Annotated in this window: 59 protein-coding genes and 1 pseudogene (2 of these 60 cut by a window edge); 25 read left to right on the forward strand and 35 right to left on the reverse strand. The window is 65.2% G+C overall.

What is annotated here, in order from left to right; translation table 11 throughout:
- From rsmH to M3G14_RS01290, 4 genes are all read right to left on the reverse strand, one after another.
- A protein-coding gene (gene rsmH / locus M3G14_RS01275; RefSeq protein WP_259924306.1) for a 16S rRNA (cytosine(1402)-N(4))-methyltransferase RsmH crosses the window boundary here: on the reverse strand, positions 1–474 show its 5' portion. Its footprint begins 510 nt before the window's first position; only the first 474 of its 984 coding nucleotides appear in the window; the start codon lies at positions 472–474; its stop codon lies off the left edge, out of view.
- A gap of 213 nt (positions 475–687) precedes the next feature.
- Positions 688–1,122, reverse strand: coding sequence for a division/cell wall cluster transcriptional repressor MraZ (gene mraZ / locus M3G14_RS01280; RefSeq protein WP_259924120.1), 435 nt, complete (start codon positions 1,120–1,122; stop codon positions 688–690).
- 394 nt (positions 1,123–1,516) lie between these two features.
- Positions 1,517–1,906 carry a DUF3040 domain-containing protein gene (locus M3G14_RS01285; RefSeq protein ID WP_259924122.1) on the reverse strand — a complete coding sequence of 130 codons (390 nt, stop codon included), beginning with the start codon at positions 1,904–1,906 and terminating at the stop codon, positions 1,517–1,519.
- Between the two features lie 116 nt (positions 1,907–2,022).
- A complete protein-coding gene (locus M3G14_RS01290) occupies positions 2,023–2,475 on the reverse strand; it encodes an SAV_6107 family HEPN domain-containing protein (RefSeq protein ID WP_259924124.1) in 453 nt (150 codons plus the stop codon).
- Between the two features lie 127 nt (positions 2,476–2,602).
- Here M3G14_RS01290 and M3G14_RS01295 point away from each other — a divergent pair, with 127 nt between their 5' ends.
- The 4 genes from M3G14_RS01295 to M3G14_RS01310 are packed head-to-tail and all read left to right on the forward strand — an operon-like array spanning position 2,603 to position 6,879.
- Entirely contained in the window at positions 2,603–3,169 is a 567-nt protein-coding gene (locus tag M3G14_RS01295) for a GNAT family N-acetyltransferase (protein ID WP_311201336.1), read from the forward strand.
- 40 nt (positions 3,170–3,209) lie between these two features.
- Entirely contained in the window at positions 3,210–4,301 is a 1,092-nt protein-coding gene (locus M3G14_RS01300; RefSeq protein ID WP_311201338.1) for a polyprenyl synthetase family protein, read from the forward strand.
- Complete coding sequence (locus M3G14_RS01305) at positions 4,301–5,758, forward strand: alpha-(1->6)-mannopyranosyltransferase A (protein WP_259924126.1); 1,458 nt, start codon at positions 4,301–4,303, stop codon at positions 5,756–5,758. Before M3G14_RS01300 ends, M3G14_RS01305 begins: the two co-directional genes overlap by 1 nt.
- A gap of 11 nt (positions 5,759–5,769) precedes the next feature.
- Positions 5,770–6,879 (forward strand): HNH endonuclease signature motif containing protein, encoded by a 1,110-nt coding sequence (locus tag M3G14_RS01310; protein WP_259924127.1) that lies wholly within the window; start codon positions 5,770–5,772, stop codon positions 6,877–6,879.
- On the opposite strand, the gene M3G14_RS01315 is transcribed toward M3G14_RS01310, so the two are convergent.
- Entirely contained in the window at positions 6,876–7,268 is a 393-nt protein-coding gene (locus M3G14_RS01315; RefSeq protein ID WP_259924309.1) for an Rv2175c family DNA-binding protein, read from the reverse strand. The genes M3G14_RS01310 and M3G14_RS01315 overlap by 4 nt on opposite strands.
- Positions 7,269–7,278: 10 nt before the next feature.
- On the opposite strand from M3G14_RS01315, the pseudogene M3G14_RS01320 reads away from it, so the two are divergent.
- Positions 7,279–8,487 (forward strand): annotated as a pseudogene (locus tag M3G14_RS01320) (protein kinase); the annotation flags it as partial.
- Between the two features lie 14 nt (positions 8,488–8,501).
- On the opposite strand, the gene M3G14_RS01325 reads toward M3G14_RS01320, so the two are convergent.
- The 14 genes from M3G14_RS01325 to M3G14_RS01390 all read right to left on the reverse strand — a co-directional run bounded on the left by M3G14_RS01325 (position 8,502) and on the right by M3G14_RS01390 (position 22,374).
- Positions 8,502–9,890, reverse strand: a complete 1,389-nt coding sequence (locus M3G14_RS01325) for a class II 3-deoxy-7-phosphoheptulonate synthase (RefSeq protein WP_259924130.1) — start codon at positions 9,888–9,890, stop codon at positions 8,502–8,504.
- Between the two features lie 62 nt (positions 9,891–9,952).
- Complete coding sequence (locus M3G14_RS01330; protein WP_259924132.1) at positions 9,953–10,471, reverse strand: polyadenylate-specific 3'-exoribonuclease AS; 519 nt, start codon at positions 10,469–10,471, stop codon at positions 9,953–9,955.
- A gap of 18 nt (positions 10,472–10,489) precedes the next feature.
- Positions 10,490–10,684 (reverse strand): hypothetical protein, encoded by a 195-nt coding sequence (locus M3G14_RS01335; protein ID WP_259924134.1) that lies wholly within the window; start codon positions 10,682–10,684, stop codon positions 10,490–10,492.
- Positions 10,685–11,425: a 1-acyl-sn-glycerol-3-phosphate acyltransferase gene (locus tag M3G14_RS01340; RefSeq protein ID WP_259924135.1), complete on the reverse strand. Its 741-nt coding sequence runs from the start codon at positions 11,423–11,425 to the stop codon at positions 10,685–10,687.
- A 13-nt stretch (positions 11,426–11,438) separates the two neighbouring features.
- Positions 11,439–12,407: an ROK family protein gene (locus M3G14_RS01345; RefSeq protein ID WP_259924137.1), complete on the reverse strand. Its 969-nt coding sequence runs from the start codon at positions 12,405–12,407 to the stop codon at positions 11,439–11,441.
- An 11-nt stretch (positions 12,408–12,418) separates the two neighbouring features.
- The gene (locus tag M3G14_RS01350; RefSeq protein WP_259924310.1) at positions 12,419–13,519 is read right to left on the reverse strand and encodes a glycosyltransferase family 4 protein; all 1,101 of its coding nucleotides are present in this window, start codon (positions 13,517–13,519) and stop codon (positions 12,419–12,421) included.
- A gap of 11 nt (positions 13,520–13,530) precedes the next feature.
- Positions 13,531–14,562, reverse strand: coding sequence for a C40 family peptidase (locus M3G14_RS01355; protein WP_259924139.1), 1,032 nt, complete (start codon positions 14,560–14,562; stop codon positions 13,531–13,533).
- A 168-nt stretch (positions 14,563–14,730) separates the two neighbouring features.
- Complete coding sequence (locus M3G14_RS01360; protein WP_259924140.1) at positions 14,731–15,492, reverse strand: C40 family peptidase; 762 nt, start codon at positions 15,490–15,492, stop codon at positions 14,731–14,733.
- A gap of 544 nt (positions 15,493–16,036) precedes the next feature.
- Complete coding sequence (locus tag M3G14_RS01365; RefSeq protein ID WP_259924142.1) at positions 16,037–17,668, reverse strand: cytochrome bc complex cytochrome b subunit; 1,632 nt, start codon at positions 17,666–17,668, stop codon at positions 16,037–16,039.
- On the reverse strand, positions 17,668–18,888 hold the full coding sequence (locus M3G14_RS01370; protein WP_259924143.1) for a ubiquinol-cytochrome c reductase iron-sulfur subunit: 1,221 nt from the start codon (positions 18,886–18,888) through the stop codon (positions 17,668–17,670). Before M3G14_RS01370 ends, M3G14_RS01365 begins: the two co-directional genes overlap by 1 nt.
- Positions 18,885–19,733, reverse strand: coding sequence for a cytochrome c (locus tag M3G14_RS01375; RefSeq protein ID WP_259924150.1), 849 nt, complete (start codon positions 19,731–19,733; stop codon positions 18,885–18,887). The genes M3G14_RS01370 and M3G14_RS01375 overlap by 4 nt, the downstream gene beginning before the upstream one ends.
- Before the next feature lie 45 nt (positions 19,734–19,778).
- The gene (locus tag M3G14_RS01380) at positions 19,779–20,399 is read right to left on the reverse strand and encodes a heme-copper oxidase subunit III (protein WP_259924153.1); all 621 of its coding nucleotides are present in this window, start codon (positions 20,397–20,399) and stop codon (positions 19,779–19,781) included.
- A gap of 430 nt (positions 20,400–20,829) precedes the next feature.
- Positions 20,830–21,261 (reverse strand): cytochrome c oxidase subunit 4, encoded by a 432-nt coding sequence (locus tag M3G14_RS01385; RefSeq protein ID WP_259924154.1) that lies wholly within the window; start codon positions 21,259–21,261, stop codon positions 20,830–20,832.
- 21 nt (positions 21,262–21,282) lie between these two features.
- Entirely contained in the window at positions 21,283–22,374 is a 1,092-nt protein-coding gene (locus M3G14_RS01390; RefSeq protein ID WP_259924156.1) for a cytochrome c oxidase subunit II, read from the reverse strand.
- 408 nt (positions 22,375–22,782) lie between these two features.
- On the opposite strand from M3G14_RS01390, the gene asnB reads away from it, so the two are divergent.
- Together asnB and M3G14_RS01400 are read left to right on the forward strand one after the other, a co-directional pair.
- Entirely contained in the window at positions 22,783–24,720 is a 1,938-nt protein-coding gene (gene asnB, locus M3G14_RS01395; RefSeq protein WP_259924157.1) for an asparagine synthase (glutamine-hydrolyzing), read from the forward strand.
- A gap of 288 nt (positions 24,721–25,008) precedes the next feature.
- On the forward strand, positions 25,009–26,010 hold the full coding sequence (locus M3G14_RS01400) for a S41 family peptidase (protein ID WP_259924159.1): 1,002 nt from the start codon (positions 25,009–25,011) through the stop codon (positions 26,008–26,010).
- A 15-nt stretch (positions 26,011–26,025) separates the two neighbouring features.
- Here M3G14_RS01400 and M3G14_RS01405 read toward each other — a convergent pair whose 3' ends face one another.
- From M3G14_RS01405 to M3G14_RS01415, 3 genes are all read right to left on the reverse strand, one after another.
- Positions 26,026–27,180 (reverse strand): type II toxin-antitoxin system HipA family toxin, encoded by a 1,155-nt coding sequence (locus M3G14_RS01405; RefSeq protein ID WP_259924160.1) that lies wholly within the window; start codon positions 27,178–27,180, stop codon positions 26,026–26,028.
- Positions 27,181–27,191: 11 nt separating this feature from the next.
- Positions 27,192–27,455 carry a helix-turn-helix transcriptional regulator gene (locus tag M3G14_RS01410; protein ID WP_396122166.1) on the reverse strand — a complete coding sequence of 88 codons (264 nt, stop codon included), beginning with the start codon at positions 27,453–27,455 and terminating at the stop codon, positions 27,192–27,194.
- Between the two features lie 159 nt (positions 27,456–27,614).
- Positions 27,615–27,959, reverse strand: coding sequence for an iron-sulfur cluster assembly accessory protein (locus tag M3G14_RS01415; RefSeq protein ID WP_259924164.1), 345 nt, complete (start codon positions 27,957–27,959; stop codon positions 27,615–27,617).
- A 163-nt stretch (positions 27,960–28,122) separates the two neighbouring features.
- Between M3G14_RS01415 and M3G14_RS01420 the strand changes: the two genes are divergently transcribed.
- Both M3G14_RS01420 and M3G14_RS01425 read left to right on the forward strand, forming a co-directional pair.
- Entirely contained in the window at positions 28,123–28,824 is a 702-nt protein-coding gene (locus M3G14_RS01420; RefSeq protein WP_259924166.1) for a DUF3043 domain-containing protein, read from the forward strand.
- Between the two features lie 3 nt (positions 28,825–28,827).
- Positions 28,828–29,820, forward strand: coding sequence for a nicotinate-nucleotide--dimethylbenzimidazole phosphoribosyltransferase (locus M3G14_RS01425; RefSeq protein ID WP_259924167.1), 993 nt, complete (start codon positions 28,828–28,830; stop codon positions 29,818–29,820).
- A gap of 7 nt (positions 29,821–29,827) precedes the next feature.
- On the opposite strand, the gene M3G14_RS01430 is transcribed toward M3G14_RS01425, so the two are convergent.
- The gene (locus M3G14_RS01430) at positions 29,828–30,934 is read right to left on the reverse strand and encodes a branched-chain amino acid aminotransferase (RefSeq protein ID WP_259924169.1); all 1,107 of its coding nucleotides are present in this window, start codon (positions 30,932–30,934) and stop codon (positions 29,828–29,830) included.
- A gap of 95 nt (positions 30,935–31,029) precedes the next feature.
- Here M3G14_RS01430 and M3G14_RS01435 point away from each other — a divergent pair, with 95 nt between their 5' ends.
- The gene (locus M3G14_RS01435; protein ID WP_259924171.1) at positions 31,030–32,505 is read left to right on the forward strand and encodes a leucyl aminopeptidase; all 1,476 of its coding nucleotides are present in this window, start codon (positions 31,030–31,032) and stop codon (positions 32,503–32,505) included.
- Here M3G14_RS01435 and M3G14_RS01440 read toward each other — a convergent pair whose 3' ends face one another.
- Positions 32,506–32,901: an oxidoreductase gene (locus M3G14_RS01440; protein WP_259924172.1), complete on the reverse strand. Its 396-nt coding sequence runs from the start codon at positions 32,899–32,901 to the stop codon at positions 32,506–32,508.
- A 148-nt stretch (positions 32,902–33,049) separates the two neighbouring features.
- On the opposite strand from M3G14_RS01440, the gene sucB reads away from it, so the two are divergent.
- From sucB to M3G14_RS01480, 8 genes are all read left to right on the forward strand, one after another.
- Positions 33,050–35,173, forward strand: a complete 2,124-nt coding sequence (sucB, locus tag M3G14_RS01445; protein WP_259924173.1) for a 2-oxoglutarate dehydrogenase, E2 component, dihydrolipoamide succinyltransferase — start codon at positions 33,050–33,052, stop codon at positions 35,171–35,173.
- A gap of 163 nt (positions 35,174–35,336) precedes the next feature.
- Positions 35,337–38,171: an aminomethyl-transferring glycine dehydrogenase gene (gcvP, locus tag M3G14_RS01450; RefSeq protein WP_259924174.1), complete on the forward strand. Its 2,835-nt coding sequence runs from the start codon at positions 35,337–35,339 to the stop codon at positions 38,169–38,171.
- Between the two features lie 12 nt (positions 38,172–38,183).
- Positions 38,184–39,260 (forward strand): glycine cleavage system aminomethyltransferase GcvT, encoded by a 1,077-nt coding sequence (gene gcvT / locus M3G14_RS01455; protein ID WP_259924175.1) that lies wholly within the window; start codon positions 38,184–38,186, stop codon positions 39,258–39,260.
- A 1-nt stretch (position 39,261) separates the two neighbouring features.
- Positions 39,262–39,654 carry a glycine cleavage system protein GcvH gene (gene gcvH / locus M3G14_RS01460; protein ID WP_259924179.1) on the forward strand — a complete coding sequence of 131 codons (393 nt, stop codon included), beginning with the start codon at positions 39,262–39,264 and terminating at the stop codon, positions 39,652–39,654.
- A gap of 37 nt (positions 39,655–39,691) precedes the next feature.
- Positions 39,692–40,480 (forward strand): lipoyl(octanoyl) transferase LipB, encoded by a 789-nt coding sequence (gene lipB, locus M3G14_RS01465; protein WP_259924181.1) that lies wholly within the window; start codon positions 39,692–39,694, stop codon positions 40,478–40,480.
- Between the two features lie 33 nt (positions 40,481–40,513).
- A complete protein-coding gene (gene lipA, locus M3G14_RS01470; RefSeq protein WP_259924186.1) occupies positions 40,514–41,557 on the forward strand; it encodes a lipoyl synthase in 1,044 nt (347 codons plus the stop codon).
- Between the two features lie 44 nt (positions 41,558–41,601).
- A complete protein-coding gene (locus tag M3G14_RS01475; protein WP_259924188.1) occupies positions 41,602–42,390 on the forward strand; it encodes a DUF4191 domain-containing protein in 789 nt (262 codons plus the stop codon).
- The gene (locus M3G14_RS01480) at positions 42,391–43,638 is read left to right on the forward strand and encodes a threonine/serine exporter ThrE family protein (RefSeq protein ID WP_259924189.1); all 1,248 of its coding nucleotides are present in this window, start codon (positions 42,391–42,393) and stop codon (positions 43,636–43,638) included.
- Here the strand turns inward: M3G14_RS01480 and M3G14_RS01485 are convergent.
- Positions 43,635–44,111 (reverse strand): RDD family protein, encoded by a 477-nt coding sequence (locus M3G14_RS01485; RefSeq protein ID WP_259924191.1) that lies wholly within the window; start codon positions 44,109–44,111, stop codon positions 43,635–43,637. The two genes, M3G14_RS01480 and M3G14_RS01485, sit on opposite strands and share 4 nt — an antisense overlap.
- 118 nt (positions 44,112–44,229) lie before the next feature.
- Here M3G14_RS01485 and glnA point away from each other — a divergent pair, with 118 nt between their 5' ends.
- Positions 44,230–45,666, forward strand: a complete 1,437-nt coding sequence (glnA, locus tag M3G14_RS01490; protein ID WP_259924192.1) for a type I glutamate--ammonia ligase — start codon at positions 44,230–44,232, stop codon at positions 45,664–45,666.
- Between the two features lie 48 nt (positions 45,667–45,714).
- Here the strand turns inward: glnA and M3G14_RS01495 are convergent, their stop codons facing one another.
- Both M3G14_RS01495 and M3G14_RS01500 read right to left on the reverse strand, forming a co-directional pair.
- Positions 45,715–46,191, reverse strand: coding sequence for a carboxymuconolactone decarboxylase family protein (locus M3G14_RS01495; protein ID WP_259924193.1), 477 nt, complete (start codon positions 46,189–46,191; stop codon positions 45,715–45,717).
- Positions 46,192–46,261: 70 nt separating this feature from the next.
- Entirely contained in the window at positions 46,262–46,876 is a 615-nt protein-coding gene (locus M3G14_RS01500) for an META domain-containing protein (RefSeq protein ID WP_259924200.1), read from the reverse strand.
- 160 nt (positions 46,877–47,036) lie between these two features.
- Here M3G14_RS01500 and M3G14_RS01505 point away from each other — a divergent pair, with 160 nt between their 5' ends.
- Complete coding sequence (locus M3G14_RS01505) at positions 47,037–47,297, forward strand: helix-turn-helix transcriptional regulator (RefSeq protein ID WP_259924201.1); 261 nt, start codon at positions 47,037–47,039, stop codon at positions 47,295–47,297.
- Between the two features lie 11 nt (positions 47,298–47,308).
- Complete coding sequence (locus M3G14_RS01510) at positions 47,309–47,776, forward strand: hypothetical protein (RefSeq protein ID WP_259924202.1); 468 nt, start codon at positions 47,309–47,311, stop codon at positions 47,774–47,776.
- Here the strand turns inward: M3G14_RS01510 and M3G14_RS01515 are convergent, their stop codons facing one another.
- Positions 47,777–48,325, reverse strand: coding sequence for an META domain-containing protein (locus M3G14_RS01515; protein WP_259924203.1), 549 nt, complete (start codon positions 48,323–48,325; stop codon positions 47,777–47,779). It lies immediately after the preceding gene.
- Positions 48,326–48,477: 152 nt separating this feature from the next.
- Between M3G14_RS01515 and M3G14_RS01520 the strand changes: the two genes are divergently transcribed.
- The 3 genes from M3G14_RS01520 (at position 48,478) to M3G14_RS01530 (ending at position 50,406) form a co-directional block, all read left to right on the forward strand.
- Positions 48,478–48,795 carry a DUF4236 domain-containing protein gene (locus M3G14_RS01520; protein ID WP_259924204.1) on the forward strand — a complete coding sequence of 106 codons (318 nt, stop codon included), beginning with the start codon at positions 48,478–48,480 and terminating at the stop codon, positions 48,793–48,795.
- Between the two features lie 81 nt (positions 48,796–48,876).
- On the forward strand, positions 48,877–49,443 hold the full coding sequence (locus tag M3G14_RS01525; RefSeq protein ID WP_259924209.1) for a VIT1/CCC1 transporter family protein: 567 nt from the start codon (positions 48,877–48,879) through the stop codon (positions 49,441–49,443).
- Between the two features lie 45 nt (positions 49,444–49,488).
- Positions 49,489–50,406, forward strand: a complete 918-nt coding sequence (locus M3G14_RS01530; RefSeq protein WP_259924211.1) for a TDT family transporter — start codon at positions 49,489–49,491, stop codon at positions 50,404–50,406.
- Here M3G14_RS01530 and M3G14_RS01535 read toward each other — a convergent pair.
- From M3G14_RS01535 to M3G14_RS01550, 4 genes are read right to left on the reverse strand one after another with little or no spacing between them, the layout of a single operon-like run.
- The gene (locus M3G14_RS01535; protein ID WP_259924213.1) at positions 50,387–51,316 is read right to left on the reverse strand and encodes a 2-dehydropantoate 2-reductase; all 930 of its coding nucleotides are present in this window, start codon (positions 51,314–51,316) and stop codon (positions 50,387–50,389) included. The two genes, M3G14_RS01530 and M3G14_RS01535, sit on opposite strands and share 20 nt — an antisense overlap.
- A 46-nt stretch (positions 51,317–51,362) precedes the next feature.
- Positions 51,363–52,463 carry an HNH endonuclease signature motif containing protein gene (locus M3G14_RS01540; protein WP_259924215.1) on the reverse strand — a complete coding sequence of 367 codons (1,101 nt, stop codon included), beginning with the start codon at positions 52,461–52,463 and terminating at the stop codon, positions 51,363–51,365.
- Between the two features lie 11 nt (positions 52,464–52,474).
- Positions 52,475–53,059: a glycoside hydrolase family 25 protein gene (locus M3G14_RS01545; RefSeq protein ID WP_259924217.1), complete on the reverse strand. Its 585-nt coding sequence runs from the start codon at positions 53,057–53,059 to the stop codon at positions 52,475–52,477.
- Complete coding sequence (locus tag M3G14_RS01550) at positions 53,056–53,580, reverse strand: NUDIX domain-containing protein (RefSeq protein WP_259924219.1); 525 nt, start codon at positions 53,578–53,580, stop codon at positions 53,056–53,058. Before M3G14_RS01550 ends, M3G14_RS01545 begins: the two co-directional genes overlap by 4 nt.
- Positions 53,581–53,638: 58 nt before the next feature.
- Between M3G14_RS01550 and M3G14_RS01555 the strand changes: the two genes are divergently transcribed.
- Positions 53,639–54,337 (forward strand): hypothetical protein, encoded by a 699-nt coding sequence (locus tag M3G14_RS01555; RefSeq protein ID WP_259924221.1) that lies wholly within the window; start codon positions 53,639–53,641, stop codon positions 54,335–54,337.
- Positions 54,338–54,341: 4 nt separating this feature from the next.
- Here the strand turns inward: M3G14_RS01555 and M3G14_RS01560 are convergent, their stop codons facing one another.
- The 3 genes in view from M3G14_RS01560 to thrC are tightly spaced (at most 14 nt apart) and all read right to left on the reverse strand, a layout consistent with a single transcriptional unit that may run on beyond the window.
- Entirely contained in the window at positions 54,342–55,391 is a 1,050-nt protein-coding gene (locus tag M3G14_RS01560; protein ID WP_259924222.1) for a S1 family peptidase, read from the reverse strand.
- Positions 55,384–55,518 (reverse strand): hypothetical protein, encoded by a 135-nt coding sequence (locus tag M3G14_RS01565; protein WP_259924224.1) that lies wholly within the window; start codon positions 55,516–55,518, stop codon positions 55,384–55,386. The genes M3G14_RS01560 and M3G14_RS01565 overlap by 8 nt, the downstream gene beginning before the upstream one ends.
- 14 nt (positions 55,519–55,532) lie before the next feature.
- Positions 55,533–55,819, reverse strand: partial view of a threonine synthase gene (gene thrC / locus M3G14_RS01570; protein WP_259924226.1) — the 3' end only. The gene runs 1,156 nt beyond the window's last position; 287 of the gene's 1,443 nt are visible here — the last part of the coding sequence; the start codon falls outside the window, past its right edge; the stop codon is at positions 55,533–55,535.

A 55,819-nucleotide genomic window follows, 5' to 3' on the forward strand; every position in this document is an offset into this window, starting at 1 on the left:
GTAGGTGTTGAGCACCTCCGCTGCGGTGATCCCGCGGGTGGGGTCCATCCGCATATCCAGAGGCGCATCTACGCGGTAGGCAAAACCGCGCTCCTCCTGGTCGAGCTGCATCGACGACACACCCAGATCGAACAGCGCGCCGGCGATGCCATGCTCGCGAGCAAGGTCGAAGATGTCGCCCTCAGCATCGCCGATCGCTTCGCCCATTGCATCAAAGCGCGCCTGCACCGCGGCGAAACGTTCGCCGAAAGGAGCCAGGCGTTCGCTCGCCTGCGCGAGCGCATTGGGGTCACGGTCCACACCAATGACCCGTGCCTCTGGGAACGTGCGGAGGAAGTGTTCGGTGTGTCCGCCGGCGCCGAGCGTGGCGTCGATAAGCACTGCATTGGGGCCCACTGCCGGGGCGAGCAACTCGGCCATGCGATCGCGCATCACCGGCACATGGCCGTGATTCGCCGCAACGGAGAAATCCATCGCCGAGATCTCATGGTTTGCCATCCGAGGATCCTCCCTCCGTCACACTTGCCGTTTCCTTCACGCCCAAACCCACACGTGGGGAGCGCATAGAGCCCTGCCCGGGGCGGCTGTTCTGATGTCGGGGAAGTACACCAGAACGCTTCACGCCCCGGACAGAGTCCGTACACGCTCTCCGTCAGTAGTCACACGTCTACTGCCGGGTAGTCAGCCCTACAGCAGACCGGAGAGAATGTCGTCATCGTCCGCCGCCGAGAAGGCGGCTTCAGTCTCTTCTTGGTACTGAGCCCACGACTCAGCGTCCCAAATCTCGAGAAAATCCACCGAGCCGATCACCACGCACTCCTTCGTCAGAGAGGCGTACTGCCGGTGCGCCGGCGACAACGTAATACGGCCGGACCCATCCAGCGTTTGCTCATCCGCACTGGCAGCCAGGTTACGAATGAACGCGCGCGCCTTTGGGTTCGTCCGGGACGCCGCCGCGGCCTTCCTGGCCCTGGCGGTGAACTCCTCCCGCGGATACACCGCGAGCGAATGATCTTGCCCCTTCGTCACCATCAGCCCGTCCGCGAGCCCCTCACGGAACTTCGCGGGCAGCGTCAAGCGACCCTTGTCGTCCAGCTTGGGAGTGTAGGTTCCCAGAAACATCCGGCGACCCACCTTCCCTTCACCTTCGGTATCGGCTCTGAAGTTTTCTCTACAGCGATTCGCGCCGCGCACGTAGTCAAGATGCGCGCCACTGCTCGCCGCTACGCCCCACCTTAACCCACTTTGCCCCACAAACGCCACACCACAGACAAACTTTCGCCGTCTATCCCCCATTTCCGCTGGTAACGGCCGAGAAATTTGGTGGGGAGAAATCCCCTGAACAAGCCCGAAATGGCCGCGTTCCCTCGCATGTACCGCCGATTCCGCGCGCCCCCACGCACGAGGTGGCACGCAGAGGGGGACCGGTGGGGGAAAGTGGGGAATCTTCCGCGGGCACGAAAAAAGCGCACCCCACGCGGGGATGCGCTAAGAAAACTCTACTTTCGCGGCGGAGCTACTGGCGGTCTTCGAAACGGCGACGGAAGCTCTCCTCCAGCGAGGCGCCGCGCTGCGAACGCTGCTTCGCCCCCTGGCGCGGCCGCACGTGCGCAGTCGGCCCCGACGGAGTACGCAGCGCCATCACTCCGCCCACCATCATGACGCCGAAGCCGACAATGCTCAGCAGCACCATCCACACGCTCACCGTAGCGAGCGCCACGCCACCCAGTAGCAACACGAGACCGAGCACCATCAGCGCCACGCTGCGGAGCGTAAGTTTGCCCGCCGGGCGCTCGCCGCCAAAGCTCACCTCTTGCACCACGGAGCTCCCGAACTTCGGGTCCTCCGCAAGGAGGGACTGCTCAATCTCGCGGAGCGCGCGCTGTTCCTGTTCAGAAAGAGACAATGGTTCACTCTCCAGCTACACGACGGACATTCTTATCACTACAACGGTCATCCTACCCAGATTGTTCCCGCCGCTGAATTCCTTTTTGCAACCACCGGCCCCGGCTGCACGCCGACCTAGGCGACGAGCGGTGCGCCTGCGCCAAAATCGGGCTGCGCAAACTCGTAGAAGCGTTCCGCCTGCCCCAAAAGCTCCATCACGCGCCCTGCCGGAATCTCACGTTGGATCCCGGAGGCGACGCGCCCGCGAAGCGCGGAGTACCTCCGGAAGCGTTCCGCCCACTGCTTACCTTCGGCCCCAGTCAAAGCCAATTTGTCCCACGCGCTGCTCGGCAGCCGCTTCCTCTTGCGCACCACCGGCGAGGTCGCGCACACCGCGCCCGCGATCCGCAGCGCCGCAAGATACGACTGCTCCAGGGCTACATCTTCACGTCCCGCCTCCAGCTCGATGTGCGCCTGGGCAATAAAACCGTCCGCGGCGGCCAGAAATCGGTCCCGCTTGCCGGCGGCCGGCGCGCGTGAGGTGGTGGCAGAGACGACGCTCGTAGTGGCAATAGCTGTGGTCTGCATAATGTGTGCTCCTTCTGTCGTGTATTGCTTTGCACTGTACGAAGGGACCCAAACATCCACGCACGCCTTTTCGCTCATGTGTTCGAACTTCGGGGTTTTCCGGCGGCCCGCCGCCCACCGTGGTTCCATGGGAGGCGTGACCGTCGACATCCGCCGCCTCAGCGCCGCCGAGTTCAGCATGCTCGCCCCGCAGCTTGTAGACATCTACCTCGATGCCATGGACTACTCGCGCACCATCCGCACCGAGCGCATCCGCGTGTGGCGCCGCGACGTGACCACCCCCGGCTTCTGCGCCTTCGCGGCAGTGTCAGGAGAGCGCCTCGTCGGCATCGCCTACGGCTTTCTCGGCCAGCGGGAGCGCTGGTGGGATCGCCAGCTCATCCGCGCCCTCCGCGAGAACAACCACCTCGACGACGCCGCCAAAGCGATGCTGCGCAGCTACTTCGAGGTCGCAGAAGTCCACGTCGCCCCGTCTGCGCAGTCCCGCGGCTTTGGCACGGCGCTCCTTCGCTCGCTTCTCGACGCCGCGCCCGCCCACTGGGCCCTCCTGTCCACCCCCGAGGCACCCGGGGAAGCCAACGGCGCCTTCCACCTCTACCGTGCCTTCGGTTTTACAGACATCGCCCGCAACTTCTACTACTCCGGCGACCCGCGCCCGTTTGCTATCTTGGGGCGCCGCCTGCCCTGTGGGTAACCTGGGGCAGAACATCTACCTCAGCAAAGGAGCCGACCTCGTGGCTAACAGGAGCACCCCACTCGAGCACATCCCGGCAGCGGTCGAGGCACAGCTGCGCGAGTTCTTCGCCTCCCAGCGCGACGCCGTCGGCCGCATCGGCGAGCCTGTGTCCAATGCCGTCGCGCACTTGGAACGCTTCGTCCTCGGCGGCGGCAAGCGCATCCGCCCGCTCTACGGCTGGGCTGGATTCGTCGGCGGGGGTGGTGTCGAGCGCAGCGGCGAGGATCCGGACGCCGTGCTACGCGCAGTCAGCTCGCTGGAGTTTATCCAGGCGTGCGCGCTGATCCACGACGACATCATCGACGCCTCCGACACCCGCCGCGGCAACCCCACCGTCCACCGCGCCGTTGAGGCGGCACACCGCGCCGCCGGCAGGCGTGGCGACGCCGCCGAGTTCGGCGAAAACGCCGCCATCCTGATCGGGGATCTCGCACTCGTCTGGGCCGAGGACATGTGGCGCTACTCGGGCCTCAGCGCTGCCGCCTTAGCCCGCGCCGCGCAGCCCTGGCGAGGGATGCGCACCGAGGTCATCGGCGGCCAGCTGCTCGACATCATGCTGGAAGGCCAAGGCAGCGAATCCATCGAACTCGCCGACCGCGTCAACCGCTTCAAGACCGCCGCCTACACCATCGAGCGCCCCCTCCATCTGGGCGCGGCGTTGGCTGGGGCTCCGCAGGAAATAATCGACGCGTTCCGCGGCTACGGACGCGACATCGGCATCGCTTACCAGCTGCGCGACGACATCCTCGGCGTCTTCGGCGACTCCGCCGTCACCGGCAAACCCGCCGGCGACGATATCCGCGAGGGCAAGCGCACCGTCTTATACGCCACCGCGCTCGAACTGCTCGACGACTCCGACCCTGCGGCCGCCGCAGAACTGCGCGCCGGCATTGGCACCGCAACGGCCCCCGCGGATCTCGCGCGGCTGGCTGAGGTGATTGCGGAAAGTGGGGCGCGAGAAAGCGTCGAGAAGCGAATCGAGGCACTGACCGCTTCCGGGCTCGCGCACCTCGAACGAGCCGACATCGACGCCGAGGTCGCGGACACGCTGCGCCAGCTGGCGATTCGCTCCACCGAACGGCGGGCCTAATGCGGCGCGAGATCGCCATCGGCGTCGCCGCAGCGACCTGCATCGCGCTCGGCTCTTATGGTGCGGGTGCCACGCGCAACCGCAGCGGGATTATGCGCGACCTCGGCCTTGACCCGCTCATGTACGGCCACGGCCGCGGGCTCATGGAGGCGTGTTTAACCATCGGCATCATCGGGCTGGTCGTCGCCTGGCTCATGCTCGGCCGCGCCCGCCCGGGCCTGTCGGCCGCGCGCCGTGCCACCTGGGCGTGGACCGCACCGCTGGTCTTCAGCGCACCCATCCTCTCGCGCGACGTCTATTCCTACCTCATGCAGGGTGCGATGCTTCGCGACGGCTACGACCCCTACACCGAGGGCGCAGCCGTCAACCCCGGACCATACCTGTGGGAAGTCAGCCACGACTGGCGCAACACCACCACGCCCTACGGGCCGGCGCACTTAGGGCTCGGTAAGGCGATCACCACGGTAGTCGGCGACGACGTCACCGCGGGGCTCATCGCGTACAAACTCGTCTCGCTTTTGGGCTTTGCCATGCTCGTCTGGGCCGTCCCGCGCATCGCCGCGGCCCTTGGTGCCGATCCGGCGTACGCGCTGTGGATCGGGGCGGCGAACCCGCTGATGCTGCTGCACCTCGTTGGCGGCATGCACAACGAGGCCGTCATGGTCGGCCTCGTCTCCGTCGGATTGCTCGCCTGCATCGCGCCACAACGACGCCGCTTTCTGTGGGCCAGTGCGGGTATCGCGCTGATTGCGCTTGCAGTCTCGCTCAAGGCGACCGCAGCGATCGCGCTGCCGTTCGTCGTGTGGATCATGTACGCACGCTACGCAAAGGGCAGCTGGCCGCGCCGCCTCGGTGTGTTTACGGGCTGCGGTGCCTGGGCGCTTGCCCTCACGATCGCGGTCGTGGACCTCGTCACTGTGGTCTCCGGCGCGTCTTGGGGGTGGATCGCGGAAATCTCCGGCAACTCTAAGGTGGTCAACCCGCTTGCCGGGCCGACATTTTTGGCAGAAGTGCTCACCCCGATCGCTCAGCTGGTCAACGAAAACTTCCACTACAACACCGCGCTCGCCGCGACGCGCGCAGCCAGCAGTGCCGTCATGCTCGCCGGCCTCGTTGTCGCGTGGTGGTATTTCCGGCCGCGCGGCGAAAACTCCCCCGCGCGGGCCGTTGCCGGCACGACGGCCGCCTACGCCGTCGCTTTCGTGGCCAACGCCGTGACGCTGCCGTGGTACTACGCTTCCCTACTCTCGCTGGTTGGTACCTTCCGCACCCCGGCGTGGGTCCAGCAAGTCGCGGTGGCAGCTTCGGTGGTGGTTGCGCTCGCGTTTACCGGCAGCGGCAACCACCGCTTTTACGACCCGTGGTTCCTCATCCTCGCCCCCTTCATCGGGCTGTTCGCCGTGGCTTTCGTGTGGCCGCGCAAGGTTCCTGTTGCGGGGGTTTGTGGCCTGCGCTAGGTTGTGGGCCTATGGGGGAACAACATGAACTTCGGGCCTTTCTGGCCTTCAAAGCAGGGGGAATCGCCGCACTCCGCCTCGTGCACGAAACAGGCCTGGATGCGGATACGCTCATCGGCATGGGCGCAGCCGACGACTACGCCGAGACACTCGTACACCTCGCACGCCGATTCTTCCGGCCCACCAGCCACTCACGCTACCAAGCCGAAGCACGCAGTGCGGCAGAAGCCAACCACCACTGCATCGAAACCCTAGAACTCATCGAGCGCACCGCACGCAGGATCACCAACCCCACCAAACGCTGGGAATACACCGCGCAGCTATGCGCCACCGCAGGCGACACCACCACCATCAGCAAACGCGCCACCCGACTGCGCAAAACCTACCTCCCACCGCGCGTGCCACAAGACGGGGTACGCATCCAACGCAGCGAAACACACGACAAATTCATCATCCGCCTCACCGGCCCCACCAACGACCTCCAAGATCTGGTCACCACATTCGAGACCCCCGACGACAACGGACAACCCATCGACCCGATCGACTGGCTGGTCAACAACCGCCACATCGTCCAAGCACCCGTGGCAATCCACGCCATTATCACCGACAAGGACATCGACCATGTCCTTTCCGGCACCGACGATTCACCCGACCACGAACCAGTAGTGGTGACCAACACCGGGGTAAAAATGACCACCAGCCAAATCCTGCGCCGGCATATCCTGCCCGACGGGTATATCACCCTGGCCGCACCGCACCTCGGCCCGATTAACACCCACCGGGCACGCCTTGCCTCACCCGTGCAACGCCTGGCTTTGGAGGCGGACTCGCCGACGTGCTGCTGGCCGGACTGCACCACACCGATCTCGAAGTGCCAGGCGCACCACCTGACCGACTACGCCCACGGTGGCGCAACCCACCCGGCGAATATGTGCTGGCTGTGCCCACACCACAACGCCGTCAACGGCCAACCCAAACGCGGCCGGATGACACGCATCAACGGACGCATCGCCTGGATCGGCCCCAAATACACCACACCGATATTCACCGGCCGCGACTACACCGACACCAACACACCCATCGGCGGACCCGCCCAAGGCGCACCGGCGTCACCTGTTTAGAAGGCCATCGCCTGCGCGCGCCGGATTACCTCGCGCGCCCCGTGACCGTGCAGCGCATCGATCGGCCGACCCGGCAGCGAATCGTCTGCGGTGAACAGGTAGGTGAGGATTTCTTCTTCGGAATAGCCGCCGTCGAAAAGCACGGTGATTGCGCCTGTAATGAACTTGCTCATTTCGCCATCGTCGAAAAGCAAGGCCGGCACCGACTTCGTGCCACCTTTCCGGTAGAGCACCAGCTTGCGCGCGTTGACGTAATCGTGGACCTTAGTCACCGGGACGCCGAGCATCTCGGCAACCGCGGGCAGGGAAAGCAGTTCTTCGCCAGCAAGCAGATCATCAAGAGTATTCACGGCACCGTAGTTTAGCGCCGGACGCCCCTCGTGCACCATACTGGTCTGCATGCACGTGGGAGACTACCTGGATAACCGATACGTCATCGACCGGCCGATCGCGCGCGGCGGCATGGCCACGGTCTACCGCTGCGTGGACACCCGGCTCGGACGCGAGGTCGCCGCCAAAGTCATGCACCAGCAGTACGTCGACGACCCCGTTTTCCTAGAACGCTTCCGCCGCGAGGCCCGCGCGATGGCGCAGCTGTCTCACCCGAACCTGGTCAACGTCTACGACTTTTCGGCGCAGGGCGACACGATTTTCCTCATTATGGAGCTGATTACCGGCGGCACCCTGCGCGAGCTGCTCGCCGAGCGCGGCCCGATGCCGCCGCACGCCGCCACCGCCGTCATGCGGGGCGTGCTCACGGGGCTTGCGGTGGCGCACGACAAGGGGCTCGTCCACCGCGATATCAAGCCGGATAACGTGCTGATCAACGCTGATCACCGGGTCAAGCTCGCGGACTTCGGGCTCGTGCGGGCAGCCGCCGACGCCTCGCACTCGACCGATCAGATCGTCGGCACGGTCAGCTACCTGTCGCCGGAGCAGGTCGACGGCTCGGCGATCACGCCCGCCTCGGATGTGTATTCGGCGGGCATCGTGCTTTTCGAGCTGCTCACCGGCCGCACGCCGTTCGCCGGCGACACCTCGCTCGCGCACGCCTACGCCAGGCTGAAGGAGGATGTGCCACCGCCGTCGCAGCTTATCGACGGGGTGCCCATGCTTTTCGACGAGCTCGTCACCACAGCCACCGCCGCAGACCCCGCCGAACGCTTCCACACTGCCGGCGAATTCCTTGACGCGCTCATGGATGTGGCCCGCGAACTGGAGCTGCCCGACTACACGGTGCCGGTGCCGCGCAACTCCGCAGCGAACCGAGCGGCGGCACACCCGACGCGCTTCGGTCGAGACAGCCGCGAGACGGCCGTGCCGGAGCGTGAGCGGCGCCTCTTCCCGGATGCGCCGGAGGTTGCCGAGCGACCGCAGACGCGGGTCGATATGCCGCCGGTTGCCCCCGCCCCGCCGGTCGCTGCACCGCCGGCGCAGCGGCGAGAGGCCGCCCCGAAGCCGCGCGTGCGACGCGTGAGCAATCGTTCCGGGTTTACGCTTGCGCTCTACATCGTCTTCGCGGTGCTCGTCACTGGCGCGGTCGGCGTCGGCGGGTGGTGGTTCGGCTCCGGCATGTACGGCGAGGTCCCACCGCTGATCAGCCAGGACGTCGCCGGCGCCTTTTAGTAGCGCAGCATTTCGGCGACGAGGAAGGCGAGCTCTAAGGCCTGCTCGGTGTTCAGGCGCGGGTCGCAGGCCGACTCGTAGCGGCCCGGCAGGTCCACGTCCAAAATGTCCTGGGCCCCGCCCAAGCACTCGGTGACGTTTTCGCCGGTGAGCTCAATGTGCACGCCGCCGGGGTGGGTGCCCAGCTCGCGGTGGACCTCGAAGAAGCCCTGGACTTCGTCGATGATCTTGTCAAAGTGGCGCGTCTTGTACCCGTTGGACGAGGTGAAGGTGTTGCCGTGCATGGGGTCGGACTGCCAGACCACCTTGTGGCCGGATGCCTCGACCGCCTTGATAATCCCGGGCAGCACGGAGCGCACGTTGTCATGGCCCATGCGGATCACCATGGTCAGCCGCCCCGGCTCGCGCTGCGGGTCGAGTTTGTCTGCGTAGGCCACGGCCTCCTCGGGTGTGACCTTCGGCCCGAGCTTGATGCCAACCGGGTTGTCGATCAGCGCGGCGAAGTTCACGTGGAAATCGTCAATGCCGCGGGTGCGCTCGCCGATCCACAGCTGGTGGGCCGACAGGTCGTAGAGGTGCTGCTTGCCGCGCTCATCTTCGGCGAGGCGCAGCATTGCGCGCTCGTAATCCACCAAAAGCGCCTCGTGGGAGGCGAAGATCTCCGAGGTCCGCAGGTTGTAGTCATTGACCCCACACGCATCCATGAACGCGAGCGAACGGGAAATCTCGCGGGCGAGCGCCTCGTAGCGGGCGCCGGCCGGCGAGTTCTTCACAAACTCACGGTTCCAATCGTTGATGTGGTGCAGGTCCGCGGTGCCGGAGGCGACCAGCGCGCGCACCAGGTTCATCGCCGCGGAGGCGTTCGCGTAGGCACGAACCATGCGGGCCGGGTCGTGGCGGCGGGCCTCCTCGGTTGGCTCAACACCGTTGACGATGTCGCCGCGGTAGTTGGGCAGCCCGTTCGCGTCCAGGTCAGAGGAGCGGGGCTTCGCGTACTGGCCGGCGATGCGACCGAGCTTGACCACGGGCATCGACGCCCCATAGGTCAACACAGCCGCCATCTGCAACAGTGTGCGCACATTCGCGCGGATGTGCGGCTCCGTGTTTGACTCAAAGGTCTCAGCGCAGTCGCCACCCTGCAGCAGGAAGGCCTTGCCCAGTGCGACGTTTTTCAGCTGGTCCTTGAGCTCCTCGATCTCCGGGGCAAGCACCACCGGAGGCACCGACTCCAGGATCTTACGCACATAGCGCGCCTGATCCGCATCCCAGCTCGGCTGCTGTTTCGCGTCGCGCTTCAGCACGTCCTGGAACTGCTCGTGAAGATCCCCAGGCAGCGGCGGAAGATCAGGCAGTACGTCTTTCGGGATATCAATTGTCCAACTCACGCATTCATTCTTAGCACACCCTGCCTGCGCTCAGACCCGTTTTCCGTTACGGGTATCCGGCACTACGCCTTCGGTGCAGTCGCGCGGCCGTTGGCGTCCAACGGCAGTATTTCCGCACATACGCGGTACTTTTTGACGTTGTGGCGGGCGTCGATAAGCGCATCGTGGTTGCCCTGCGGAGGCTTCGGCAGCTTCGGGCGACCCGCCATCTCCCAATACTGTTTTAATTCATGGGTGAACCGCGGCATCTTGCGCGGCAGGCCCGTCATATCGCCCCACAACTGGGCAAACAGCACGTGATCGTAGCCGCCCACCCACGCCCACAGCTCCGGCGCGGTCGACGCCGCGGTGAGGAACTCGAAGACTTCATCGCGGATGACGCGCCGCGTCTTCCACGCCTGGTTTCCCGCCGGAGGCAGTTTATCCAGCACATTGTCGCGGACCCACGGGCTCGCGTCCCGCGGGTCGAACTCCGTCGACACCGCGTAATACTCGCGACCATCTTCCGCCACGATACCGATAGACACAAGCTCGATCGTGGACCCGTCCTCGATGAACTCCGTGTCGTAGAAGTACTTCACCTGAACACACAGGCCTTCCTATTTCTCTTCCAGCTGTATGGGCAGGCGTTTTTCACGCTCTTCCCGCGGGCGCGGCCAAAACATCACGAGCGCCACAATCGCCACCGCGATCGGCGCGGCAATGGTGGTGTGGAAGTCAACCTCCGAAGCGATGATGTACAGCGCGACGGTGACCACCACCAACACGATGCGCGTAACTAGGTCCTTATCCATCTACTGCTCCTTCCGCGGCTCGGCCCCTTCCGGGTACTGCCCGGTAGCGGCGAGTGATTCCTTGACCTCGCTGGCGTAGACGTCCACGTAGTCGTAGCCGGTCAGCGCAGCGAGCTTGTGCATGAGGTAGTCCGTGAATGGGCGCGCTACCTCGCGCGAGGCGGGGTCGAAGCCGTTTTCCTTAGCCCAGGCGTGCGGGTCAATCGGCTCGCTGATCTCAATGTGGACCTTCGCCGGCCGCGGAAAGGTCGAGCCAATGGGGTTGGCGTCACGCGTGCCGACCATGCCGGTGAGCACGACCGGCACGCCTTCCGCCATCGCCAGCCGGGCGACGCCGGTGCGGCCCTTGTAAATCCGGCCGTCCGGGGAGCGAGTTCCCTCCGGATAGATGCCGAAGAGCTCGCCGCGCTCCAGCACGCGGTGGGCCGCTGCCTGGAGTGCGTCGCCTGCGCTTTCGCTCTGACGGTCCAGGGGCACCTGGCCCACAGCGGTGAAAAACCACTTCTGGATCGCGCCCTTGAGACCCGGGGTGGTGAAATACTCACTTTTCGCCGGGAAGGTCAGCTGGCGACGCACCATCAGCGGCAAGTAGAAAGAATCCATCACGGCCTGGTGGTTGGACACCAACAGCGCGGGTCCGGTGTCCGGGATGTGGTCTGCGCCGTTGATCGTCGGCCGATTCCACACTACGAGGAACGGGCCGAGGACGGCCTTGAACACCGAGTACCACCTGTTTGTCATCGCCGTGCGCTTCCTATTGTTGTTCGTGGACCATCGTGCGGGCCAAATCAGCTACACCGATCATACCGGCCTGGGGCCCGAGCTCCGCGCACTGCACCTTCGCCACCGGGCGGTAGCCTGCGCCGACCATGGTGGCGGCCATGGTTTCGCGCGCGTGGTCGATGAACGTGTCGGCGTCGGCGGCCACTCCCCCGCCCAGCACGATCAGCGCTGGGTCGAGCACGTCCGCGACGATGGCGAGCCCGCGGCCCAGCCATGTGGCGAAGCTGTCGAGCGCCGCAAGTCCGAGCTCGTCGCCCGCGCGCGCCGCTTCCATCACGTCGCGGCCGGTGGCGCGCTTATCCACCACCTTGCGGTAGAGCCCGCAGCGCTTGTACCCACCGCGCGTGGCGATCTCGACCGCGCAGTCCACCAACGATGTGCCCGAGGCGTAGCGCTCGAGACAGCCCTGCTTGCCGCAAGAGCAGGCGCGCCCGCCGGGGACCACGGTGAGGTGACCGAACTCGGGCGCAGTACCAAAGGATCCGCGGTAGATCTCGCCGCGGTGCATCAGCGTCGCGCCGATGCCGGTGCCGACCGCAAAAAGTACCCAGGTCTCCGCGTCGCGGGCGGCACCGAAGCGGTATTCGCCCCAGGCCGCGGAGTTCGCGTCGTGTTCGAGGCGGACGGGCAGCCCTAGCTTGTCGGCGAGCGTTGCGCGCAGCGGGTAGTCGTCGCGCCACGGCAGGTGCGGCGCGAAGCGCACGATTTCGCAGTCGGGATCGAGAAATCCGGCGACGGCGAGGCCGACGGCGGCGATGTCGTAGGTTGCGCGTAGTTCGTCGACAAGCGTGACGATCGCGCTGGTCAGCTCGGCGCCGGTGTGGGGGGTGGCGGTGGACGCGGCGTCGAGAATCTGCCCGTGCTCATCGACGACGGCGGCGCGCAAGTTCGTGCCGCCGATGTCGAAGCCAATTGTCAGGGGGCCATGGGGAGTTGCCATAGGGAGTAATCCTACTGCAGGTGCGCGGCGAGCCTGCGGGCGAGTACGTCCCACGCAAAATGCTTCTCGACGTGCGCCCTGCCCGCCTCACCCATCGCCCGCGCGCGAGCGGGGTCGCGGAGGATCGCGCAGATGGCGTCGACGAGCTCGGCCTGGCTTCTGCCGTCGACGACGATCCCGGTTGCCGGGGTCACGGTTTCGGGCGCGCCTCCGGAGTTGCCCGCGACGACGGGGACGCCGCAGGCCTGGGCTTCGAGATAGACGATGCCGAGGCCCTCGACGTCGAGGCCGCCACCGCGGGTGCGTGCCGGCATGGCGAAGACATCGGCAGCAGCGACGGCCTCGCGCAGCGTCGTACGCGGCACCGCCCCGTGAAAGTGCACGCCTGCTGTGTTGCGGGCGAGGCGGCGCAACCTTCGCTCGGCTGGGCCGGCACCGATGAGGTGCAGCTGCGTGCCCGGCACCTGCGCTTGCACCGCCGGCAGCGCGCGGATGAGCTGATCTTGACCTTTTCGCGCCACCAGTCGCGAGGCGCACACGATTGTGGGCGCAGCGGTATGCGGGCGCGGTTGGGGACAGAAGAAGTTGGTGTCCACGCCGGAGGGCAGCGCAACGAACTCGGGATGCGGGCCGAAGGCAGCAGCGAAGCGGCGCCGTGTGTACTCGGAGACGTAGGTGACTACGTCGGCGCTATTGCCGATCCGACGCAGCGTCTGGCGGGCGCCGGGCAACATGGACCACCCGACCTCGTGGCCGTGGGTCGTCGCAACGACATGCTTCGCGCCGGCTTGCTTCGCCGCGGCCCCCATCACGGCGAGCGGGGCGGCCGCACCGAACCACACGGTGTCGATGCCGCGATCGCGGATGAGCTCCTGCATCCGGCGGCGCACGGACGGCGTCGGCAGCATAAGCGCCTTCGGCCAGCGCACGACCGCGTAGGGCTGCGCCGCGTCCCACTCACGCGCGGCGGCCGCGTCCTGGGTCGAGGCGAACACGACCACCGATTCCGGGCCGTTGAGCGCCACGAGGTGCGCCACGAAATCGCGCAGGTACGATTGAATCCCGCCCAGCGTGGGCGGGAAATCGTTCGTGACCAGCAGCGTACGCACTATAGCTGGGCTAGCTAGTAGCGCACCGCGCCCTGTGCCGGCATCGAGTCGACGGGGACGACTTGGACCGGGATGCCGTAGTCGGAAGCGTGCACCACCATGCCATCGCCGATGTACATACCGACGTGGGTGACACCCGGGTAGTACCCGATAATGTCGCCCGGCTGCAGCTCACCCATGGAGACCGGGGTGCCACCCGCCAGCTGCGCCTGCGAGGTACGCGGAATGCCAATGCCGTTTTGGCTATAGGCCCAAACCATCAGCCCGGAGCAGTCGAAGGCGTCCGGGCCGGCCGCGCCCCAGCCGTACGGCTTACCCAGCTGCGCCATCGCCGCGGCAACGACGCCAGAATCGGCTGCAGGCAGGTCGTGGCTGACTGGGCCATCCTTTTCTACCCAGCGGCGGCGGTCCTCTTCGCTCAGGCCATCAACTTTGGCCTCGATCTCACGAATCTGTTCGTCAAGCTCGTCGCGTTCACGATGCAGGGTGTCGAGCTGGACGGCGAGCTGGTTGCGGTTGTACTGCGCTTCGGCCTTCGCGATGTTTGCGGCGCGGGCGCGGGAGGCGGCCTGCTCGTTGGCGTCGTTAAGCTCGCTCAGGGTGCGCTCCGCCTTGCGCGAAAGCGAACCTAAGTAGGCTGCCCGGTCGATCGCTGCCTGCGGGCTCCCGGATTCGAGGGTGGTGAGCAGGACCTCGGAGTCGGTGTTGCGGTACTTCGACTGCGCGAGGTCGTTCACGTTGCGCTGGAAGTCAGCCTTCGCACCGTTGGCTTCCTGCGCGGCGGCGCGGGCTGAGGCGGCGCGCTCCTCGGCCTCGCCGATCTTGCGCTCCGACGCTGCAACCTCGTCCTCTAAAGCCTTGATCTCTTCCGACTTCGCAGTCGCCTCGTGGGACACATCCTCGAGCTGCGCGATGAGGGCGTCGACGTCGTCAGCGCCCGCTAGCGGCGCGAGGCTGCCCGCGGCGAGTGCCGCCAGGCCGCTGACTGCCAATGCGCGGCGGGTAGCGCGCGCATTTCCGCGCGTGGAGAGAGAATGCTTGCCCACGACAGGTCCCCTTTTTCCCATGCAACCGCGCCGATTGTGACCACAAAGCGCGGAGTTGTTAATAAAACCGTTATTACTATAGCCAGGTTGCGTTACCAAGAAAAGCACACCCGCCCAATCCGCTACGGATTGGTACGGGTGTGAAAGCTGTGGTCGTCGAGAAGCTTTTTAGAAGCGGACGACAGAGTGGATCGGCATCATGTTCAGCGGACGCTCGCCCACCGGCGTACCGCTGTTGAGCGCGTCGATGATCATGCCGTTGCCCGCGTAGATAGCCACGTGGGAAGCGCCGCCGTAGTACGCGACGATGTCACCCGGCTGGATGTTGTCCAGCGACACCGGGGTGCCAGCGGATGCCTGCGCCTGCGAGGTACGCGGGATGGACTTGCCAGCCTGAGCGTAGACCCAGGAGGTGAAGCCGGAGCAGTCGAAAGCGTTCGGGCCGGCCGCACCGTACACGTACGGGGAACCGATCTTGGTGCGCGCGATCTCGACGATACGCTCGCCCTGCGTCTTCTGCGGAGCCTGGACCGGAGCCGGTGCGGACACGGGTGCGGAGTACTGCTTCGCGACGGTCTGCGCCGGCTGCTGCGGCAGCACCTGCGCCTCGACGTTCGCGATGAACTGGCTGAAGCCCGGGACGTTGGAGATGCCCGGCAGCGCCTTGACCTGAGCGAGTGCCTGCTCGTAGCGGCCGCCGTCGGCCTTGCCGGCCAGGGACGGGATCCAGGCCTCGATGCCCGGGATGTTGGCGATACCCGGAATGTTCTCAATGCCCGGGATCTGTGCAGCAACCGGAGAGTTCGGCACGCGGACCTCAGCTGCCTGCGCAGTGGTCGGTACCATCAGAGTGGCGCCTGCGACGACGGCGGTTGCGGCAGCCGCGGTGCGGACTGCGGTGTTCGTGGTCTGGCGACGGTGCTTTGCCATTGTAAGTTTCTCCATATCTTCTCTTCGCCTACCGGGTGGCCATTCGGGCTGGGCCGTGAGAATCTGCCCTGGCTCGCCTTGTGGCGCGCCATCCACCCTCGTAGTCAAGTGCGGTTCCCCGGTTCCACGGTGCCTGCGGCACCGTGGTGTGCGGCTCATATGTTTTGTTTTCGTACCTTGCAAGCAACGGCTGTTGTCGCAATGTCTCGAACAGATTACGAAACGGCAACAAGTTTGTCCAACCCTAAGGTTGTTACAAATCCGTTATTGAATCGTTTCCGGCCGTTTGCGTGACTGGGCGCCGAATCCGCGACGCACGCTCGCGCCACTTTCACGGCCAAACCATCACCCCTACCTGCGTGTTTTCATCGCCGTCGGAGCCCGCCATAGCATGCGGCAACTGTTCTCCGGTTCATAAATATTTCTTCTGTGTTCTCCGTCACACTGTAAACATTGCCCCGCCGCTGCGTGACAATACCGCACAGAAAAGGGGCCCCTCCCCCATGGGAAGGGCCCCTTTCGCGACCGCTATATCTTCAGCGCGTTAGTGGCTGTTGTCGTGGGTGGCGTCGCGGTCGTCGAGGTGCTTGGTCTCCTCGAGCTTGCGCAGCGTCTCCACCTCTTCGTGGTGCTTCTGCGCCTCCGCGTCGCGGACACGCTCGGACAGGCCGAGCTCTGCCGGCTTGAATGCGCCGAGGGACTCGGAGTCCGCGAAGCCGAGCTGGTTGAGCTGCTTCGGCACGCGAGCACCTGCGTACTCGAGCGGGACCGGGTGGCCGTGCTCGTCGACCGGGCCGAGCGGCTGGTGGATCTCCACGAACGCGCCGTTCGGCAGCTTCTTAATGATGCCGGTCTCGATGCCGTGCTCCAGGACCTCGCGGTCAGAGCGCTGCAGACCGATGCACAGGCGGTAGGTGATGAAGTATGCCAGCGGCGGCAGCACGATCAGGCCGATGCGGCCGAACCAAGTCATCGCGTTCAGCGAGATCTGGAAGAAGTGTGCCACGTGGTCGTTACCACCGGAGATGGTCAGCAGCATGAAGAACACGATGCCCATGACGCCGATGGAGGTACGCACCGGGACGTCGCGCGGGCGCTGCAGCAGGTTGTGGTGGGCGTCGTCGCCGGTGATCTTCTTCTCAATGAAGGGGTAGGTCAGCAGCAGGACGACCAGCAGGCCACAGAGCAGGGCGACCCAGAAGGCGCCCGGGATGGTGTAGTTGCCCAGGTAGAGCTCCCACGCCGGCATGACACGGGCAGCGCCGTCAGTCCAGAGCATGTACACGTCAGGCTGCGAACCGGCGGAGACCTGCGACGGGTTGTATGGGCCGATGTTCCAAATGCCGTTGATGGTGGTCAGGCCGGCCATCGCGGCGAGGACGCCGAAGACGAACATCATGAAGCCGATCGCCTTGACGGCGAAGACCGGCATGATGCGGATGCCAACAACGTTGTTCTCGGTGCGGCCCGGGCCCGGGAACTGGGTGTGCTTCTGGAACCAGACGAGCAGCAGGTGCGCCGCGATCAGCGCGAGGATGATGCCCGGCACGATGAGCACGTGCAGGATGTAGAAGCGGTCCAGCATCAGATCGGACGGGAAGTCGCCGCCGAAGATTGCCCAGTGCATCCAGGTGCCGATGATCGGCAGGCCAACGATGATGGCGGACATAATGCGCAGGCCGACGCCGGAGAGCAGGTCGTCCGGCAGGGAGTAGCCCATGAAGCCCTCGATCATGCCGAGCAGGATCAGGGTCACGCCGATGATCCAGTTTGCCTCACGCGGGCGACGGAACGCGCCGGTGAAGAAGATGCGCATCATGTGCGCGAACATGGCCATCATGAACATCAGAGCAGCCCAGTGGTGCATCTGACGGACGAACAGGCCGCCGCGGACCTCAAAGGAGATGTTCAGTGCGGTGGCGTAGGCGCGGGACATCTCGACGCCGTTGAGCGGCAGGTAGCCGCCGTCGTAAATCACCTTGGTGATCGACGGGTCGAAGAACAGCGCCAGGTAGACGCCGGTGAACAGCAGGATGATGAAGCTGTACAGGGCCATCTCGCCAAGCATGAAGGACCAGTGGCTCGGGAAGACCTTGTTCAGCTGGGGGCGCAGAACCCCCGAGATCGTGTACCGCGAATCAACGTTGTCCGCGGCTTGTGCAAGTTTTGTACTCATTAGGACTTACGCTCCCAGAATGCCGGGCCGACGGGCTCGATGAAGTTGCCGTTGGCGATGAGGTAACCTTCTTCGTCAACAGTCACAGGAAGCTGCGGCAACGCACGTGCGGCGGGGCCGAAGATCGGCTTGCCGTAGTGCAGTGCATCGAACTGCGACTGGTGGCACGGACACAGGATGCGGTTGGTCTGCGCCTCGTAGAGCGAGGTCGGGCAACCGATGTGCGTGCAAATCTTGGAGTATGCGTAGTAATCGCCGTAGTGGAAGTCCTCCTGCCCCTCGCGCTCAACAACGCGCTTTGCGTCAGCGGAGCGCAGGCGGATCAGCATGACGGCGTTACGCGGGCCGTGCAGCGAGTGCATGTGCTGCTCGTACACGTCGCGATCCGGGTCGTATTCCTTACCATCGTTGACGTCGTCCGCGTAGAGCGGGAAGACCGTCTCCATGGACGCCGCAGCCAGGTCCTCCGGGCGCATGCGCACGAGGCGGGACACACCTGCGGTGGTGTAGTGCGAGCCGGTCTCGCCCTCGTGCAGCTCGGCGATAGCGCCGGTGTCGCGGCCGAGGTAGACCTTCACGCCCTTCTCCTGGATGGTCCAGCCGTGGGTCCACAGCGTGCCGTCGCCCATGTAGTTAAGCTCGTGACGCTCGCGCCACGGGTTCTTGATCATGCCGCCGAGCGGGGCGATGACCATCAGGCCAGCCAGCACGCCGGCACCGCCAAGCAGACCCTGCATTGCTTTACGACGCCCAAACGTGGAGGTCTCCCACGCGTCGTTGAGCAGTGCGGTGGTGGTTCGACGGTCGAGCTCGCTGGAGCGACCGTCGTGGCGGCGCTGCACCGAAATCTCTTCCGGAATGAACTTCTTCACGTACTGCACGATGGCGATACCCAGCGACACGAAACCGAGGCCGGAGGTCAGGCCGAGCAGCGGGGTGTAGAGCGTGTAGATCCAGAGGCCCTCGTCGCCGTGGAACTTCGGCTCCCACGGCCAGAACAGGTACACGCCGAGGAAGGCGAGGCCGCAGATGATGGAGATGAGCAGCCAAATGTTGATGCCGGTGGCGGCGGCCTTCTCGCGCGGGTCGCCCTCGACTGGGAAGCGCTCCTTGCGGTAGGCAACGGTGACGTCGTCAAGCTCGGTGCCGAGCGCAGCGAGCTCCGCATTGCTCATGCGGTCCAGCTCTTCGTTGGTGTAATTCTTCTTTACTTCACTCATGAGCGCGATCCAATCCAGATAGCAGCGGCAGCGACCAGCGTCACGCCAATGATCCACATAGCCATGCCCTCAGAGACCGGGCCAAGTCCGCCGAGCGACCAGCCGCCCGGGCTCGGGGTCTCCTTCGAGGACTTGATGAAGGCGATGATGTCCTTCTTCTCGTCAGCGCTGAGCTGGCGGTCGGAGAACTTCGGCATGTTCTGCGGGCCGGTCAGCATCGCCTGGTAGATCTCCTGCTCATTGGCGGGGTCGAGCACCGGGGCGTACTTACCGGAGGACAGCGCACCGCCACGGCCGGTGAAGCTGTGGCAGGAGGCGCAGTTGAGGCGGAACAGCTCGGAACCGCGGGCGACGTCGGCGGGCTGAATCTGGCCGTCGTAGTCCTTGCCGCGCAGCGATTCCTTGGCGACGTCGCCGTTGTCGTCGTAAACGAGCTCAGGGCCGCCGCCGTTGGCTGCGACGTACGCAGCCAACGCGAGCGCCTGAGACTCGGTGTAGCGCGGGCGCTTGCGCTCAGCCTGCGCGTCATTCGACATCATCGGCATACGGCCGGAGTTGACCTGGAAGTACACGGCACCTTCGCCGGTACCCACCAGCGACGGGCCGCGGCCTTCGACGCCCTGGAGGTTTGCGCCGTGGCAGGTGATGCAGGCCACGTCGTAAATGTCCTTGCCCTCCTGGACCATTGCCTGCTCATCGCGCTCGGCGGTGGCAACCTGCGCGTTCGGGGTCAGCGCGGATGCCAGAAGGCCCGCGCCGGTGAGCCCGAGCGTCAGCGCAGCGGCACCAGCAACGGTGCGTTGGGTCTTGCGACCGCGACGCTTCTTCTTAGGTGTGTTTTCCATCTTGCTTCCTTTTAGCGACTATTCGAGCTTTGTGCGTTTCCTGGACTACTGCACCAGGTACAGGGTGGTGAACACGCCGATCCACACCACGTCAACGAAGTGCCAGTAGTACGAGGTCACCATCGCAGCCGTTGCCTGCGCCGGGGTGAACTTGGACTTCGCAACGCGAAGCAGCACCACGACGAAAGCCAGGATGCCGGCGGTCACGTGCGCCATGTGGAAGCCGGTGATGATGTAGAACACCGAGCCGTACACGCTGGACTGCACGGTCACACCGTTAATGACCATCTCCGTCCACTCGTACGCCACGAGGCCGAGGAAGACCACGCCGAGCAGGATGGTCACGGAGAACCACTTACGCAGGCCGAATACGTCACCCCTTTCTGCAGCAAACACGCCGAACTGAGAGGTCACAGAGGAAGCAACCAGAACGATGGTGATGATCAGGCCGAACATCACGTTCAGGTGTGCCGTCTGGTTCTCCCAGTCACCGGCTGCCAAGCCGTTTGCGCGCGAGGTGAAGTACATCGCGAACAAGCCGGCAAAGAACATCAACTCTTGGGCGAGGAACGCGATCGTGCCCACGCTGACCATGTTCGGTCGGTTCAGCGAGGGGACACGATTCTGCGGTGTCGCCATACCTTGGTTAGAAATTGCGGTCGTCACGCATGTGATTATGGCCTGTTTTCGTCTGAAAGTCATCTCGGATACCCCCGAAATTTTTCTGCCAATCGCGCCCCAACCAGCCGTTTTCCCTGCTACGAAAATCCGCAAAAAACTTTTTCGCAAACCCGGGAACTATTTCACCGCGCTATCCGACGCACATCCATGCAGGTCAAGGCAGCGCGTTTCCCTTCCCCAAATTTTTCGCAACTTCGCGAGGAACAACCTGCACGTGCGCCCCCGTTGCACTGCCCGCGCGGCAAGTTCCCAAATGTGCCCCTTCTCACACCCATAGACCAAGGAAAGCGGGTGCAAGACCTACTTTCGGTTGACCCCTGTGTCACGTGGGCGTCGCAAAGCAAAACGCCCCGACACCCGAAGGTGCCGAGGCGAGGTCACTCCCGCGAAGGCGTGCGGGAAAATGCTCGAGCGCTTAGTGCTTCTCGCGCGGGATACCGTACTGCAGGTTGAGCTGCGTGGTGGTCCAGACGAGGAAGACCGCGCCGAATGCGATCAGCCACAGCTGGTAGAAGGCGATACCCAAGCCGAGGAAGAAGATCGCGCCGGACATTGCGAAGGGCCAGATCGAGTTCGGTGAGAAGAAGCCGAGCACGCCAGCGCCGTCTTCGATCTCCGCCTCTTCCCAGTCCTCGGGGACAATGTCCATGCGGCGCTCGGTGAAGTCGAGGTAGACCGCCATCATGAAGCACAGTGCCGTGGCAAGCACGAGCGCAACACCGCCGACCCACTCAAGGCCGAACAGGTAGGCATCCTCACCGATCCACGTGGTGGACAGAATGTACACCACCGCCATCAGGGCCAAGAAGGTGCCGATTGCGTAGAAAACTTTTGAGCCAGCTCCCATTGTTCTGCACTCCTTCTTTCTTTAAGCGTTGGTGGGGACGTTGGCGTTGTTACCGTCGCGGGTACCCGCACGGTCGGTAACAAACGGGTGGGTGGACGTTGCGTACGGTTCCTCACCAATTGCCTTCAGTGCGTCCGAGTTCGGAGCCTGCGGGTTCTCGATGCGGAAGTCCATGTACTGCTTGAACTTCTCCGGCGAGACAGCGCGAACCTCAAAGTTCATCATGGAGTGGTAGGTACCGCACATCTCAGCACAGCGGCCGACGAATGCGCCCTCCTCTTCAATGCGCTCGATCTGGAATGCGCGCTGCTGCTGGTTTGCCTCCGGGTGCGCGTACACGTCGCGCTTGAACAGGAACTCCGGAACCCAGAATGCGTGGGAGACGTCGCCGGATGCGAGACGGAACTCAATCGGTGTCTCGGTCGGCAGCACCAGCACCGGGATCTCCTCGGAGGTGCCAACGGTCTCGATGTTGTTGAAGTTCAGGTACGACTGGTCGCCCATGGAGGTGCCGTGGATCGGGTTTGCGTTCGGCATCCCCTCCGGGTCGTGCTTGGACTCCTCGGCGAGCGCCTGACGTTCCTCGTCGCGGCCCTCGTACTTCTGGCCGTTGGCGGTGAACTCGCCGTCGACCTCTGCGTAGCCGAACTTCCAGTTCCACTGGTAGCCGGTCACATCAACGGCGACCTTCGGATCCTTGTTCAGCGCCGTGGTCTGCGTCTGTGCCTGCACGGTGAAGAAGAACAGCACCATGACGATCACGATCGGCACGATGGTCAGCGCCAGCTCGAGCGGCACGTTGTACTGCAGCTGCTTCGGGAATTCGCCCTCGCCCTTCTTCTCCTTGGCCTTGCCGTTCCACTTGAAGATGGCAGTGAGGAACAGGCCCCACATCACAATGCCGACGATCCAGGCAGCAACCCAGACCCAAACCCAGAAGTTGTAGAGCTGCTCGCCCTCCGGGGTGACCGGATCCGGCCAGCCCATGTCCAGCACCTTGGCCACAGCTTCCGGCGGGGCTACGTCACAACCCGCGAGCGCAAAGCCGCCGAGCAGGAGCGAACCAGCGACGCCAAGCTTCTTGGCAAAGCTGCGCTTTGTTTCCTTTTCCACGTGTGTCTGCCTTCCTGTCCACACTTCACTTCATTGAAAACACTGAACGTCCATAGGGATGCCAGAGCATTCCTACCCATTCCTACCCCGTTAGATTAGTTCATCCAGCCCGCGTCCATGGAATTGTCGTTTCGGGCTCCGAAGTGCGCAGGCTTCGCTTCTCGACGCCCACCCGCCACCCTTGGCTTTTCCCGCCAAGCCAGGAGAAATGTGGCCTGCGCCATAATAAATCCGGATATTTTGGCAAAAAGTTCATTCTAAAGTTGGCCCCCTTTCGGGGACGGGCTAAAGGTTGAAGGGCCGTACCCGCGTCCGGTTCGCCGATTGTGTCCCGCGAACCTTATCCTTGAGGGCGCACCCATGCGCCCTGCGGCGCACCATATATATAAGGAGAAGGTTCAACCTACGATGTGTGGCCTGCTTGCAATGCTCACCGCTGGTTCCAATGCCAGCACCTTCGTTCCCGCCGTGGACGAGGCGCTGCCCTGTATGTACCACCGTGGCCCCGACGCCGCCGGCACGTGGCACGACGCGGATGCGGTCTTCGGATTCAACCGCCTGGCCATCATCGACCTCGAGCACTCCCACCAGCCGCTGCGCTGGGGACCGGAGGATAACCCGACTCGCTACGCTATGACGTTTAACGGCGAGATCTACAACTACATCGAGCTGCGCGAAGAACTGCAGGCCGCAGGCTATACCTTCAATACTTCCGGCGACGGCGAGCCGATTCTGGTGGGCTACCACCACTGGGGCAAGGACGTCGTCCACCACCTGCGCGGCATGTTCGGCATCGTCATCTGGGATAGCGAGACCAAGACGATGTTTGCCGCGCGCGACCAATTCGGCATTAAGCCGCTGTTTTACGCCACCACGGATGCCGGCACGGTCTTCGCTTCCGAGAAGAAATCGATCCTCGCGATGGCGCAGCCGCTCGGCCTCGACCTTGAAGGTCAAGACAACGGGCTAGACCGCCGCGCGATTGAGCACTACGTCGACCTGCAGTACGTGCCGGAGCCGGAGACGCTGCACGCCGCGATTCGCCGCGTGGAGTCCGGATGCACCGTCACCCTCACGCCCGGCGGTGAGGTAGTCAGCGAGCGCTACTTTAGGCCGCACTTCCAATCCCAGCCCGTGCCGAAAGGCAAAGAGCAGGATCTGTACGACCGCATCGCCGCCGCCCTGGAGGACTCGGTGGCCAAGCACATGCGAGCCGACGTCACCGTTGGCTCCTTCCTCTCCGGCGGTATCGACTCCACCGCGATTGCCGCACTGGCGAAGCGCCACAACCCGGATCTTTTGACCTTTACCACCGGCTTCGAGCGCGAGGGCTATTCCGAGGTGGATGTGGCAGCCGAGTCAGCCGAAGCGATTGGCGTCGAGCACATCGTGAAGATTGTCTCGCCCGAGGAGTACGCCAACGCGATCCCGAAGATCATGTGGTACTTGGACGACCCGGTCGCCGACCCCTCACTCGTCCCGCTGTTCTTCGTTGCACAGGAAGCGCGCAAGCACGTCAAGGTCGTGCTTTCCGGCGAAGGTGCCGACGAACTTTTCGGCGGCTACACCATCTATAAGGAACCGCTCTCGCTCGCTCCCTTTGAAAAGCTGCCCTCTCCCCTGCTGCGTGGGCTGAACAAGCTCGGTCAGGTGCTGCCCGAGGGCATGAAGGGCAAGAGCCTGCTTCTGCGCGGCACCACGCCGATGGAGGAACGCTACTACGGCAACGCTCGCTCTTTTAACTTCGAACAGCTCAACCGGGTGCTGCCCTGGGCCAAGCGCCAGTGGGATCACCGCGAGGTGACGGCGCCGATTTACGCGGCGTCGACAAGCATGGACCCGGTTGCGCGGATGCAGAACCTCGACCTCTTTACCTGGATGCGCGGCGACATCCTGGTCAAGGCCGACAAGATGAACATGGCCAACTCACTGGAGCTGCGCGTGCCCTTCCTGGACAAGGAAGTTTTCGAGGTCGCGCAGACAATCCCCTACGACCAGAAGATCGCGAACGGGACGACGAAGTACGCGCTGCGCCGCGCGATGGAGCAGATCGTGCCCGCACACGTACTCAACCGCCGCAAGCTCGGCTTCCCGGTGCCCATGCGGTACTGGCTTGCCGGCGACGAACTCTACGGCTGGGCGCAGGACACGATCACCGAGTCGCAGACCGAGCACATCTTCAACAAGAAGGAAGTGCTCGAGATGCTCAAGGAACACCGCGACGGTATTTCCGACCACTCGCGACGCCTGTGGACCGTGCTCGCGTTCATGATTTGGCACGGCATCTTCGTCGAGGACCGCATCGACCCCCAGATCGAGCACAAGGAATACCCGGTCACGTTGTAGGAGCGGCGGAGGCTGCCGCATCCTTGCTGCGGTCGGCCTGGTGTTTTGACGCCGGGTTTGTCGTTTTTGAGGCTGCTCCAAATGGAGCTAGCTCCGTTTAGCAATCACGGCTCCCCGCGAACTGGGGTTTTACAGACGCCGTTGGCCCAAATGGAGCTAGCTCCGTTTGGGCGTCCAGCGCCCCGCGGCCACACCTCCCCGCAAACACCACAAGGTAGTGCTAGCTCTACCCAAAGACTCCCGCTGTCACCATTGCCTGCAACCTCTCACGCAGCGAAAATTGAAGGCATGAGTACAGCAAAGAAAGTCCTTCGCATCCTCGGCGGCGTTGTTGTCGCACTCGTTCTGCTTATCGCGGCCGCCGGCTACGTCTGGGGCCCGACGCTGACCGCGCAGATGACCGGTCAGGCCCGCTTCTTCGGCACGGACACCCCAAAACGGTACGCCAACACCGTGCTCAATCTGTCCGAATCGATGGGCATCTATGGCGACTCGGAAGAGTTCGCAGCCGCCCGCGCCGAGGTCGAGGAAGCAGCCAAGTCTGCGCGCCACAAGTACGAACTGATTGAGCCGCTCAACGCCGCCGTGCACGCCGCCGGCGGCAAGCATTCCAAGCTCCACCACGAAGAAGCGAACCAGGACGGCATCGCCCCGTCCGCCCAGGTCGGCGTCGAAACTACCGACGGCATCGCGCTGGCCACCGTGCCCGGCATCAGCCGCGACGAGGACGTCCAGGGCTACGCCGACACGCTTGCCAACGGACTCACCGAGGCGCGCGACGGCGGTGCCTGCGGCGCGATCGTCGACCTGCGCGGCAACGACGGCGGCGACATGGGGCCCATGGTCGCGGGCCTAAGCCCGCTTCTCCCCAACGGCACCGCGCTCGAATTCGTCAGCCGCATGAACACCACGCAAGTCACCGTCGAAGGCAACGCCGTGCGCGGCGGCGGCACCCCGCTGGAAACGACCGGCGGCAAGTGGGAGGCCCCGACCGCAGTGCTTGTCGACGACACCACCGCCTCATCCGGCGAAGCCACCATGCTCGCCTTCCGCGGCCTGGACACCGCACGCTCCTTCGGCACCCCCACTGCCGGTTTCGCCTCCGCAAACATGGTCTACGACTTTCCGGATGGCAGCGTGCTCATGCTCACCATCGCTAAGGACAAGGCACGGACCGGCGAGGAGTTCGCCGAGGACCCGATCGAGCCCGATTCCCCAACCGCCACCGCTGACGAAGCCCTCGACGAAGCGAAGGCGTGGCTGCGCGAGCAGCACGACTGCGGGGCGTAGACGCTTGCGTCCACTTCACCAGTGCGCGCGACGGGCGCGGAGTACCCGCTCCAGATCCCTCGCCCGGCGCGGATCAAAATCGCACGCTCGAATGAGCTGCTGAGCGAGGGTGGCTGTGGCTACGAGTGCCTCGTCAGCCACTCTCCGAATGACTCGCTCCGGCAAACCCAGCTCAGATGCAAAGGCATTGAACTTCTTGTAACTCAGTCCGGACGTCGAGCCACGAACCGCGAGTGCAAGCGAGGTGTCGCCATATGGGACAGTGCTCGGAATGTCGTAGACGGGGGTGAGCTCAAACCCACGACCTCGATCCATGACAGACAGGTTCTTCGCGTGCAAGTCCCCATTGCCTGAGAGCCACGCAAACGCCAACTGTTGCGCGAGGCCGCGTGCGGCAACCAATGGCGCCGCCACAACGCCCAAGATAGCGTCACACACTTCTTCAAAAGACACGTTGTACTTTTCGGCTGGGTAGACGCCAAGAAGTTGCGCAGCATCTTCAACAGGACACTTCTGTGGAAAGTGGCCGTCAAAACGGGAGACAACCAAACCCGTTCTCCCCTGGCTATCGTGGACGACCTGCGATTCCGCTACGCGGCCGCGGGCCGAAGGCATACTACGAAAGGCTGCCAAGCACGTGCTTTCATTCTCCACGACATTCGGGAATTCTCGTGGGGAGACCTTCAATATTGCGTCGCCCCGAACCGGCAGCGCGAGGCTGCGTGCCGAAGCCTTCTCCTGCACGCCCGCAAGTGCATGCGCATCGTGTTCCGCGGCCGGATCTAGCAACGCCGTAAAATCACCGTGCCCATCCTGCACGTCTAGGAGCGGTGGGAGCTCCCGTGGGCGCTGTCCCCACGGGAGCACGCTCACATTGCCGACCGTATTCCCACCAACGGCAAGCAAGAGTGCTAGCTCATCATCCAATGATGCTTTCAGGTTTGCCCGCAACGCACTGAGACGTCGTCCCTCGGGCAAAAGCCCGGTGAAGAACGGAGGTAGCGCGCCTGAGGGAGTCGCCACCTCCTTACCCAGCGGCAGCGTCGTCGCGACCGCGGAACCTCCCGCTTCCGCGTACCCCTCAACGTAGCTAAACGCATTGACCCCGTCTTGCTTCACAATTCGGGCAGCGAGCGTGTCATTTACCCACACCCCGGCAACATCCTGCACGGCGTTCCCCGTCACCGCAGTGCCTCCGGGACGTGCTGCACCGCCGCAAGTTCCAAGCCGAGCACCGCCAGCACCGCCTCGACCTTATCCAGTCGCACGGAGGGTTTCCCCTGTTCGAACTCGCGGATGAACCGCTCCGACACCATCGCCAGCTCTGCCACGTCAGCTTGGGTCAGCTGCATGGCACGTCGTTGCTCACGAACTTGTGTGGCGATGCATGGGAGGGCGGGCGTCACAGGTGGCCTCTCAAAAAATCTCAGTACCTTTTTCGGCACGATCGTGCCGTTTAGGAGTATATTTGCACGCCCATCGCGATTCAAGCGGCATTTTCGGCACGATCGTGCCGTTTTGGAGTATGCGCCAATACGCAGAAGCCCCGCCCACCGCGGCCAAGCGTGGCGAAGACGGTGAGCGGGGCGAAAAACGCGCGCGACTTAGTTGAACGAGTCCCCGCAGGCGCAGGAACCGCCGGCGTTCGGGTTATCGATGGTGAAACCCTGCTGCTCGATGGTGTCGGCAAAATCGATCGTCGCGCCGGTGAGGTACGGCACGCTCATCTTGTCCACCACAAGGCGTACGCCGCCGACCTCGTCGGCCTTGTCGCCGTCCAAGTCACGGTCGTCGAAGTAGAGCTGGTAGCGCAGGCCTGCGCAGCCGCCCGGCTGCACCGCGATACGCAGCGACAGGTCGGTGCGGCCCTCTTGGTCCAGCAGTGCCTTCGCCTTCGCGGCGGCGGCCTCGGTCAGGTTCACCCCAGTTGCAGAGGTAGGTGCAGTCATGGAAATCTCTCCTTAAATATGTTGCCGGAGTTGGCCCCATCATAGTGCCCACCCGGAAGCGGCGCGCAACCGTCGCCACCCCAGGTGCCGGGTTCACGCTATCCAACGCACGACCCCGGTGGCGTATTCCTACTTTCGCGAGCCTGCTTGTAGCCTAGAGGGCGTGAAACTCCCCTGGCAGAAATCTGAAGAGCAACCCGAGCAGCAGGCTGAGGTGGCCGGCGACGTGGCGTCGGCAAGCGAGGCGAAACCCGAGCCCACCTACCCCAAGGGCTACACCCCGCCGAAGGGCCGCCCGACGCCGAAGCGGCACGAGCAGGAGATCAAGCGCGGCGTCCTGCGCGATCCTGATGCGCTCACGCCGGCGCAGCGCTCCCAGCGCAACAAGGACCTCAAGGCCTCGATGACTAAAGAGGAGTGGAAGGCCTACAAAAAGGAGCAGCGCGCGGAAAACCGCCGCGCGAACCGCGAGATGCAGGCTCGCATGGATGCGGGCGACGAGCGCTACCTCATGGACCGCGACAAGGGCGAGGTGCGCCGCTACGTGCGCGATTGGGTCGACGCTCGCCGCTTCTTCAACAACTACGTCATGCCGGTCGCGCTCGTGCTGCTGCTGGTGATGCTGATCGGCACCTGGCTGCCGCGCGTGGCCACCGCGCTGTCTGCGCTGACCATGGTGTTTATCCTGGCGATCTTCATCGAAGCCTTCATCATTGGCATCCGCGCGAACAAGGCGGTGCGCGCCAAGTTCCCGGAGACCACCGACACCGGCTTCGGGCTGGGCATGTACGCCTTCTCCCGCGCGTCCCAGCCGCGTAATTGGCGCTCGCCGAAGCCGCAGGTTGCCATCGGCGCGAAGGTCTAAACGATGGCTGAAAACCCGCCGCTGTTCCCAGCGATCGAGCCGCCGGATACGGGCCGCGCCCGCAATGTTTCGCGCTTGCTCGCGCGCTCGGTGTCCGGACGCGCGCTTGGCCGTCTCGGCGATCTTGGCGCGCAGCTGGCCAGCGTGCAGTCCGGGACGGATCCTGCGCCCTTTGCGCGCCCCCGCGCCGTGATCGTTGCCGCGCACCACGGCATCGCCGAGCGCGGCGTCTCCGCCTGGGACGTCGAAGCGACACGGCGCCTCCTCGCCCAGCTCGCCGCCGGCGGGGGCCCGGCACACAGCGCGGCGCGGGCGGCGGGTGCCACGGTGCGCGTCGTCGATGAGTTCGCAACTCCCACCGGGGCGATCGATGTTGCGCCCGCGATGACGGCGACTGCGTGCGCCGACGCCATCACGCGCGGTATGCAGGTCGCCGACGAAGAGGTCGATTCCGGCACCGACCTGCTCATTCCCGGCAACGTCGGCGTCGCGGATACGACCGTCGCCGCCGCGGTCTACGGCACGCTCACGCGCACCGAGCCAGTCGCCGCGATCGGCCGCGGCTCCGGCATCGATGACGAAGTGTGGAAGGTCAAGGTCGCCGCGATCCGCGACGCGATGTTCCGCGCCCGCGGATTCGCCGACGACGTCGAGCGGGTGCTCGAGGAAATCTCCGGGCCGGATATGGCCTTCCTCGTGGGCCTCATCGCTCAATCCGCAGTGCGACGCACGCCAGTGCTTCTCGACGGTGCGCTGCCCGCAGTCGCCGCCTACGCCGCCGAGCGACTCGCCCCAGGCACCAAGCGCTGGTTGATCGCCGCGGGCTTAAGCCCGGAGCCCGCGCACATCGGCTGCGTACAGGCGCTCGAGCTCACCCCGGTGCTGGCGCTGGATATCACTGCCGGCCAGGCCACGGGCGCACTCGCCGCGCTGCCGCAGCTCAACATGGCTGCGGAGATGGTCAGCGAGGTGCTCGAGTCGCTTCGCGCAGACTAGGCGCTGCTTAGGCCTCGACCAGGGTGTAGTTCCAGCCGTGGGTGTCTTCCACGCTGCCGTCCTGGATACCGCGGAGGCGCTCGCGCAGCGCCATGGTCAGCTCGCCTGCCTCGTTGTTATTGATGGTGAACTCGCCGTCCGCGCTCTTCACACGCCCAACCGGGGTCAGCACTGCGGCGGTACCGCAGGCAAGGGTCTCGGTGACGGTGCCGTTTTCCACGCCCTCGCGCCAATCCTCGACGGTGATCTTGCGCTCCTCGACCTCGAGGCCCATATCCTTGGCAACCTGCAGCAGGGACTTGCGCGTAATGCCGGCAAGCAGTGAGCCGGACAGCGCCGGGGTGACCAGTTTGGCGCTCTCGCCGGAGCCTTCGACGAACATGAGGTTCATCCCGCCCATCTCTTCGATGTATTTTCGCTCGATGGCGTCCAACCACACGACCTGGTCGCAGCCCTTAGCCTCCGCCTCGGCCTGGGCGAGCAGGGAGCCGGCGTAGTTACCGGCAAACTTCGCGTCGCCGGTGCCGCCCGGCGCGGCGCGGACGTACTCCTTAGACACCCAGACCGAGACCGGCTTGACCCCGCCGGCAAAGTACGCACCCGCCGGGGAGGCGATGACGTAGTAAGTAAAGGAGTGCGAGGGCTTGACCCCCAGGGTCTTCTCGGTACCGATCATGAAGGGGCGCAGGTACAGCGCCGCCTCGCCACCGGCTTCCGGCACCCACGCCTTGTCCACGTTGACCAGCTGGCGCAGCGACTCGATGAACAGGTCCTCCGGCAACTCCGGCATGGCCAAGCGGTGTGCGGAATGCTGCATGCGGGCCGCGTTTTGCTCAGGCCGGAAGGTGGTGATGCTGCCATCGGCGTGACGGTAGGCCTTCAGCCCTTCAAAGATGGCCTGCCCGTAGTGGAAAACGTTAGTGGCCGGGTCCAGCGTCACCGGCCCATACGGGCGCACCTGGGCGTTGTGCCAGCCCTCGTCCTCGGTCCACTCGATAGAGACCATGTGGTCGGTGAACTCCTGGCCGAAGGCGGGGTTGGCCAAAATGGCGTTGCGCTCGGCGTCGGTTGCCGGGTTGGGGTTTTGGCTAATAGCGAAATCTAGGGTTGTCATGGGCACTACCCTACTCGCGGCAGAGACGCGAATTCCCCGGGTACGCTGAAATGGCACTGGTATTTATTCAGGCTTGTGAAGAAAGGTTTTTATCGATGGCTTTTGATTGCTCGCTTCCCGTTCAAGGCACGACCGCGTCTGTTGCGCTGGCAGACACTGCGCCGAGTGAGGCGGCACGACTCGTGCCGGTGGCAGCGGGAGAGTCCGGGCCCGAGCTACCCGTGACCTCGCTGACTACCGAGGGACTGCTCGAGGCGCTGACTGCCGTGGGCGCCACCGGCAAGGCTGGCGAGTGCCACCGCGTCGTTGTCGACGGCACCCTGTATATCGCCTTCGGCCTGGGCGCCGCCGATGAGATCGACGACGAGGCAGTGCGCCGCGGCGTCGGTGTCGCGGCCCGCTCGCTGAGCGGCGTGGACACCGCTGCGGTCAGCGCCGAGTTCGGCGTGGGCCCGGTCGTCGAGGGCCTGCTGTTGGGCAGCTACTCCTACCAGGGTTTCAAGACCGCTGAGGCAGCAGAGCATGCACAAGTGAGCACCGAGATCACCGTGGTTGATGCGGATGCGCAGGCCTTCGAAACGGCGCGCACCATCGCTGAGTCCGTCAACCTCGCCCGGGACCTGGTCAACACGCCGGCGAACTACCTCTACCCCGCCGCGTACGCCAAGATCATGGAGGAAGTCGGCACCCAGGCCGGCCTCACGGTCGAGGTTTTCGACGAGGACTACCTTGCCGAGCACGGCTTCGGCGGCATCACCGCCGTCGGCGGCGGTTCGCAGCGCCCGCCGCGCCTGGTGCACCTCGCCCTCAACCCGGAGGCCGCCGGCACGCACACCGCCCTGGTTGGCAAGGGCATCACTTTCGACACCGGCGGCATCTCGCTGAAGCCGGGCGCGAAGATGGAGGACATGATCAGCGATATGGGTGGCTCAGCCGCGCAGTTCGCCGCGATCGTCGCCGCCGCCCGCCTGGGCATCGACATGCGCATCGACGCCTGGCTGCCGCTGGCGGAGAACATGCCGTCCGGCGCGGCCACCCGCCCGGGCGATGTCATCACCCACTACGGCGGCTTGACCTCGGAGATCCTCAACACCGATGCGGAGGGCCGCCTCGTGCTTGCCGACGCCATCGCGCGCGCCTGCCAGGACACCCCCGACTTCCTCATCGAAACAGCGACCTTGACCGGCGCGCAGCTGGTTGCGCTCGGCTCGCGTACCGCCGGCGTGATGGGCTCGGATGCCTTCCGCGACGCTATCGCCGAAACGGGGCGCAGCCTCGGCGAGCCCGCCTGGGCGATGCCGCTGTTGGAAGAGCAGGAAGCGCAGCTGAAGTCCCCGGTCGCCGACATCCGGAATGTGCACAACGCACGCACCGGCGGCATGATTTTCGCCGGCCTGTACCTGTCGAAGTTTGTCAGCGAGGGCACCCAGTGGGCCCACGTCGACATCGCCGGCCCGGCGTTTAACACCGATGCGGTCTTCGGCTACACCCCGAAGCGCGCCACCGGCGTGCCGGTGCGCACCATCGTGGCCACCCTTTCGGCCATCGCCGAGGGCAAGCTCGCCAACTAGCTAGCTATACGGGTTCTCGCCGCGCTCGAACTTGGCGCGGCGTTCCCGTTGTTCGGCCCTTTTACGCAGGATTCTCTCCTGCTCCATTTTCTTGCGCATGCGGTCTGGGTAACCGGTCTCCTCGACGTCGTAAAGCAAAATGCCCAAGAGTCTGGAGACCTCATCTATGCCTTTGGGGCCGCCGATGCGGCGGCGGGTGTAATTGCCTTGCTCATCGACGAGCACGACCGACATCTCATTGACCATCGTCTCCGGCTCGATGTAGCCCTCGACAAACTTTCGGCCTTCGACCCACCGCTTTAAGTACTGCGCGTCGTCGGGGCGAATGGTCTCGCCGGGCGCGCGCGGGGGTGTGAAGCTCGAAGACTGTTTCCGTTTGCCGAAAAGGTTAAACACGCACAACATCTTACGTCCTTTTCTTGCCAACCAAACCCGGGTGCGAACCACGCGCACCCCAAACGCGACGGGGCGGGCGGAATACAGGTAGCCTGGTTGACTGTATAGCTTCCGTTACAACGTTGAACTGCGAGGAGACTTAGAAAACATGGCGCACTCTGTAGAGATGCCCGAGCTGGGCGAGTCTGTCACCGAAGGCACGATTACCACGTGGCTGAAGGAAGTCGGCGATACCGTCGAGGTCGACGAGCCGCTGCTCGAGGTCTCCACCGACAAGGTCGACACCGAGATCCCCTCCCCCGTTGCGGGCGTGCTGATTGAGGTCAAGGCTGAAGAAGACGACACCGTCGAGGTCGGCGAGGTCATCGCCATCATCGGCGAGGATGGCGAAGAGGCCCCGGCAGGCGACGAGAAGGCTGACAAGGATTCGGACGAGGCCGAGGACTCGGAAGACGCTGAAGACGCTGAGGACGAGGCTCCGGCCGAGGAGAAGAAGGACGCCAAGTCCGCACCGAAGTCCTCCGGTTCCGCAACGGACGTGGAGATGCCGGAGCTCGGCGAGTCCGTCACCGAGGGCACCATTACCACCTGGCTGAAGGAAGTCGGCGACGAAGTTGAGGTCGACGAGCCGCTGCTCGAGGTCTCCACCGACAAGGTCGACACCGAGATCCCGTCCCCGGTTGCGGGCACCCTGGTTGAGGTGCTGGCAGAGGAAGACGACACCGTCGAGGTCGGCGAAGTCATCGCGCGCATCGGCGACGCGGATGCGGCTGCTTCCGACGACGCTGATGACTCCGTCGACTCTGACGACTCCGTCGACACAGACGACACCGACGAGGCGGAAGAGAAGAAGGAAGAGGCTCCGAAGCAGGAGAAGAAGTCCTCCGGCTCCGGCGCTGGTACCAAGGTGGAGATGCCGGAGCTCGGCGAGTCCGTCACCGAGGGCACCATTACCACCTGGCTGAAGGAAGTCGGCGACGAAGTTGAGGTCGACGAGCCGCTGCTCGAGGTCTCCACCGACAAGGTCGACACCGAGATCCCGTCCCCGGTTGCGGGCACCCTGGTGAAGATCCTCGCCGAGGAAGACGACACCGTCGAGGTCGGCGAGGCGATCGCCGTGATCGGTGACGCTGACGCTGCCGAGGAACCCGCCGAAGAGGCAGACGAGAAGGACGAAGCGAAGGCTGAGGAGCCCGCCGAGGAGCCGAAGGAGGAGCCCAAGGAAGAGGCACCGAAGCAGGAGGCACCGAAGCAGGAGAGGAAGGCCGAGAAGGCTGACAAGTCCGCTGCGTCCTCCGAGAAGCTGAACAACCGCGGCGGCGACGTCCCGTACGTCACCCCGTTGGTCCGCAAGCTGGCCGACAAGCACGGTGTTGACCTCAACCAGGTCGAGGGCACCGGCGTCGGCGGCCGTATCCGGAAGCAGGACGTGCTCGCGGCGGCCAACGGCGAGTCTGGTGCCGCTTCCGATTCCGCAAAGGATGCGAAGCCGGCCGCGAAGGGCGCTCGCGCCAACTGGTCCACCAAGTCCGTGGACCCGGCCAAGCAGGAGCTGATCGGCACCACGCAGAAGGTCAACCGCATCCGCGAGATCACCGCGGCGAAGATGGTCGAGTCCCTGCAGACCACTGCGCAGCTCACCCACGTCCAGGAGGTCGACGTCACCCGCGTCGCCGAGCTGCGCAAGAAGTTCAAGCCGGCTTTTGTGGACAAGCACGGCGTGAACGTGACCTACCTCGCGTTCTTCGTCAAGGCGGCGGCCGAGGCGCTGGTCTCCCACCCGAACGTCAACGCGTCCTACAACGCTGAGACCAAGGAGATCACCTACCACGAGGACGTCAACATCGGTGTTGCGGTGGATACCCCGCAGGGCCTGCTCGTGCCGGTGATCAAGAAGGCACAGGACCTGAACCTCGCCGAGATCGCGAAGGCGATCGCGGACCTGGCAGACCGTGCGCGCAACAAGAAGCTGCGCCCGGACGACCTGACGGGTGCGACCTTCACCGTGACCAACATCGGTTCCGAGGGCGCGATGCTGGATACCCCGATCCTGACCCCGCCGCAGGCCGGCATCCTGGGTACCGCCACGATCGAGAAGCGTCCGGTCATCGTCACCGAGGACGGCATCGACTCGATCGCGATCCGCCAGATGTGCTACCTGCCGTTCACCTACGACCACCAGCTGGTCGACGGTGCTGACGCAGGCCGCTTCGTCACCACGATCAAGGACCGCATCGAGGTCGGCGACTTCGAGTCCGATCTGGACCTCTAAACCCTCGACCTAAGAGAACTACGGCCCGCTTCCCCCACTCCGGGGAGGCGGGCCGTTTCGCGTACCCAGGCTAAATCCTCCGGCTCGAGCGTAGTTCTTAGCACGCCCGCATCGCACCTTATACTGGCTAGTGTTTGGCACCACTTCGACCAAGGAGCGCGTTTTGGATTACATCTCCCGTCATATTGGCCCCGACCAGACTGAACAGCAGCAAATGCTGGACACGCTGGGTTACGCGTCGTTGGATGCGCTCATCGACGCCGCGGTCCCCTCCGGCATCCTCGCCGACGGCCCACTCAAACTGCCGCAGGCGCTGAGCGAATACGAGGCGCAGGACCGGCTCCGCGAGATCGCGAGCCAAAACACGGTGCTCAAGGCCTTCTACGGCCAGGGCTACAACTCGACGCTCACCCCGCCGGTGATCCGCCGCGGCGTGATCGAGGACGCCGGCTGGTACACCGCGTACACCCCCTACCAGCCCGAAATCTCCCAGGGCCGCCTCGAGGCGCTGCTCAACTTCCAGACGATGGTGCAAGACCTCACCGGCTTGGACATCGCCAATGCCTCGCTTCTCGACGAAGCCTCCGCCGCCGCCGAGGCTGTCGGGCTCATGTCGCGCGCGGTGCGCAAGGGCCGCCGCGTGCTTCTCGACGCCCGCCTACACCCCCAGGTCATCACCGTCGCCGCCGAACGCGCCCGCGCCATCGACTTGGAGGTCGAGGTCGCAGACCTGACCCAGGGCGTGGTCGGCGAGGACCTCGTCGGCGCTGTGGTGGCCTACCCGGGCACCGAGGGCGACATTGCGGATCCGCGCCCGATCATCGAGGCGATCCACTCCCGCGGCGGACTCGTTACTGTAGATGCCGACATCCTCGCGCTGACTGTGCTGGAGTCGCCGGGCGAGCTGGGCGCAGATATCGCCATCGGCTCGACCCAGCGCTTCGGCGTGCCCCTGTTCTACGGCGGCCCGCACGCAGCCTTCATGGCGGTGCCGGAGAAGCTCAAGCGCCAGCTGCCGGGCCGCCTCGTGGGCGTGTCCAAGGACGCGGAGGGCTTCCCCGCCTACCGCCTGGCGCTGCAGACCCGCGAGCAGCACATTCGCCGCGAGCGCGCCACCTCCAACATCTGCACCGCCCAGGCCCTGCTTGCCGTCGCGGCCTCCATGTACGCCGTCTACCACGGGCCCGAAGGCCTGACCGAGATCGCGCGCACCGTCCACGACTTTGCTGCGCGCTTCGCCGCCGGCGTCGAGGCGGCTGGTGGGCGCGTCAAACACGCCGAGTTCTTCGACACGGTGGCGGTTGAGGTTGAGGATGCGCAGGTGGTCGTCGACAAGCTGGCGAAGGCTGGCTACCTGGTGCGCGCCATCGATCACGCCACCGTCGGCGTGGCCTTCGGCGAGGACACGGCCGCGGCCGACCTCGCCGCACTGCTCGACGCTTTCGGCGCATCTACGCCCGAGTCCGCCGAGCCGCGCCTGCCCGAGGCGCTCGCGCGACGCACCGAGTTCCTCACCCACGAGACCTTCAACGCGATCCACTCCGAGACCCAGATGATGCGCTACATCCGTGGGCTCGGCGACAAGGACCTCGCGCTGGACCGCACGATGATCCCGCTCGGCTCCTGCACGATGAAGCTCAACCCCACCGCGGGCCTGGAGACGATCACCTGGCCCGAGTTCGCCAACGTGCACCCCTTCACCCCTGCCGAGTACACCAAGGGCTGGGCCACGCTTATCGACGAACTGCGGACCTGGCTCATCGAAATCACCGGCTACGCCGAGGTCTCCCTGCAGCCGAACTCGGGTGCCACCGGCGAGCTCGCAGGCCTGTTGGCGATCCGCCGCTACCACGTGGCCAACGGCGATACCGAGCGCGACATCTGCTTGATTCCGGCGTCGGCGCACGGGACGAACGCGGCGTCAGCAAGCTTGGCGAACCTGCGCGTCGTGGTGATCAAGACCGCCGACGACGGCTCGATCGACCTGGGCGACCTGGATGCGCAGCTGGCAAAGCACGGCGAGCACGTGGCCGCGATCATGCTCACCTACCCGTCGACCCACGGCGTGTACGAGTCCGACGTGCGCACCGTGGCCGACAAGGTGCACGCGGCCGGCGGCCAGGTCTACATCGACGGCGCGAACATGAACGCGCTGACCGGCATTGCGCGCCCCGGCGACTTCGGCGGCGACGTGAGCCACCTCAACCTGCACAAGACTTTCACCATCCCGCACGGCGGCGGTGGGCCGGGCGTCGGCCCGATCGGTGTGGGCGAGCACCTCATTCCGTTCCTGCCGGGCGATGCGAACGTCACGCTCGATGAGGCGAGCGCGCCGGTGCCGGGCGATCGCGGCGTACCGGTTTCTGCCAGCTTCTACGGATCGGCCGGGGTGCTGCAGATCTCCTGGGCCTACATCGCGATGAGCGGCGCTGCCGGCCTGAAGTCCGCGACCCAGCACGCAGTGCTCGGCGCGAACTACCTCGCACACCAGCTCAACGACTACTTCCCCGTCCTCTACACCGGCGACAACGGCATGGTGGGCCACGAGTGCATCCTGGACCTGCGCGAGCTGACCGACAAGTCCGGCGTCACCGCGGCCGATGTGGCCAAGCGCCTGGTGGACTACGGCTTCCACGCCCCCACGCTCGCCTTCCCGGTCGCGGGCACGCTCATGGTCGAGCCGACCGAGTCCGAGGACCTGTCGGAGCTGGACCGCTTCGTCGAGGCGATGCGCTCCATCCACGCCGAGATCCAGGAGATCATCGACGGAAAGATTGCCTACGAAGACTCCGTGGTGCACCACGCGCCGTTTACCGCCCACTCGGTGGTGCGCAGCGAGTGGCCCTACGAGTTCAGCCGCGAGCAAGCGGCCTACCCGGTTGACCGGCTCGTGCACGCGAAGTACTTCCCGCCGGTGCGCCGCATCGACGAGGCCTACGGCGACCGCAACCTCGTGTGCGCCTGCCCGCCGCCGGAAGCTTTTGACATCAACGACTAAGGAGAACCACCAATGCCACAGACTCCACTGCATGCCACGCACGAAAAGCTCGGCGCGAGCTTCACCGATTTCGGTGGCTGGGAGATGCCGCTGAAGTACGGCTCCGAATTAGAGGAGCACCGCGCCGTACGCTCCGCCGTGGGCATCTTCGATTTGTCCCACATGGGTGAAATCAGCGTTCAGGGCCCCGACGCCGCCGCCTTTTTGGACTACGCCCTGATCTCCAACTTCTCCGTGTTGAAGGAGGGCAAGGCGAAGTACTCCATGATCGTTGCCGAAGACGGCGGCATCATCGACGACCTGATCACTTACAAGTTCAGCGACAACCACTTCATGGTGGTGCCCAACGCCGCGAACACCGCCGCCGTGTGGGCCGCGTTTGAGTCGCGCAAGGGCGACTTCGAGGTGCAGCTGACCAACAACTCCGAGGCGTTCGCGCTCGTCGCCGTCCAGGGCCCCGGTTCGCTCGCCGCGCTGCAGCCATTGCTTAGCGACGACGCGTCCACCCTTTCCTACTACTCCGGGTCCTGGATGACGCTCGACGGCATCGAGATCTTCGTCGCCCGCACCGGATACACCGGCGAAGACGGCTTCGAGCTGTTCTGCGCCCGCAAAGACGCGCAGAAGGTGTGGGACGCCGTGATCGGCTGCGGCACCCCGTGCGGTCTGGCCTCGCGCGATTCCCTGCGCCTGGAGGCGTCCATGCCGCTGTACGGCAACGAGCTGTCGACCGAGATCACCCCGGTCGAGGCTGGCATGGGCCGCGCCTTTGCCAAGAAGGAAGCCGACTTCGTGGGCAAGGAGGCACTTGCCGGCCGCGAGCCGGAGGTGGTCATTGCCGGGCTGACCTCCGAGCAGCGCCGCGCCGCCCGCGCCGGTGCCGAGATCTACCTGCCGGGCGAGTCCGGCGCGAAGATCGGCGTGGTGACCTCCGGGCAGCCCTCGCCGACGCTCGGCTACCCTGTTGCCTTGGCGCACGTCGCGCCGGAGCACGCGGAAGTTGGGACGGACGTGGAAATTGACATCCGCGGGCGTCGCTATCCGTTTACTATCGTTACGACCCCGTTTTACTCCCGAAAGGACGCCTAACATGGCACTGCAGAAGGACTTCTACTACTCCGAGGACCACGAGTGGATCAACGTCGCCCCCGACGCCGCAGTGGGCAATTCTGTGCGCGTAGGCATCACCGACGTCGCCGCTGAACGCCTGGGCGAGATCGTCTTTGCCGAGCTGCCGCAGGTCGGCGACACCGTCACCGTCAACGAGCAGTGCGGCGAGGTGGAGTCCACCAAGTCCGTCTCCGACCTGTTCTCGCCGGTCACCGGCACCGTCACCGCCGTCAACGAGGACATCGACGGCGCCTACGAGGCCATTAACGACGACCCCTACGGCGCCGGCTGGCTCTTCGAGGTCGAGGTTGAGGCCGTCGGCGAGCTCATGACCGCCGACGAGTACGCCGCCAAAAACGGCGTCGAGGGCTAAGCACCTCTTTGTTCACGCGGGGCTAAAATGCGAAAGCATGACAGCCCCGCGTGACCCATTTTTCCCGGCCGACAAATCCATCCGCGCTGACGCTTCCGCCCCACTGGATGTGCGAGAGCTCGGCGTCGTGCCCTACCAGGAAGCCTGGGACCTGCAGGCGGAGCTTGCCGCCAAGCGCGCGGCAGGCGAGGTCGGCGACACCGTGCTCGTGCTCGAGCACCCGTCGACCTTTACCGCCGGCAAGCGCACCCAGCCCGAGGACATGCCGGAGGCCGACTACCCCGTGCCGGTGGTCAAGGTCGACCGCGGCGGGCGCATCACCTGGCACGGCGAGGGCCAGCTCGTGGTCTACCCCATCATCAAGCTCGCCGAACCGGTCGACGTGGTCGACTACGTCCGCCGCCTTGAAGAGGCCATCATCGAAACGGTGCGCGAGGCCGGCGTGACCACCGCAGGCCGCATCGACGGCCGCTCCGGCGTGTGGGTCCCCCACACCACTCGCGCCGCCGACACACGCGCCCCGAAACGCGACCGGAAAGTCGCCGCGCTCGGCATCCGCATCACCCGCGGGGTGACCATGCACGGTCTAAGCATCAACTGCGACAACACTCTTGACCACTACGCGCACATCGTTGCCTGCGGCATCGACGACGCAGACGTGACCACAATGAGTTTGGAGCTGGGCACCGACGTGCGGGCGTCGGCAATCGCCCCGCGGCTCATCCACCACCTCGACCGCGCGCTGTCCGGCGAACTGACCGTGGCAAACCACACCTTCGCCACCGCCCCAGATCCCACGAAAGGCCTGAAGAAACGGCCGCGCTAACGAGTGCTTGACACGTCCGTTAACGTAGGGGGCGTGACTGTAGCACCAGATGGTAGAAAACTCCTCCGCATCGAGAAGCGCAACGCGCAAACCCCGATCGAGTCCAAACCGCGGTGGATCCGCAACCAGGTCAAGACGGGCCCCGAGTACGAGGACATGAAGCAAAAGGTCAAGGGTGCAGGCCTGCACACCGTGTGCCAGGAGGCCGGCTGCCCCAACATCCACGAATGCTGGGAATCCCGCGAGGCGACCTTCCTCATCGGCGGCTCCCGCTGCTCGCGGCGCTGCGATTTCTGCGACATCGCCTCCGGCAAGCCCGACCCGCTCGACCGCGACGAGCCGCGCCGCGTGGCCGAAGAGGTCCGGGGAATGAACCTGAACTACTCCACCATCACCGGCGTGACCCGCGACGACCTCGACGACGAGGGCGCCTGGCTCTACGCCGAAGTCGTGCGCAAAATCCACGAGCTCAACCCGCACACCGGCGTGGAGAACCTCACCCCCGACTTCTCCGGCAAGCCCGACCTGCTCCAGGAAGTCTTCGAGGCCCGCCCCGAGGTGTTCGCGCACAACGTGGAGACGGTTCCGCGCATCTTCAAGCGCATCCGCCCGGCCTTCCGCTACGACCGCTCGCTGGACGTGATCCGGCAGGCACGCGACTTCGGCCTCATTACCAAGTCGAACCTCATCCTCGGCATGGGCGAGACCCGCGAGGAAATCCTCGAGGCCCTGGGCGATCTTGTCGACGCCGGCTGCGACATCATCACCATCACGCAGTACCTGCGCCCGGGCCCGACCTACCACCCGATCGACCGCTGGGTAAAGCCCGAGGAGTTCATCGAGTACCGCGACGCCGCCTACGACATGGGCTTCGCCGCCGTCATGTCCGGCCCGCTCGTGCGCTCCTCTTACCGCGCCGGCAAGCTCTACGTCCAGGCGATGGAGCATCACGGCCGCGAGCTGCCAGAAAACCTCAAGCACTTGAAGGAAACCTCCGCCGGCGAGACGACGCAGGAAGCATCCACCCTGCTGAAGAAGTACGGCGCTTCCGAGGACCACCCGGTAGTGACCCGCTAAGGGCCCTTTTTGCGGCCCCGCGCGGGCCCATTAACATAAGCGGCATGGCGAAGCAGGATGATAAGGTGGCCGCGAAGGCCGCCAAGAAGCAACAGCGCGAGGCGAAACGCGCCAAGAGCAAGCAGACGCGCAGCCAGGTGTGGCAGGCGTTCAAGATGCAGAAGGAGCGCGACAAGGCGCTCATCCCCATCATGGTCGGGTCCGTCCTCGGTATGGGTCTTCTGTTCTTCCTCATTGGCCTGATCTGGGACGGCCAGTGGTTCATGCTGGTCCTCGGCCTGATCCTCGGCGCAGTGCTGGCGATGTGGCTGTTTTCCCGCCGACTGGAAAAGTCGATGTACGACCAGGTCGGCGACACCCCCGGCGCGGCCGGCTGGACGCTGGAGAACATGCGCAACACCATGGGCATCGTCTGGATCACTAAGACGGGCGTGCAGGCCAATACCCACATGGACACCATCCACCGCGTGGTGGGCAACCCCGGCGTGGTGCTTGTCGGCGAGGGCAACCCCAACCGCCTGAAGTCCATGATGGCCAAGGAGCACAAGCGCGTCGACCGCCTGCTGGCGGGCGTGCCGATCCACGAGGTCTACGCCGGCGACGGCGAGGGGCAGGTCCCCGTGCGCAGCCTGCAGAAGCACCTGCTGAAGATGCCGAAGAACTACAAGAAGGACGAGGTCTACTCGCTCAACGCCAAGCTGGAGGCGATGGACTCCCGCAAGGGCCCCGGCCAGGTCAACGGCCTGCCGGGCGGCCCGATGCCGCGCCAGGCGCAGAACATGGCGGGCATGAACCGCCGCATGCGCCGCATGCAGCAGCGCAAGGGCAAGTAAGTGGATGCCGAGGCCAGCGCGGCGCTCCGTTTGGGGTCGCTGCTTTTGACCTCCGGCGCGCCGGCCTACCGGGTGATCCGCGCCGTCAAGCGCTGCGCCCGCGCGCTCGGCTTTGACGACGCCGACATGATCGTCGGCCTCGACACCCTCACCTGTACCTTCCACCGCGGCGAGCGTTTTCGCACCCTGGCGGCGGTGCTGCCGGTACCGGGTGTGAACGCCTCACGGATTGAGGCGCTCGAAAACTTCAGCCGCCACGACTTACACCAATATGTCACCGCGGCGCAGGTCGAGACAATGCTCGACGAGATCGAGGCGATCCCCTCGCCGCGCTGGAGCGCTCCGGGCAGCGCCCTCGCCGCGGGCCTGGCTTGCGGCGGTTTCGCCATTTTGAACCACTTTTCGCTGCTCACCGCGGCACTCGTCGTGCTCGCGGCGGGTGCGGGCCAGTATGTGCGCCAGCGGCTTGCCGCGAAGCACATGCTGCAGCTGGGCGTGGTGATGCTCGCCGGTGCGGCCTCCACCGCCATCTTCCTCGTGCTCTCGCTCGCCATCCCGGGCGCGGACACGCAGCTTGCGGCCGGTTTCGTCCCGGCGATCCTCTACCTCATCCCCGGGTTCCCGCTGTTCGTCGCGATGAATGACCTGTCGCGTTTCGATTTCAGCGCCGGCATCGCGCGGCTGTGTTTCGCCCTCGAGGTGATCGTCACGATGATGCTCACCGTCGCGGTCATCGCCATGATCACCGACGCTCCCCCGCCACCGCTTGTCGACGCCGCCGTCGCCCCCAGCTTCTACGCCGCCGCGGCGGTCGCCAGCTTCCTCAGCGTCGGCGGTTTCGCGATTTTATTCAACGCGTCGAAGCGCATGGCGTTGCTCGCCGCCTCGCTCGGCACGGTGGCCAACATCTTAAGGCTCGTGCTGCTGCACGCCGGAGTGAAGTTCTTCCTCGCGTGCTTTTTGGGCACGCTGACCATCGGGCTGCTCGGCTGGGCGCTCGGCAGGCGCTTCTTCGTGCCGCGCTCGACCGTGACCATCCCGGCCACCGTGGTGATGATCCCCGGCACCACGATCTACGCCGCGATGCAGCAGCTGACCTCCGGTGATGTCACCGGCGGCATTTCCGCAACCACGGAGGTCGTGCTCGCCGTGCTCTTCCTCGCCGGCGGGCTGACGGTTGCGCGTCTGTGCACAGACCGCAACTGGGCCTTCCAGCGGCACATCGACTTCCGCACGGACTTGAGCTAGCCGCGGATCACCGTCGTGTTGGTGGCGCGGTCGTGCATGCCGCGCCCATCCGCGTCCACGATCGCCGCAGGCAGCACAAAACCGGTCAGCACGGTACGCAGCGCCGCGCGCCACAACCCGACCGGTTCGGCGGCGTCGATGCGCGCCACCCCCATACCGAGCATCGCCATGCCGGGCGTGCGCGCCATGAGCCAGCCGGTCAGAATGCCCAGCACGATCCACACAAAGTAGGTCACGGTGGCGGTGTCGCCGAGCGCGTGCGTTTGCGACGTGATCAGCGCCGCGATTCCCCAGGAGATGCCCCAATCGATGAGCACTCCGCACGCGCGCCGCATGACCGACGCCTGCGAGCCCGCCCCCTGCTCCGGCAAGCCCAAGGACTGCCCCGGATAGTCCGGGACCGTGTCATCGCCGGAGAACTGATTTGGCATCTCGGGGCCATTGCGCCAATCGCGTCGCTGTGATCTCGCCATGGGCACTAAGCCTAGCCGTGGCCAGAGGGAGGCGAAAATGGGCGGGTGCACATTTCGGGGCCATGGTTCTACTAAACTTGTGGGCGTTCAGATTTTCGCCCCTTTAAGGAGAGCACACGTGTCTTTCGAAAATATCGAGGACGTCACAAAATTTATCGCCGACGAGGAAGTCGAATTCGTAGACGTCAGGTTCACCGACGTTCCCGGCCGCGAACACCACTTCTCCATCCCGGCATCCATGTTCGACGAGGAAGTTATGGAAGAAGGCCTCGCCTTCGACGGCTCCTCCATTAAGGGCTTTACCACCATCGAAGAGTCCGACATGACGCTCATGCCGGACCTGGCCACCGCCAAGCTCGACCAGTTCCGCGAGGCGAAGACGCTGAACGTGAAGTTCTTCGTCAACGATCCCTTCACTCACGAAGCATTCTCCCGCGACCCGCGTAACGTGGCGCGCAAGGCGGAGGACTACTTGGCGTCGACAGGCATTGCAGATACCTGCAGCTTCGGTGCCGAGGCCGAGTTCTACCTCTTCGACTCCATCCGCTACGAGGCGGAAGGCCACCGCGCCTTCTACGAAGTCGACGCCGAGGAAGGCTGGTGGAACCGCGGCAAGGAGCGCGACGCCGACGGCGAGCCGAACCTGGGCTACAAGAACCGCTGGAAGGGCGGCTACTTCCCCGTCGCCCCGCACGACAAGACCGTCGACGTGCGCGACGCGATGGTGCGCAACCTGGATGCTGCCGGTTTCCACATCGAGCGCTTCCACCGCGAGGTCGGCAACGGCGGCCAGCAGGAAATCAACTACCGCTTCAACACCCTGCTGCACGCGGCCGACGACCTGCAGGACTTCAAGTACATCATTAAGAACACGGCAGTCCAGTTCGGCAAGACCGCAACGTTCATGCCGAAGCCGCTCGCCGGTGACAACGGCTCCGGCATGCACGCCCACCAATCCCTGTGGAAAGACGGCGAGCCGCTGTTTTACGACGAGTCCGGCTACGGCGGCCTCTCTGATATCGCCCGCTGGTACATCGGCGGCATCCTCGAGCACGCCGGCGCGGTGCTCGCGTTTACCAACCCGACGCTGAACTCGTACCACCGCCTCGTCCCCGGCTTCGAGGCCCCCATCAACCTGGTGTACTCGCAGCGCAACCGCTCCGCCGCGATCCGCATCCCGATCACGGGCACCAACCCGAAGGCCAAGCGCATTGAGTTCCGCGCCCCGGACCCGTCGGGCAACCCTTACTTCGGTTTCGCCGCCATGATGATGGCCGGCCTCGACGGCGTGAAGAACCGCATCGAGCCGCACGCGCCGGTGGACAAGGACCTCTACGAGCTGCCGCCGGAAGAAGCCAAGGAGATCCCGCAGGCGCCGACCTCGCTCGAGGCGTCGATCGCGGCGCTGGAAGCCGACCACGACTTCCTCACCGAGGGCGACGTGTTCACTGACGACCTCATCGAGACCTACATCAAGCTCAAGCGCGAAGAGGAAATCGCGCCGGCGCAGCTGCGCCCGACGCCGCTCGAGTTCGAGATGTACTACGACTGCTAAACCGCGCGCGTAAGCAAAGACCCCGAGGGTGTGTCCCTCGGGGTTTCCTTATGCCCGGATGCCTAGGTCGAAATCGTCGACACCAGAGAGGCTGCGCGGGTCAAGGCGTGTGGTGATGCCGATCCGATTCCAGGCGTTGATCGCCACGATCGCCATGAGCAGGTTTCTCGCGCCCTTCTCGCCGTGCAGGCGCTCAACTCGGTCCCAGAGCTCGTCCGGCACGGACTCCTCCCCGTGGATCCGGGTCACGGCGTCGGTGAGCTCGAGGGCTGCGCACTCTTCGTCGGAGAACTGCTCCTTGTAGTCGGTCCAGTGCTCCGTGCTACTGATCTTTTCTTCGCTCCAGCCGTCTTTCTTCGCGTCGCGCCGGTGCATAGCCAGGCAGTACACGCACTGGTTGAGCGCGGAAGCCCGCAGCTGCACCAGGTGCGAATAGCGTTTGTCCACGCGTGCTCGGACGTACGTTTCCAGCCCGAGCATGGGCGCGTAGGCGACTTTCGGTATGGGTTTTCTCGTTGCGGACATATGACAATGCTACGCGGCCCGGCCCAAAGTGGCCCGGGCCGCAAGCACATCGTTTCTAGTGCGTCGTGCTTTAGCCTTCCTGCGGCTCGATGGTGGTGGCCTTCGCCTCCACGAACTCGATGCCGTGACCCTGACTGCCCAGCGCGATGGTGTCGCGGTCGAGCATGTAGACGGCCGGGTTGGCCTGCAGGATCGTCTTCAGGTCCTTGGCATCGGCCTCCGCCTCGGGGTCGCACAGCGCCAGGGTCTCGGCCAGCTCTCCGACGTGCAGGTTGCCGCGCTCATCGAAGCGGTAGTCCGCGTTGCCGGCGTTGCAGCCGTCATCGTAGGACAAGGTGCCGTCGGGGTTAAACTCAATGGTCACGTTCTCGTTCGCCTTCGCCTGCAGCGGGCGCTCGACGGCTGGGCCGCGCAGGTGCTCGGGTGCCGGCTGCGCGTGCTCGGGCAGGGCCGTGATGAGGTTGCCCTGCTCGGTCGGTGCCCCTGGCTTCTGGGCGCTGGAGCCCGGCAGCTGCGGTGCGCCGCCGATAAGGATGGAGCTCAGGCCGACCGCGGCTTCGACGATCGCGGGGTCTGAAGACAGGCCCTGCGGCAGCTCCTGCGCGCCTGCGGTGCCTGCGGCGCCACCCATCAGGGCGACGGCTGCGGTTGCGGTGGACAGTTTCTTCATGATCTTGGAAACCATGCTCCTCAACCTACCGAGCAGTTTCAGCAAATCAACCACCTTGAGGGAACTAGAACGGTATCTCCAGGGCGCTCCTAAAAGCAGCCACGGAAGCTGAAAGTCGCATAAAAAGTAGCGCGAACAGTTGACACATTGTTGTGTTTATACAACACTTTGAACCATGCCCCCAAAGAAAAAACCAGTGGATCCGATCTACAACCGGGTCCGCGTGCTGCGCACCGAAAGGGACATGTCGCGCGCGCAGCTCGCGGACGCGGTCGGGGTCAATCCGCAATCCATCGGTGCGCTCGAGCGCGGCGACCACTACCCCAGCCTGGACCTCGCTTTCAAAATCTGCGACGTCTTCTCCCTGCCAGTGGAAGCCGTGTTCTCGCGAACCGAGTTCACACCAATGTCGACCGAAATCTACCGAACACGCTGAGAGGACAACCGATGACACCGAAGATGAAACACGTGGGCGTCGTGAAGCGAAATCGGCTCATTCTCACCACAGATATCGGGCTTGCGCTCACGCTGCTTGCCGCCGTACTCCAATTCTTCAACAGCGGCCTGTCCACGGCACTGTGGATCGGCGGCGGGCTCATCGCCGCAGTCGGGCTTGTGTGGCTGCGCGCATCCATCGGCGGGGCCGACCTGCCGGGCGTCGAGCTCGACGAATACGAAACGCAGCGGCACGTGGAAGCCCGCGACGACGGGCTGCGCTGGTCGATCATGCTTTCCGCAGCCATGTTCGTCGTCGCGGGCTTCGTCGCGCTTGCGGCGCGGTTTTCGCCGGAGGTGTCGAGCATCGACGTCGCGCTGTTCTTCGCCAAGCTGGCCTACTGCCAGATGGTTTGGATCCCGTTCGCGGTGGCGCGCTCGCTGGCAGGCAAAATTAACCGCGACGAGCTCATCGCCTAGCTACTGCGCGTCAAACTCGACTGCCTTGCCCTGGCTGCCCAGCGCGATGCTGCCGTCCAGCTCGTAGACGGCCGGGTGAGACCGCAAGACCGACTTCAAGGCTGCGGCGTTGTCCATCGTCGTGGAATCGCACATGACGCGCGTCTCGGAAAGATCGGTGACGTGCAGGGACCCGGCGTCGTCGATGGAGTACAGGCCGTTTCCGGAGTTGCAGCCGTCGTCGTAGGTAAGCGTGCCGTCGGCGCGCAGCTCAAGCGTCATGGCCTTGCTCTGCTTCGCCTGCCACAGGCCCACGACGGCATCCTTCGCCTCAGCGGCCGGCAACGGCTGCGCCCCATCCGGCAGGCCGACCACCACGTGGGACTGGTTCGTACGCTGCTTTGCCGCGTCCGCGCTCGCGCCGCCGAGCACGGTGGAGTTGAGCTGACCCACGCGGTCGACGTCCACATACTGCGCCAGGTCAGCGGTGGAGGAAAGCCCCTGCGCGCTGGCCAGGCCGGCACCGAGGCCGCCCGCAGTAAGGGCGACAAGCGCGGTGACAGTGGTCATTTTCCTTGCAATGTGTGAAACCATACGGCCCAACCTAGTGAGTGCCCGCGCGGATTCAAGCCGTCTCATCGAACATTTATGTAGCCCCAAGCGCGCACGCACTTTTGCTAGCTTTGATGAGAAAGCAACCTTGGACCAAAGGAGCGCAGCTCATGCCGTTTCGTTTCCGCCGTAGCAAGAAAGTCGGCCCGTTCCGATTCACCCTGTCGGGCTCGGGCCTGTCGGCCTCCGTCGGCTCGGGGCCGTTTCGCTACACGTTTAACTCCAACGGCGGCCGCACCCGCACCATGCGCACCGGCATCCCCGGCCTGCGCTACGAGGAGCGCGACACCCCGAACCAGGTGCGCAAGAAGAAGGCCGCACGCAAAGCGCGCAAGCTGGAAGGCAACCGGCCCCAGCAGCTCGATCAGGGCAGCAACGCACAGTCCGAGTTCGACGAAATTGCCAAGCACTACCGCAAGGACTACTAACCCAAAACAGGCCGCTCACCAGGCATGTTAGCCAGGCCTGCCTTGCTTGTGTCCGCGTCACCTACAGGCGACAATGGGACTATGACCACCACTACCGCTCCCCGCCCGAGCACAGAGCCGAGCAGTAATCCGAGCAGTAATCCGAGCACTGAACCGAACACAGGCGAGCGCTTGAACCGGCTGCGCGCCGCAGTCCTCGGCGCGAACGACGGCATCGTCTCTACCGCCGCCGTCCTCGTCGGCGTCGCCGGCGCGACGAGCGATTCCCGCACGATCGCCATGTCCGGCATGGCCGCGGTCGTCGGCGGGGCGGTATCGATGGCGCTCGGCGAGTACGTGTCCGTCTCATCACAGCGCGACTCGGAGCGCGTGATGGGCGAGACCGAGCTGGTGAACCCGTATTCGGCGGCCATCGCGTCCTTCATCTCTTTCGTGCTCGGCGCGGCACTCCCCTTCGCCGCCGCCGTGCTCGCACCAGTCTGGACGATCTTCGCAGTCACGCTCGTCGCGCTCGTGCTGACCGGCACGCTCTCCGCGAAGCTCGTCAGCGCCCCGCTCGCCCCCGCGATCGGCCGCATCGTCGGCGGCGGGATGCTCGCGCTCGCCGTCACTTTCGCGGCCGGGTGGATATTTGGGGCGACGGTATAGGGGGTCGACGCGACGTCGTAAAGCAAAAAGATTACCATTGCCCGGGTGACTGAAAAATTCCGCGAACTCCCACCGCCGGGCCCCGCGTGGGGCGGCAGCCTCATGGGCACCTCGATTGTTGCGCGCATGCTCGTCGAGGAGGACATGTTCACCGCAGCCGGCATCTTCGCCGTCATCGGCTGCGGTATCCTCGTCGTGCTCACTTTCGGGTTTGCGCGCTACCGGCAGCCGAGCTTCGCCCGCACGACGATGGCCGAGTGGTCCATGTACTTTATCGGCATCCTCGCGCTCGGCGCGGCGCTGTCGGGTCTGACCGGCGTGGGCGTCTACCGCCTCATCGGCTTCTGGATCGGCGGCCCCGTCACCGTGCTCACGTGGGCGATTCAGCTCACGCGCTTCGACGGCGAGCCGCGCTTTACCTGGGGCCTGCCGCTCGTCGGGCCGATGATTTCGGCGTCGGTCGCCGGCTGGCTCGCCCGCGACTACGGGCAGGTGTACCACGTGATGGGCACCGCCCTGTTTTTCATGTCGCTGCTCACCGCCGTGCCGCTGTTTGCGCGGGTGTACTGGGCCGCCTGGCACGGCCGCGTCGACTTCGGCGGGGCGAAATCCGCCACCGCCTGGGTGCCGCTCGGTGTGGTCGGCCAATCCACCACCGCGATGCAAATCCTCTTCCCCGGCAAAGTCTCCATCTACTACGGCATGGTCGCGCTCTTCATCGCGATCCCGCTCGCCTGCTACGCCATGGCTATCTTCTACCCCAACGTCGTGCGCTGGGTCGACTATTCGCCGGCGTGGTGGTCGTGCACCTTCCCGCCCGGCACCGTGAGCATGGGCGGCCACCAGGTTGCGCTCGTTGCAGGTGCCGAGTGGCTCGACGCGATCGCGCTGACCATCCCTGTACTGCTGCTCGCCCACTGGTTGCTGTGCTCGGCACGCTTTGTCAGCTGGTGCGCACGCTGAGCACGGCCTCGGTGTAGTCGAGCAGCGGCGTCGCCACGCCCGCGCTCGCGGCTTTCCTGCGGATCGCGCCCACCTGCGCGTCCAGCTCGCTTTCCAGCCCGGCGGCGATGTCGCGGTGCATTGAACTAGTCGCGCCCGCGTACTGCCGGTCGGCGAACGCGAGCGTCTGCTCCACCACGTCCGCGGGCAGTGCTACCCCGTTGGCGCGGGCGGCGGCCTCGACTTCTTTCATGAGTGCGCGGAGTTGGGGACGCAGGGCGTCGCGAAGCACACCCATCGGCGCATTCGCGACCGCGCCGAGCGCACCGGTGGTGCTGACAAACATCGCCTTCGCCCACACATCCACGAGGATCTCCTCCGGAGTGAGGTACTCGCCGCCGATGCCCGCCTCATCGAGGGCGGCGCGAAACGCCAGGGCCACTTCGCTTCTCGACGCCCCCTCCACACGCCCAAAGTTCAACGTCAGCGGCCCCGGGTTGAGATGAATCTCCGCAGGGCCGACGCGGGTGGCGTAGCAGCGCACCACGCCGGCGAAGACGCGGTCGGGGCCGAAAAGCTCGGCGGCGGTGTCGTGGACTTCGACCGAGTTTTGTGTGGTGACGATCGGCACGCCGGTGAGTTGCTGCGCGTCTTTCAGGTCCGCAAACGTGGGGTTGTCCGGCAGCGCCTTGGTGGCCACGAGCACAATATCGGCGCCGCCGAGCAGGTCGGCGGCTTTGCCTGCACGGTCCGCGGCGTGCACCCGGATTGTGCGCGCGGGTTGCTCGCCGTTTTTGAGCAGCAGACCGCGCTCGCGCAACGCCTTGAGCGTTTTCCCACGGGCGACAAACGACACCTCGTGTCCAGCTTCTGCAAGCGCACCGCCGAAGTACCCGCCGATCGCGCCCGCGCCAATGCACAGCACCTTCATGGGGCTTAAGTGTATCCCCGCCGGTGCTGTCTTTCTCTGTTTTTGCTTACCCGGGTCTGCCTTGCGCGGGTCCGCCGATGAGTGTGTCGGTGTCGGTGTAGTCGCGGCCGGTGAATATCGGTGTGGTGTATTTGGGGCCGATCCAGGCGATGCGGCCGTTGATGCGTGTCATCCGACCGCGGTCGGGTTGGCCGTTGACGGCGTTGTGGTGTGGGCACAGCCAGCACATATTCGCCGGGTGGGTTGCGCCACCGTGGGCGTAGTCGGTCAGGTGGTGCGCCTGGCACTTCGAGATGGGTGTGGTGCAGTCCGGCCAGCAACACGTCGGCGAGTCCGCTTCCAGGGCCAGGCGTTGCACGGGTGAGGCAAGGCGTGCCCGGTGGGTGTTAATCGGGCCGAGGTGCGGTGCGGCCAGGGTGATATACCCGTCGGGCAGGATATGCCGGCGCAGGATTTGGCTGGTGGTCATCCTCACCCCGGTATTGGTCACCACTACTGGTTCTTGGTCGGGTGAATCGTCGGTGCCGGAAAGGACATGGTCGATGTCCTTGTCGGTGATAATGGCGTGGATTGCCACGGGTGCTTGGACGATGTGGCGGTTGTTGACCAGCCAGTCAATCGGGTCAATTGGTTGTCCGTTGTCGCCGGGGGTCTCGAATGTGGTGACCAGATCTTGGAGGTCGTTGGTGGGGCCGGTGAGCCGGATGATGAATTTGTCGTGTGTTTCGCTGCGTTGGATGCGTACCCCGTCTTGTGGCACGCGCGGTGGCAGGTAGGTTTTGCGCAGCCGGGCGGCGCGTTTGCTGATGGTGGTGGTGTCGCCTGCGGTGGCGCACAGTTGCGCGGTGTATTCCCAGCGTTTGGTGGGGTTGGTGATGCGCCTGGCGGTGCGCTCGATCAGCTCCAAGGTTTCGATGCAGTGCCGGTTGGCTTCTGCCGCACTGCGTGCCTCTGCTTGGGCGCGTGAGTGGCTGGTGGGCCGGAAGAATCGGCGTGCGAGGTGTACGAGTGTCTCGGCGTAGTCGTCGGCTGCGCCCATGCTCACCAACGCGGCCGCATCGAGGCCTGTCTCGTAGACAAGCCGGAGTGCGGCGATTCCCCCTGCTTTGAAGGCCAGAAAAGCCCGAAGTTCATGTTGTTCCCCCATAGGCCCACAACCTAGCGCAGGCCACAAACCCCCGCAACCGCTAGGTTCAAATCGACCTCAATCCCGCCGACTCGGCCGCGCGAGGTGAACTGCCACAGCTGCGGGCGCGGCATGCCTAGCGGAGATGGCCACGCACCCAGCTGCGCGGGGTCGGTCACCGTGTTGTCACCCCACTGCGCGAGCCACAGCGCCCCGAACTCGGCCGGGCTGGCCAGGCGCATGTGGCGGCGCCAGTAGCGCGTGGTCGTGTAGACGCCGGCCACAGGGACGCCGGCGGCGCGGAAGGTGGAGTGGGCGGTGCGGACGTCGGCAAGCGAAAGCCCCGCGGGAGACTCCACATCGAGCCACATCGGCAAACGGTGCGACCCGAGAACGGCGAGGGCGGCGTCGACCTGCTCGGCGATCGTGGTGCCCTCGGCGGGGCTGCGAAGGAAGTGGTAGGTGGCAAGCGCGCAGCCGGCTGCCGAAGCATCAGCGAGCAGCTGCGCAAAGCACGGGTCCTGGTAGGTGCCGTCGGTGGTGCGCAGGATCGCGAAGTCGAAGCCGGAAAAGTCGAGCCCGGCCTGGTACTCGGAGCAATCGACGCCGAGCCTCACCGCTTGGAAAGGCCCATCCGCGGGTGAAACGACGCCGGATGCCTGCGCTGCGCCGCCGCATCAGCGATGACCAGCCGCCACTTCGGGTCGGTGACCGGCATACGCGAGATGGGGAACCAACCGACCTCGACCGACTCGTCGTCGCCGACCACCGGTTCCGCGGCCGGGTCGACCGGATCCAAGCGCAGCTGCACCGACATGTAGCTGGCCTTGTCGCCGTTCGCGTGCACGACCGGGCCGTGCGAGCCGGCACCCAAAATCGCTGCGGGCGTGGTTTCGATGCCGGTCTCCTCGCGCACCTCGCGCACCGCCGCGTCGTGCGGCTGCTCGCCGGGGTCAGCGATCCCCGTGATCGGGGTCCACTTGCCGTTGTCCGCGCGCCGCACGAGCAGCACGTCGGGGACGGCCCAGGCGGACTGGTCAGCGGAGTCGCGCAGGACGATCGCGGCCACCGCCGGGATCCAGAGCGGGTCGTGGCCGATCTTTTTGCGGATCTCCACGATAAATTCCGGAATTGGCACGGTGAAATCCTTTCGCGTCTGTGTGGCTTTGAGTCTACGTCGACTAGAATAAGCGGCGATGCAGACCCTGAAGCGAGTACCCAAAGCAGCGTTTATCACCGGCTACGGCGCGCTGCTCATCGCGCTCGTGGTCATGATCGCTGCACTTGCCAGCTACCGCCAGTCCGCGGAGGCGAACGCACCCGCCGCGCCGGTCAAGGCGTGGAACCCGGCGCCGGCGGACGCCGGAAACGTCGCCGCCAGCATCCGGCCCGGGGTGATCGCCGATGCGCGCGTCGCCACCACCGAAAGCGGCGTCGCGGTCCAGGGCACGCTTAGCGACGCCGCGTTTACCGACCCCGACGCCGCCGGCCATATCTCCCGCCTACTTGAGCAAAACTGCCTGGACGCGCTCACGCTGCGCACGGCTGACAACATGCGCTTCGAGATGCTCGGCTTCTGTTTTTCCACCGTGCCGCCGCAAACGATCGACGAGCTCATCCATTTCGGCGCGGACCACGGCGCGGACTCGGTGACCGTGACCAACAACTTGGAAAAAACCGGCGGGCGGCTCGCGACGCTGACGTGGCTCGACGCAGACGCCGCGCAGCTGCGCCCCGCGTGGGAGGAGTTCGGGCTGCGGCCCTACCTGGATAGGGCGAGCTTCGAGGCTTTCGGACCCGAGGAGCTGACGATTATGGAGGCGCGCCCCTCGCGCCCGCACACGTTCAAGCACGAGCCGACGGGCGCGGCGCTGCGCGAGAAGTGGGGCATGTAAGCGCCTACCAGGTCTGGTGCTGCCACACGGCGTCGGGTACGACGTGGTTGATCACCGTCATCAGCTGCTCGACATTTGAGTAGGACATGAGCTTCGGGTTGTCCATTCCCTCCCAGCATTCCTCCTCGCTGCGGCCGGCCTCGGTGCCGGAGACCACGCCGATGATCACGGCGCGGCCGTTGACCTCAGTGAACACCGGCCCGCCGGAGTCCCCGGCGGCGGCACACACGCTGGCGATGTCGCCGAAGGTTTCGCGGTCCTCGTCGGCACCGGCGTTGACGATCTGCACCCGCTGCGTGTCCACGAATTCGCCGCAGGTATAGCCGGTAGTCGCTCCGGTCTTGCAGACGCGTTCGACGGGCGGGATGTGCTCGGCGATGCCAGTGGGGATCGGCTCGCCGATGACCTCCATGTAGCGTTCCGGGTCGGTGATCTGGATGATGCCGATGTCTACCCCGTCCGCCTTTGAACCGTCACCGCTGTAGAGGCCGGAGTAGATGAAGTGGCCAACCTCGCGCGCGTAGTCGTAGGCGTGGGTGGCGTTGGTCGGCCAGACCAAGTCGCCGACGCGGCCGCAGTGCCCGGCGGTCACGGCGTAGTGCTGGCCGGCGGTATCCGTAAAGCTCAGCGCCGAGGTGCACGACTGGGCGGTAAAGCTCTCCCCCGGCGCCGGCTTGTGGTCGGTGGACTGGATGCGCGTGCCGGGTGCCCACAGCGCGAAGGCGGGCACGCGAATATCGTTGTCGCTTGCCGCCGCGTCCTGCTCGCGCGGGGTCTGCACGGATTCGCGGGCGTCTCGCTCGGCGTTCGACGGCGCGGGTGCCTGCGGGGTCTGCAGTCCCATCCACACCACAGTGGCGACGAGCAGCACAGCCGCGATCACGCACAGCGCCCACGAGGCCCACGCGGCGTTGCGTCCGCGCGCAGGCTCGCGCACGGGCGTGGGAAAGGTCCACTGCTCGCCGTGGGCGGGCTGGTATTTGCGCGCCTCGTTGCCGCCCGGAGTGTAGCCGCCGGCCGGGTAGTGCGTCCCGGGTTGCGTGGGGTCAGTCACGCTGCTCCGAGTCGGTGCCCTCCTCGCCCTTTTCGGCTTCCGCGGCCTGGATCTTGATGTCGCGCAGGAACTTCTCCGGGTCGAACTCGGTGAAGTAGTCAGGTCCTGCGAATTGTTCCTGTGCCATGAGTCGTACCTCTTTTATTTCTCGGCGTTATCTGCGATGAACTGCTTGACGCTCTCCGCGTCGTTAGGCAGGTCGGTGACGTGGCGCGCGCCGTCCATGATGTGGGCGAAACGCTCCGGCACCTCGGGGGAACGCCCGGTCGCCTCGACGATCGTGTCGGCGAACTTCACCGGCAGCGCCGTTTCCAGCACCACGATGCGCGTGTCGACCTCGTCCGCCAGGCCGCGGGCGACGTGGATGCCGTCGGCGGTGTGCGGGTCGACCATCACGCCACGCTCCTGGAACGTCTGCTTGATCGTGG

The organism is Corynebacterium sp. p3-SID1056, assembly GCF_025152525.1.
Lineage (GTDB): Bacteria > Actinomycetota > Actinomycetes > Mycobacteriales > Mycobacteriaceae > Corynebacterium.

What these genes read in the sequence shown, in the direction of transcription:
- M3G14_RS01290 (WP_259924124.1), bottom strand. Translation starts at nt 2,475, where the DNA reads ATGCAGACCACAGCTATTGCCACTACGAGCGTCGTCTCTGCCACCACC.
- M3G14_RS01385 (WP_259924154.1), bottom strand. Translation starts at nt 21,261, where the DNA reads ATGGGAGCTGGCTCAAAAGTTTTCTACGCAATCGGCACCTTCTTGGCC.
- M3G14_RS01365 (WP_259924142.1), bottom strand. Translation starts at nt 17,668, where the DNA reads ATGAGTACAAAACTTGCACAAGCCGCGGACAACGTTGATTCGCGGTAC.
- M3G14_RS01475 (WP_259924188.1), top strand. Translation starts at nt 41,602, where the DNA reads ATGGCGAAGCAGGATGATAAGGTGGCCGCGAAGGCCGCCAAGAAGCAA.
- mraZ (WP_259924120.1), bottom strand. Translation starts at nt 1,122, where the DNA reads ATGTTTCTGGGAACCTACACTCCCAAGCTGGACGACAAGGGTCGCTTG.
- M3G14_RS01535 (WP_259924213.1), bottom strand. Translation starts at nt 51,316, where the DNA reads ATGAAGGTGCTGTGCATTGGCGCGGGCGCGATCGGCGGGTACTTCGGC.
- sucB (WP_259924173.1), top strand. Translation starts at nt 33,050, where the DNA reads ATGGCGCACTCTGTAGAGATGCCCGAGCTGGGCGAGTCTGTCACCGAA.
- M3G14_RS01510 (WP_259924202.1), top strand. Translation starts at nt 47,309, where the DNA reads ATGACACCGAAGATGAAACACGTGGGCGTCGTGAAGCGAAATCGGCTC.
- M3G14_RS01540 (WP_259924215.1), bottom strand. Translation starts at nt 52,463, where the DNA reads ATGGGGGAACAACATGAACTTCGGGCTTTTCTGGCCTTCAAAGCAGGG.
- gcvT (WP_259924175.1), top strand. Translation starts at nt 38,184, where the DNA reads ATGCCACAGACTCCACTGCATGCCACGCACGAAAAGCTCGGCGCGAGC.
- M3G14_RS01340 (WP_259924135.1), bottom strand. Translation starts at nt 11,425, where the DNA reads ATGACAAACAGGTGGTACTCGGTGTTCAAGGCCGTCCTCGGCCCGTTC.
- M3G14_RS01415 (WP_259924164.1), bottom strand. Translation starts at nt 27,959, where the DNA reads ATGACTGCACCTACCTCTGCAACTGGGGTGAACCTGACCGAGGCCGCC.
- M3G14_RS01495 (WP_259924193.1), bottom strand. Translation starts at nt 46,191, where the DNA reads ATGTCCGCAACGAGAAAACCCATACCGAAAGTCGCCTACGCGCCCATG.
- M3G14_RS01400 (WP_259924159.1), top strand. Translation starts at nt 25,009, where the DNA reads ATGAGTACAGCAAAGAAAGTCCTTCGCATCCTCGGCGGCGTTGTTGTC.
- M3G14_RS01435 (WP_259924171.1), top strand. Translation starts at nt 31,030, where the DNA reads ATGGCTTTTGATTGCTCGCTTCCCGTTCAAGGCACGACCGCGTCTGTT.
- M3G14_RS01425 (WP_259924167.1), top strand. Translation starts at nt 28,828, where the DNA reads ATGGCTGAAAACCCGCCGCTGTTCCCAGCGATCGAGCCGCCGGATACG.
- M3G14_RS01295 (WP_311201336.1), top strand. Translation starts at nt 2,603, where the DNA reads ATGGGAGGCGTGACCGTCGACATCCGCCGCCTCAGCGCCGCCGAGTTC.
- M3G14_RS01500 (WP_259924200.1), bottom strand. Translation starts at nt 46,876, where the DNA reads ATGGTTTCCAAGATCATGAAGAAACTGTCCACCGCAACCGCAGCCGTC.
- M3G14_RS01360 (WP_259924140.1), bottom strand. Translation starts at nt 15,492, where the DNA reads ATGGCAAAGCACCGTCGCCAGACCACGAACACCGCAGTCCGCACCGCG.
- lipB (WP_259924181.1), top strand. Translation starts at nt 39,692, where the DNA reads ATGACAGCCCCGCGTGACCCATTTTTCCCGGCCGACAAATCCATCCGC.
- M3G14_RS01505 (WP_259924201.1), top strand. Translation starts at nt 47,037, where the DNA reads ATGCCCCCAAAGAAAAAACCAGTGGATCCGATCTACAACCGGGTCCGC.
- M3G14_RS01335 (WP_259924134.1), bottom strand. Translation starts at nt 10,684, where the DNA reads ATGGATAAGGACCTAGTTACGCGCATCGTGTTGGTGGTGGTCACCGTC.
- M3G14_RS01555 (WP_259924221.1), top strand. Translation starts at nt 53,639, where the DNA reads ATGCAGACCCTGAAGCGAGTACCCAAAGCAGCGTTTATCACCGGCTAC.
- M3G14_RS01370 (WP_259924143.1), bottom strand. Translation starts at nt 18,888, where the DNA reads ATGAGTGAAGTAAAGAAGAATTACACCAACGAAGAGCTGGACCGCATG.
- M3G14_RS01315 (WP_259924309.1), bottom strand. Translation starts at nt 7,268, where the DNA reads ATGGTGCACGAGGGGCGTCCGGCGCTAAACTACGGTGCCGTGAATACT.
- M3G14_RS01430 (WP_259924169.1), bottom strand. Translation starts at nt 30,934, where the DNA reads ATGACAACCCTAGATTTCGCTATTAGCCAAAACCCCAACCCGGCAACC.
- M3G14_RS01305 (WP_259924126.1), top strand. Translation starts at nt 4,301, where the DNA reads ATGCGGCGCGAGATCGCCATCGGCGTCGCCGCAGCGACCTGCATCGCG.
- M3G14_RS01520 (WP_259924204.1), top strand. Translation starts at nt 48,478, where the DNA reads ATGCCGTTTCGTTTCCGCCGTAGCAAGAAAGTCGGCCCGTTCCGATTC.
- gcvH (WP_259924179.1), top strand. Translation starts at nt 39,262, where the DNA reads ATGGCACTGCAGAAGGACTTCTACTACTCCGAGGACCACGAGTGGATC.
- M3G14_RS01515 (WP_259924203.1), bottom strand. Translation starts at nt 48,325, where the DNA reads ATGACCACTGTCACCGCGCTTGTCGCCCTTACTGCGGGCGGCCTCGGT.
- M3G14_RS01375 (WP_259924150.1), bottom strand. Translation starts at nt 19,733, where the DNA reads ATGGAAAACACACCTAAGAAGAAGCGTCGCGGTCGCAAGACCCAACGC.
- M3G14_RS01485 (WP_259924191.1), bottom strand. Translation starts at nt 44,111, where the DNA reads ATGGCGAGATCACAGCGACGCGATTGGCGCAATGGCCCCGAGATGCCA.
- M3G14_RS01345 (WP_259924137.1), bottom strand. Translation starts at nt 12,407, where the DNA reads ATGGCAACTCCCCATGGCCCCCTGACAATTGGCTTCGACATCGGCGGC.
- M3G14_RS01565 (WP_259924224.1), bottom strand. Translation starts at nt 55,518, where the DNA reads ATGGCACAGGAACAATTCGCAGGACCTGACTACTTCACCGAGTTCGAC.
- asnB (WP_259924157.1), top strand. Translation starts at nt 22,783, where the DNA reads ATGTGTGGCCTGCTTGCAATGCTCACCGCTGGTTCCAATGCCAGCACC.
- M3G14_RS01310 (WP_259924127.1), top strand. Translation starts at nt 5,770, where the DNA reads ATGGGGGAACAACATGAACTTCGGGCCTTTCTGGCCTTCAAAGCAGGG.
- M3G14_RS01525 (WP_259924209.1), top strand. Translation starts at nt 48,877, where the DNA reads ATGACCACCACTACCGCTCCCCGCCCGAGCACAGAGCCGAGCAGTAAT.